General features: G+C 32.9%; 62 protein-coding genes (1 of these 62 running past the window's edge). 57 read left to right on the top strand and 5 right to left on the bottom strand.

The window, feature by feature from the left end; all coding sequences use genetic code 11:
• Window positions 1-131 precede the first annotated feature (131 nt).
• The 30 genes from LQ686_RS02550 to LQ686_RS02695 all read left to right on the top strand — a co-directional run bounded on the left by LQ686_RS02550 (window position 132) and on the right by LQ686_RS02695 (window position 26,123).
• Window positions 132-317 (top strand): hypothetical protein, encoded by a 186-nt coding sequence (locus tag LQ686_RS02550; protein WP_239724754.1) that lies wholly within the window; start codon window positions 132-134, stop codon window positions 315-317.
• Between the two features lie 132 nt (window positions 318-449).
• On the top strand, window positions 450-881 hold the full coding sequence (locus tag LQ686_RS02555) for a terminase small subunit (RefSeq protein ID WP_037587695.1): 432 nt from the start codon (window positions 450-452) through the stop codon (window positions 879-881).
• Complete coding sequence (locus tag LQ686_RS02560; protein WP_239733126.1) at window positions 878-2,158, top strand: PBSX family phage terminase large subunit; 1,281 nt, start codon at window positions 878-880, stop codon at window positions 2,156-2,158. Before LQ686_RS02555 ends, LQ686_RS02560 begins: the two co-directional genes overlap by 4 nt.
• Before the next feature lie 17 nt (window positions 2,159-2,175).
• A complete protein-coding gene (locus LQ686_RS02565; RefSeq protein WP_239733127.1) occupies window positions 2,176-3,792 on the top strand; it encodes a hypothetical protein in 1,617 nt (538 codons plus the stop codon).
• A gap of 8 nt (window positions 3,793-3,800) precedes the next feature.
• Window positions 3,801-4,847, top strand: coding sequence for a phage minor capsid protein (locus LQ686_RS02570; RefSeq protein WP_239733128.1), 1,047 nt, complete (start codon window positions 3,801-3,803; stop codon window positions 4,845-4,847).
• Between the two features lie 212 nt (window positions 4,848-5,059).
• Window positions 5,060-5,668 (top strand): phage scaffolding protein, encoded by a 609-nt coding sequence (locus LQ686_RS02575; RefSeq protein WP_239733129.1) that lies wholly within the window; start codon window positions 5,060-5,062, stop codon window positions 5,666-5,668.
• A gap of 3 nt (window positions 5,669-5,671) precedes the next feature.
• Window positions 5,672-6,043: a hypothetical protein gene (locus LQ686_RS02580; protein ID WP_239733130.1), complete on the top strand. Its 372-nt coding sequence runs from the start codon at window positions 5,672-5,674 to the stop codon at window positions 6,041-6,043.
• Between the two features lie 39 nt (window positions 6,044-6,082).
• Window positions 6,083-7,120, top strand: a complete 1,038-nt coding sequence (locus LQ686_RS02585; RefSeq protein ID WP_239733131.1) for a major capsid protein — start codon at window positions 6,083-6,085, stop codon at window positions 7,118-7,120.
• 36 nt (window positions 7,121-7,156) lie between these two features.
• A complete protein-coding gene (locus tag LQ686_RS02590) occupies window positions 7,157-7,339 on the top strand; it encodes a hypothetical protein (protein WP_037587707.1) in 183 nt (60 codons plus the stop codon).
• 10 nt (window positions 7,340-7,349) lie between these two features.
• Complete coding sequence (locus tag LQ686_RS02595; protein ID WP_239733132.1) at window positions 7,350-7,703, top strand: hypothetical protein; 354 nt, start codon at window positions 7,350-7,352, stop codon at window positions 7,701-7,703.
• Window positions 7,700-8,038 carry a hypothetical protein gene (locus LQ686_RS02600; protein ID WP_239733133.1) on the top strand — a complete coding sequence of 113 codons (339 nt, stop codon included), beginning with the start codon at window positions 7,700-7,702 and terminating at the stop codon, window positions 8,036-8,038. The genes LQ686_RS02595 and LQ686_RS02600 overlap by 4 nt, the downstream gene beginning before the upstream one ends.
• Complete coding sequence (locus LQ686_RS02605) at window positions 8,039-8,524, top strand: HK97 gp10 family phage protein (protein ID WP_275584211.1); 486 nt, start codon at window positions 8,039-8,041, stop codon at window positions 8,522-8,524.
• Window positions 8,525-8,935 (top strand): minor capsid protein, encoded by a 411-nt coding sequence (locus LQ686_RS02610; protein ID WP_239733135.1) that lies wholly within the window; start codon window positions 8,525-8,527, stop codon window positions 8,933-8,935.
• 37 nt (window positions 8,936-8,972) lie between these two features.
• Window positions 8,973-9,572 (top strand): hypothetical protein, encoded by a 600-nt coding sequence (locus tag LQ686_RS02615; protein WP_239733136.1) that lies wholly within the window; start codon window positions 8,973-8,975, stop codon window positions 9,570-9,572.
• A 69-nt stretch (window positions 9,573-9,641) separates the two neighbouring features.
• Window positions 9,642-10,232 (top strand): hypothetical protein, encoded by a 591-nt coding sequence (locus LQ686_RS02620; RefSeq protein WP_239733137.1) that lies wholly within the window; start codon window positions 9,642-9,644, stop codon window positions 10,230-10,232.
• 89 nt (window positions 10,233-10,321) lie between these two features.
• Complete coding sequence (locus LQ686_RS02625) at window positions 10,322-10,570, top strand: hypothetical protein (RefSeq protein ID WP_239733138.1); 249 nt, start codon at window positions 10,322-10,324, stop codon at window positions 10,568-10,570.
• 33 nt (window positions 10,571-10,603) lie between these two features.
• A complete protein-coding gene (locus LQ686_RS02630) occupies window positions 10,604-14,971 on the top strand; it encodes a peptidoglycan DD-metalloendopeptidase family protein (RefSeq protein WP_239733139.1) in 4,368 nt (1,455 codons plus the stop codon).
• Between the two features lie 4 nt (window positions 14,972-14,975).
• The gene (locus tag LQ686_RS02635; RefSeq protein ID WP_239733140.1) at window positions 14,976-15,824 is read left to right on the top strand and encodes a phage tail domain-containing protein; all 849 of its coding nucleotides are present in this window, start codon (window positions 14,976-14,978) and stop codon (window positions 15,822-15,824) included.
• Between the two features lie 15 nt (window positions 15,825-15,839).
• Window positions 15,840-17,732 carry an SGNH/GDSL hydrolase family protein gene (locus LQ686_RS02640; RefSeq protein ID WP_239733141.1) on the top strand — a complete coding sequence of 631 codons (1,893 nt, stop codon included), beginning with the start codon at window positions 15,840-15,842 and terminating at the stop codon, window positions 17,730-17,732.
• Between the two features lie 50 nt (window positions 17,733-17,782).
• On the top strand, window positions 17,783-19,984 hold the full coding sequence (locus LQ686_RS02645) for a phage tail protein (RefSeq protein ID WP_239733142.1): 2,202 nt from the start codon (window positions 17,783-17,785) through the stop codon (window positions 19,982-19,984).
• Window positions 19,971-20,144 (top strand): hypothetical protein, encoded by a 174-nt coding sequence (locus LQ686_RS02650; RefSeq protein ID WP_239733143.1) that lies wholly within the window; start codon window positions 19,971-19,973, stop codon window positions 20,142-20,144. The genes LQ686_RS02645 and LQ686_RS02650 overlap by 14 nt, the downstream gene beginning before the upstream one ends.
• A gap of 59 nt (window positions 20,145-20,203) precedes the next feature.
• Entirely contained in the window at window positions 20,204-20,659 is a 456-nt protein-coding gene (locus LQ686_RS02655) for a hypothetical protein (protein WP_239733144.1), read from the top strand.
• Complete coding sequence (locus LQ686_RS02660; RefSeq protein WP_239733145.1) at window positions 20,632-21,051, top strand: hypothetical protein; 420 nt, start codon at window positions 20,632-20,634, stop codon at window positions 21,049-21,051. The genes LQ686_RS02655 and LQ686_RS02660 overlap by 28 nt, the downstream gene beginning before the upstream one ends.
• A gap of 15 nt (window positions 21,052-21,066) precedes the next feature.
• Window positions 21,067-21,354 carry a phage holin gene (locus tag LQ686_RS02665; protein WP_239733146.1) on the top strand — a complete coding sequence of 96 codons (288 nt, stop codon included), beginning with the start codon at window positions 21,067-21,069 and terminating at the stop codon, window positions 21,352-21,354.
• A gap of 52 nt (window positions 21,355-21,406) precedes the next feature.
• Window positions 21,407-22,780, top strand: coding sequence for an N-acetylmuramoyl-L-alanine amidase (locus LQ686_RS02670; RefSeq protein WP_239733147.1), 1,374 nt, complete (start codon window positions 21,407-21,409; stop codon window positions 22,778-22,780).
• 177 nt (window positions 22,781-22,957) lie between these two features.
• A complete protein-coding gene (locus tag LQ686_RS02675; RefSeq protein WP_239733148.1) occupies window positions 22,958-23,668 on the top strand; it encodes a hypothetical protein in 711 nt (236 codons plus the stop codon).
• Between the two features lie 29 nt (window positions 23,669-23,697).
• A complete protein-coding gene (locus tag LQ686_RS02680) occupies window positions 23,698-23,859 on the top strand; it encodes a hypothetical protein (protein WP_239733149.1) in 162 nt (53 codons plus the stop codon).
• A 326-nt stretch (window positions 23,860-24,185) separates the two neighbouring features.
• Window positions 24,186-24,854, top strand: a complete 669-nt coding sequence (locus LQ686_RS02685; RefSeq protein ID WP_239733150.1) for a hypothetical protein — start codon at window positions 24,186-24,188, stop codon at window positions 24,852-24,854.
• A 239-nt stretch (window positions 24,855-25,093) separates the two neighbouring features.
• Window positions 25,094-25,588: a hypothetical protein gene (locus tag LQ686_RS02690; RefSeq protein WP_239733151.1), complete on the top strand. Its 495-nt coding sequence runs from the start codon at window positions 25,094-25,096 to the stop codon at window positions 25,586-25,588.
• A gap of 43 nt (window positions 25,589-25,631) precedes the next feature.
• The gene (locus LQ686_RS02695; RefSeq protein ID WP_119494229.1) at window positions 25,632-26,123 is read left to right on the top strand and encodes a hypothetical protein; all 492 of its coding nucleotides are present in this window, start codon (window positions 25,632-25,634) and stop codon (window positions 26,121-26,123) included.
• Window positions 26,124-26,335: 212 nt separating this feature from the next.
• Here the strand turns inward: LQ686_RS02695 and LQ686_RS02700 are convergent, their stop codons facing one another.
• The gene (locus LQ686_RS02700; RefSeq protein WP_239733152.1) at window positions 26,336-26,806 is read right to left on the bottom strand and encodes a hypothetical protein; all 471 of its coding nucleotides are present in this window, start codon (window positions 26,804-26,806) and stop codon (window positions 26,336-26,338) included.
• Between the two features lie 262 nt (window positions 26,807-27,068).
• Here LQ686_RS02700 and LQ686_RS02705 point away from each other — a divergent pair, with 262 nt between their 5' ends.
• Complete coding sequence (locus LQ686_RS02705; protein WP_239733153.1) at window positions 27,069-27,218, top strand: hypothetical protein; 150 nt, start codon at window positions 27,069-27,071, stop codon at window positions 27,216-27,218.
• A gap of 39 nt (window positions 27,219-27,257) precedes the next feature.
• Here LQ686_RS02705 and LQ686_RS02710 read toward each other — a convergent pair whose 3' ends face one another.
• Together LQ686_RS02710 and LQ686_RS02715 are read right to left on the bottom strand one after the other, a co-directional pair.
• Complete coding sequence (locus LQ686_RS02710) at window positions 27,258-27,542, bottom strand: YjcQ family protein (RefSeq protein WP_232158562.1); 285 nt, start codon at window positions 27,540-27,542, stop codon at window positions 27,258-27,260.
• 26 nt (window positions 27,543-27,568) lie between these two features.
• Entirely contained in the window at window positions 27,569-27,979 is a 411-nt protein-coding gene (locus LQ686_RS02715; protein ID WP_239733154.1) for a YolD-like family protein, read from the bottom strand.
• Between the two features lie 421 nt (window positions 27,980-28,400).
• On the opposite strand from LQ686_RS02715, the gene LQ686_RS02720 reads away from it, so the two are divergent.
• From LQ686_RS02720 to rplS, 11 genes are all read left to right on the top strand, one after another.
• Window positions 28,401-29,024, top strand: a complete 624-nt coding sequence (locus tag LQ686_RS02720) for a CHAP domain-containing protein (protein ID WP_107565449.1) — start codon at window positions 28,401-28,403, stop codon at window positions 29,022-29,024.
• A 167-nt stretch (window positions 29,025-29,191) separates the two neighbouring features.
• A complete protein-coding gene (rnc, locus tag LQ686_RS02725; RefSeq protein WP_025905300.1) occupies window positions 29,192-29,911 on the top strand; it encodes a ribonuclease III in 720 nt (239 codons plus the stop codon).
• 10 nt (window positions 29,912-29,921) lie between these two features.
• Window positions 29,922-33,488 carry a chromosome segregation protein SMC gene (gene smc / locus LQ686_RS02730; RefSeq protein WP_107565450.1) on the top strand — a complete coding sequence of 1,189 codons (3,567 nt, stop codon included), beginning with the start codon at window positions 29,922-29,924 and terminating at the stop codon, window positions 33,486-33,488.
• Complete coding sequence (ftsY, locus tag LQ686_RS02735; RefSeq protein ID WP_025905302.1) at window positions 33,485-34,657, top strand: signal recognition particle-docking protein FtsY; 1,173 nt, start codon at window positions 33,485-33,487, stop codon at window positions 34,655-34,657. Before smc ends, ftsY begins: the two co-directional genes overlap by 4 nt.
• Window positions 34,644-34,979: a putative DNA-binding protein gene (locus tag LQ686_RS02740; RefSeq protein WP_025905303.1), complete on the top strand. Its 336-nt coding sequence runs from the start codon at window positions 34,644-34,646 to the stop codon at window positions 34,977-34,979. The genes ftsY and LQ686_RS02740 overlap by 14 nt, the downstream gene beginning before the upstream one ends.
• A gap of 12 nt (window positions 34,980-34,991) precedes the next feature.
• Window positions 34,992-36,356, top strand: a complete 1,365-nt coding sequence (gene ffh, locus LQ686_RS02745; protein ID WP_239733155.1) for a signal recognition particle protein — start codon at window positions 34,992-34,994, stop codon at window positions 36,354-36,356.
• 192 nt (window positions 36,357-36,548) lie between these two features.
• Window positions 36,549-36,824, top strand: a complete 276-nt coding sequence (gene rpsP / locus LQ686_RS02750) for a 30S ribosomal protein S16 (protein WP_016910739.1) — start codon at window positions 36,549-36,551, stop codon at window positions 36,822-36,824.
• Between the two features lie 13 nt (window positions 36,825-36,837).
• Window positions 36,838-37,065: a KH domain-containing protein gene (locus tag LQ686_RS02755; protein WP_025905305.1), complete on the top strand. Its 228-nt coding sequence runs from the start codon at window positions 36,838-36,840 to the stop codon at window positions 37,063-37,065.
• Between the two features lie 65 nt (window positions 37,066-37,130).
• Window positions 37,131-37,631, top strand: coding sequence for a ribosome maturation factor RimM (rimM, locus tag LQ686_RS02760; RefSeq protein WP_103361333.1), 501 nt, complete (start codon window positions 37,131-37,133; stop codon window positions 37,629-37,631).
• On the top strand, window positions 37,631-38,353 hold the full coding sequence (gene trmD, locus LQ686_RS02765; RefSeq protein ID WP_103361332.1) for a tRNA (guanosine(37)-N1)-methyltransferase TrmD: 723 nt from the start codon (window positions 37,631-37,633) through the stop codon (window positions 38,351-38,353). Before rimM ends, trmD begins: the two co-directional genes overlap by 1 nt.
• Before the next feature lie 128 nt (window positions 38,354-38,481).
• On the top strand, window positions 38,482-38,832 hold the full coding sequence (gene rplS, locus LQ686_RS02770) for a 50S ribosomal protein L19 (RefSeq protein ID WP_025905308.1): 351 nt from the start codon (window positions 38,482-38,484) through the stop codon (window positions 38,830-38,832).
• 149 nt (window positions 38,833-38,981) lie between these two features.
• On the opposite strand, the gene LQ686_RS02775 is transcribed toward rplS, so the two are convergent.
• Together LQ686_RS02775 and LQ686_RS02780 are read right to left on the bottom strand one after the other, a co-directional pair.
• A complete protein-coding gene (locus tag LQ686_RS02775) occupies window positions 38,982-41,576 on the bottom strand; it encodes a YfhO family protein (protein WP_107591022.1) in 2,595 nt (864 codons plus the stop codon).
• 18 nt (window positions 41,577-41,594) lie between these two features.
• On the bottom strand, window positions 41,595-42,524 hold the full coding sequence (locus LQ686_RS02780; protein WP_107572776.1) for a glycosyltransferase family 2 protein: 930 nt from the start codon (window positions 42,522-42,524) through the stop codon (window positions 41,595-41,597).
• A 72-nt stretch (window positions 42,525-42,596) separates the two neighbouring features.
• On the opposite strand from LQ686_RS02780, the gene ylqF reads away from it, so the two are divergent.
• The 15 genes from ylqF to pyrH form a co-directional block, all read left to right on the top strand.
• Window positions 42,597-43,481: a ribosome biogenesis GTPase YlqF gene (gene ylqF / locus LQ686_RS02785; protein WP_025905311.1), complete on the top strand. Its 885-nt coding sequence runs from the start codon at window positions 42,597-42,599 to the stop codon at window positions 43,479-43,481.
• The gene (locus LQ686_RS02790; RefSeq protein WP_239733156.1) at window positions 43,462-44,238 is read left to right on the top strand and encodes a ribonuclease HII; all 777 of its coding nucleotides are present in this window, start codon (window positions 43,462-43,464) and stop codon (window positions 44,236-44,238) included. Before ylqF ends, LQ686_RS02790 begins: the two co-directional genes overlap by 20 nt.
• Window positions 44,239-44,342: 104 nt before the next feature.
• Window positions 44,343-45,509, top strand: a complete 1,167-nt coding sequence (gene sucC / locus LQ686_RS02795; protein ID WP_025905313.1) for an ADP-forming succinate--CoA ligase subunit beta — start codon at window positions 44,343-44,345, stop codon at window positions 45,507-45,509.
• A 17-nt stretch (window positions 45,510-45,526) separates the two neighbouring features.
• Window positions 45,527-46,435 carry a succinate--CoA ligase subunit alpha gene (sucD, locus tag LQ686_RS02800; protein WP_025905314.1) on the top strand — a complete coding sequence of 303 codons (909 nt, stop codon included), beginning with the start codon at window positions 45,527-45,529 and terminating at the stop codon, window positions 46,433-46,435.
• A gap of 177 nt (window positions 46,436-46,612) precedes the next feature.
• Complete coding sequence (locus LQ686_RS02805) at window positions 46,613-47,179, top strand: nuclease-related domain-containing protein (protein WP_107565455.1); 567 nt, start codon at window positions 46,613-46,615, stop codon at window positions 47,177-47,179.
• A gap of 20 nt (window positions 47,180-47,199) precedes the next feature.
• Window positions 47,200-48,066 carry a DNA-processing protein DprA gene (dprA, locus tag LQ686_RS02810; protein WP_232624079.1) on the top strand — a complete coding sequence of 289 codons (867 nt, stop codon included), beginning with the start codon at window positions 47,200-47,202 and terminating at the stop codon, window positions 48,064-48,066.
• A gap of 88 nt (window positions 48,067-48,154) precedes the next feature.
• A complete protein-coding gene (topA, locus tag LQ686_RS02815) occupies window positions 48,155-50,227 on the top strand; it encodes a type I DNA topoisomerase (RefSeq protein ID WP_239733157.1) in 2,073 nt (690 codons plus the stop codon).
• A 185-nt stretch (window positions 50,228-50,412) separates the two neighbouring features.
• On the top strand, window positions 50,413-51,717 hold the full coding sequence (trmFO, locus tag LQ686_RS02820; protein ID WP_025905318.1) for an FADH(2)-oxidizing methylenetetrahydrofolate--tRNA-(uracil(54)-C(5))-methyltransferase TrmFO: 1,305 nt from the start codon (window positions 50,413-50,415) through the stop codon (window positions 51,715-51,717).
• Window positions 51,718-51,779: 62 nt separating this feature from the next.
• Complete coding sequence (gene xerC / locus LQ686_RS02825) at window positions 51,780-52,661, top strand: tyrosine recombinase XerC (protein WP_103361325.1); 882 nt, start codon at window positions 51,780-51,782, stop codon at window positions 52,659-52,661.
• A 13-nt stretch (window positions 52,662-52,674) separates the two neighbouring features.
• On the top strand, window positions 52,675-53,217 hold the full coding sequence (gene hslV / locus LQ686_RS02830; protein WP_037560086.1) for an ATP-dependent protease subunit HslV: 543 nt from the start codon (window positions 52,675-52,677) through the stop codon (window positions 53,215-53,217).
• A 37-nt stretch (window positions 53,218-53,254) separates the two neighbouring features.
• Window positions 53,255-54,637, top strand: coding sequence for an ATP-dependent protease ATPase subunit HslU (hslU, locus tag LQ686_RS02835; RefSeq protein ID WP_048542780.1), 1,383 nt, complete (start codon window positions 53,255-53,257; stop codon window positions 54,635-54,637).
• 18 nt (window positions 54,638-54,655) lie between these two features.
• Window positions 54,656-55,429, top strand: a complete 774-nt coding sequence (codY, locus tag LQ686_RS02840) for a GTP-sensing pleiotropic transcriptional regulator CodY (protein WP_025905322.1) — start codon at window positions 54,656-54,658, stop codon at window positions 55,427-55,429.
• Between the two features lie 157 nt (window positions 55,430-55,586).
• Window positions 55,587-56,363, top strand: coding sequence for a 30S ribosomal protein S2 (rpsB, locus tag LQ686_RS02845; protein WP_025905323.1), 777 nt, complete (start codon window positions 55,587-55,589; stop codon window positions 56,361-56,363).
• A gap of 93 nt (window positions 56,364-56,456) precedes the next feature.
• Window positions 56,457-57,344, top strand: a complete 888-nt coding sequence (gene tsf, locus LQ686_RS02850; protein WP_025905324.1) for a translation elongation factor Ts — start codon at window positions 56,457-56,459, stop codon at window positions 57,342-57,344.
• A gap of 84 nt (window positions 57,345-57,428) precedes the next feature.
• Window positions 57,429-57,671: the start of a UMP kinase gene (pyrH, locus tag LQ686_RS02855; RefSeq protein ID WP_025905325.1), read on the top strand. 480 nt of this gene lie beyond the right edge of the window; only the first 243 of its 723 coding nucleotides appear in the window; its start codon is at window positions 57,429-57,431; the stop codon falls past the right edge of the window.

Raw genomic sequence — 57,671 nt, forward strand, 5'->3', positions numbered from 1 at the left:
TTGAAATTAAAATTGGCTGGACGAAGTCCAGTACAATACCGAACTCAATCCAGCCAATTAATAGCATAATGGAAACTCTAACTTTGGGGGGTCACTACCAACGTGGGTGTTTTTTATTTGGAGTTGAATATATGAAAGTAATGGTAGTCGCTGACGGAACTTTAAAAGGTATTAGAAAAGTAAATAATGATTGTCACTTGATAGCAATGATTAAGAGATTAAAGAACAATGCTAACGTAAGCAAAGTATTAATTAATTATGATCCAGTTGTTAAAGGCGATAAAGATTACGATATAGAAGTAGAGTTGATTACATGAAGAAGTTTAGATATGTGATTAACTCTATTTTTTATATTCAAGCACATATGCATTTAGTGATTATGAAAGTGTTTAAAGTAAAGGAACTAAAATAAATGAATGAGATTATCGTGAGAGTTGGTGGTAGATGAAATGAAATTAACTAGAAAACAACAGTTGTTTGCAGATGAGTATATCAGAACAGGCAATATATATCAGTCAGCTATTAACGCAGGTTATAGTCCGAAAACAGCAAATGCAATTGGTAGTGAAAACCTAAGAAAACCTAATATTAAATCTTATATTGATGCAAGACTTGAAGAATTGAAAAAAGAAAGTATTGCTGAACAAGATGAGATACTTCAATACCTCACGTCAGTTATGAGAGGTAAAATGACAGATGAAGAATTAATGTTAGTTCCAACAGGTGATTTCATGAGTGAAGTTGAAAGACACGAGAAACGTGCTGATATAGTTGCTAGAACAAAAGCTGCTGAATTATTAGGTAAACGATACGCTATGTGGACTGAAAAGCAAGAGGTGGAACATAGTGGCGCTGTTACGTTTGTAGATGATATAGAATGACAAACATAAAGAAATTATCAGAACTATTGCCTAAGGAATTTCACAAGTCATGGAAAGCAGCTAAAGACCCTAATATATTGCACATTGTAGAAAAAGGTGGACGTGGTAGTGGTAAGTCAACTGATCTAGCAATCATTATTGTTCAACTGATTATGAGATATCCAGTTAACGCAGTTTGTATACGTAAAGTAGATAACACAATAGAATTATCAATATATGAACAATTGAAGTGGGCTATTAGTTATCAAGGTGTTTCACATTTATTTAAAGTAACTAAATCGCCTATGAGGATTACTTATATTCCTAGAGGTAATTATATCGCCTTTAGAGGTGCTAAAGACCCAGAAAGAATTAAATCATTGAAAGATGCTAACTTTCCATTCGCTATTGGTTGGATAGAAGAATTAGCAGAGTTTAAAACAGAAGATGAAGTAAAGACCATCACTAACTCACTATTACGTGGAGAGTTGGACGATGGTCTTTTTTATAAATTCTTTTATAGTTACAACCCACCAAAAAGAAAACAATCATGGGTTAATAAAAAGTATGAATCATCAATTCAACCAGATAATACTTTTGTACATCACAGTACATACAAAGATAACCAACATATTTCAAAACAGTTTGTTGAAGAAGCAGAGGCAACTAAACAAAAAAGTGAAATGAGATATCGTTGGGAGTATTTGGGTGAAGCTATCGGTAGTGGTGTTGTTCCATTCGATAATCTACAAATTGAAACAATACCTGATGAATTATTTAACTCATTTGATAACATTCGAAGTGCAGTCGATTTTGGTTATGCTACCGATCCATTAGCTTTTGTTCGTTGGCATTATGACAAAAAGAAAAATGTTATATATGCAGTTGATGAATACTATGGCCAGAAGATATCTAATAGAGAGTTGGCTAAATGGTTAACACGAAAGAAATATATGTCTGATGAGATATTCGCTGATAGTGCTGAACCTAAAAGTATTGACGAACTTAAAAACGAACACGGAATCAAACGAATTAAAGGTGTGAAGAAAGGTCCAGACAGTGTTGAGTACGGTGAACAATGGCTTGATGATTTAGATGCAATAATCATTGACCCTAAACGTACACCTAACATTGCTAGAGAGTTTGAGAACATCGATTATGAAACAGATAAAGACGGTAACCCTAAACCAAGACTAGAAGATAAAGATAACCACACAATAGATGCTACTAGATATGCCTTTAGTGAAGATATGAAGAAGAAACCTAAGGCAGTCATTTCATCTAGAACGATGTGGTAAGGATAAGGAGGTAGACAATGGCAGAGTTAAAATCATTTACGCAAGAAGAAATCACTGAAATACATGGTGATATGTTTTTATATAGAGACTTATATGACGGTCGTCATTCGAAGTTGTTCGATAGAGCGAAAGCAATGATTGAACAGGGTGAAATTATCGACCGTATTGAATATGGTGATGTTAAAGCACAGAATGTTCAAACGCCATATATTGTAGTGAACATATCTAAAATGATTGTAGATATACCTACACTGTTTATTACGAGGTCAATGGGTAAACTTCAAACGAATTATCCAATCAATGAGATTGAAAATGATGAAGACTTCAACACGGAAGATAATCATATTGAGGGAACACAAGACGATTCGTTAAACGGAGAACTATTTGACTTGCAACAAGAAACCTTAGATCAAATAGAAGTAAATTCAAACTTTAATAAACATCACGGTATGAATATAAAACAATGGCAAATAGACGGTGGCATTGTGGCAGTACCTGAAGTGATTAACGGACAAGTAAAGTTATCGTTTAAAGAACGTAATGTGTATTACGAACTAGAAGACGGTAAGACATATCAACTAAGATATATCGTTGAACGTGGTGATGACAAGTATGTACACGTTCATGAAGAAGTTGAAGGAGAAAACGAATTAACAGGCAGTCATACAGTTTATCATATGGACGACAACGGAGAATTACAAATCGTTGATGATGAAGAAATTATATTTGATATTACTAAACTTGAAAAAGAACAACGTGATTACGTTTTAAAAGGTCGTAAGCGTACACTATTTGTTTACCTACCTTACAGTCCAACTTTCATGAATCGATACGGTAGAAGTGTCCTCATGGGACAAGAAGGCAAGCAAGACGAAGTGAACTGGACAATGACACGTACAGCACAAATCTTCGAGCGTAATGGCAAACCTAGAATATCAGTATCGAAAGAAGTAATGGAACGATTAATAGATGTATCTAGGCAACGGTATGGTGTTGAAGATAAGTTTGATCATCGTGATTTAGAAGTTACAACAATTGATGAAGACGGACAATCATTACAGATTCATCAAATTGATATTTCAAAGATTGGTGACATTACTTATGTAAAAGACGTTATCAAGATGATGTTAATGGAAACACAAACAAGTGAGAAGGCAATTGATTTCTTCACGTCGGAAGGAACTCAAGCACAATCTGGTACAGCAAAGTTTTATGACTTATTCTTATCGATTATGAAAGCTGAACAAATGCGAGATGAATATATAGAGTTCATTCAACAAGGAGTTGAAAATTGTCTGTGGTTACTTAACTTAGATAACAAAGATATCATCATTGAGAGACCAATCGTTGTTCAAAAAGATATGATGCCAGTTACTTCAAAAGAAACTTCAACATTAAACAATCAAAGTTACGCAGCTGGAACACAATCACTTGAACAGACAGTTCGTAATAACAATCCAGATAAGTCAGAAGAATGGATTATGGAAGAAGTTGAAAAGATTGAAGCTGAACGAACATCACAAGATAGCATGTCATTGTTAAGAGGTAACATGACAGGTTTAAACTTCAATGACAACAAAGAAGATGAGGAAGAAACTAACCCAGTTGATGAAGAATTAAAAGAGATTGAGTAGGTGATTGAATGAAGATTGAACAAATAAAGCCTACAGTTGAGTTCCTACAAAATGAAATACTAAAGTTAATCCAAGAAGTTGATTTATTAAGTGCTAGAGATAAACAGGTTATGTTTAGAAACATTGAAAACTTGATTCAACAATTTGGTACTGATGTTTTTGAGTTTATTGAACCCGAACTTGCAAAGGTATATGAATCGGAATTAAACATAGCAACGAAAGAATTAAGCAAGCAAAGTATACCAATATCAAACGAACTCAATTCACAAGTTCATAAAAGTGCGTTAGCAACTATCACAAGTGATACAATGCTAGATTTACAAGCAGCACTTAGACAAGCTTACTTCACAACGGTTTCAACGATTAACCAAACATTATTAGAAGTACAATCAGATATTTCAAGAGGTATCTTATACGGTCAGAATCGTAGGAAGATAATACAACGGGTGTCTGATTCTTTTGTTAAAGGTGGCATGAAATCATTTAGGACAATTGATAATAAGCTATTACCTTTAGACTTCTACACAGAAACAGTCGTAAGAACGAAAATAAGCACTGCTAGAACACACGCTCATGTTAATCATTACTTAGAGACTAGCAATGACTTAGTGTACGTTACAGGCAATTTAAACACATGTGGTGAATGTGCTAAATATCAAGACAGAGTGTTTTCGATAAGTGGTAAAGATACAAGATTCCCACAATTAGATGTTAGAGACGTTATTCCAGTACATCCAAACTGTAAGTGTATGGTTAGACCTTTTGTTGCTGACTTCAAATCAGAAAGTGAAATTAATAAATACATTGCTAAAGGTAAAGACTTTAATCCTAATCTTGACCCTCGTACAAAAAAGCAAAGAGAAAGTTATGAACACGATCAACAATTAAAACGTAAAGCAAGACAAGAAATGAAAACATACAACAGTATTAAAGCAATATTAGGTGATGATGCTCCTAAGACATTAGGCGCTTATCGAAGAATGAAACGTTCTAATAGTACTGGTTATGTAAAGATGAAACAGAAGTTAAGAGTTGTTAGACAAGAAATGAAATAGGAAGTTGATTTAAACCGACAGTCGTGAGATTGCCGGTTATTTTTATGCGTTTATTAAATCATAAGGAAGTGATCTAAACGTATCTCATGGCAGTGGTATTCTGCTTGACCTGTTCGTATGTCACTAAAAGACGATGTCGCATGTACAAGCGTTATTGTACTAATCCAAATCGGTGTCGGACATCGTTATCAAAACGTAAGGAGAGAATAAATATGAATAGAGAAACACTTAAAGCTTTAGAATTATCCGATGAACAAATTGAAAAAGTAATGGCAGAAAACGGTAAGGATATTCAAGACATCAAGTCGCAATTGAGTGATAAAGATACAGAAATTAAATCTTTAGAAACAGAAAAGGAAACCTTATCTAAACAGATTACAACACTTGAAAAGAAAGCAAATGATTATGACAAACTTGAGGGAACTAATAAAGAACTTCAAGAACAAATTAAAGATTTTAAAGTTCAAGTAGCATCTAACGAATTGGATAAGAAAATCTTAAAAGAAGTATCTAAAGATGCGTATGATCCAGACGATGTATTTTTATTTATTGATAAAGACAAGTTTAATCGTGATGAAGAAAGTGGAGACATCACAAACTTTAATGAAGTCATGAATGAATTACGTGAGAATAAAGCCTACTTATTCAATCAAACAAGGCCTTCAAATGATGAGGGTGGTTCAGACGAAGAAGGTACGCCACCACCAAACAACAATTATAAGTCTGGTGGACAAAGTGGCAATGGTAAGCAAAAGGTTGACTATTCAAAGCGTGGTAGAGACTTAGCAAATGAATTATTTGGAAAACAAAAGGAGGAATAAAGAATGAGTTTAAAACCAAAGAAAGTTCAATTCGAAAATGAACAACCAAAATTTTTAAGAGATGCTAAAAATCTTGAGTGGACTGTTGGAAACATCACTTTAGATTCATCTAAATTAACAGAAGGTCAAGTTATCAAAAGTGGAACAGCAGTATTTAAAAACAATGAATCAGATTTATTTGAGTTAGTTCAAGCTTCAACACCTGAAACAATGACTGCGCCAGTGTTAACAGGACATGCAGTTAAAATTGATGATGTTCAAGTTAATGAACAAGTATCAGCGTTACGTAAAGCTTCTGTTTATGAAGAACTATTAACAGGCATAACAAACAATTTCAAAAAAGCTACTCAAGGACGCATTACATTCGACGTGTAATACGTCCTATTTAATTGCAAATAAAAGGAGGAAATATTAATGCCATTAATTACAGAACACGAAAATTTACAAACACCTACATTACAAGCATTTATTGAAAATGCTCCTGCTCAATCTTCAAGACGTTTATCAAATGCTTTTCCTACTGAACAAGTATTTGATATTAACGTAGCGTATAACGTTATTGATTCAACTGGAATCAAAGCAGGTTCTATTATTGGTTTTGATGCTGCTACACCATTACGTAAGAAAGGTGATATCCAACAAGTATTGGCTAAGCTTTCTAAAATCGCTCATGCCTACCACTACACAGAAGAAGAATTGTATCGCTACAAAAACTCACGTAACAGTGCTGAGCAAGATGCTTTAGTTCAAAATGCTTTATTATCAATCGCTGATTTATCTGAAGGTATTGAAGATACTAAAGAGTTAATCAGAGCAAACATGGTTTACCGTGGTGTGTTTGATTATGAAGATCCAAAATCAGAAGTGAAAATTCAATTTGATTTAGATTTACCAGATGAAGCTAAAACAACAACAGGAGACTTCTCTCGTGCAGATGTTAATCCTTTAGAAGTATTAATGAATGAAGTTGAAAAATACAAAGAACGTAACAATGGTCAAGCGCCTGCTTATGTTGTTATGAACTCTAAAACATTAGCGAAAATTAAACGTAATCCTAATGTTGCTACTGACTTATACGGTTCAGAAGCTGGAAACAAAATCGTTCGTCAATCTGATTTAGATACATTATTCACAGACATCGGATTACCTAAAGTTGAAATCGACGATGCTCAAACAATCATTGAAGGTATCACTGGAGATATTGTTAAGAAACATTTAGATGATGATGTAGTCGTATTACATGCTGCAAACTTAGGTAATACATTAAGTGGTCCAGCTGCTGATAACAACTTCACAAACGGTAAGTATGTTGTTTCTGTTGTATCTCAAGATCCAGTTGGAGAGAAAACAATTGTCGGAGAAGTAGCAATGCCTGTATTGAAAAACATCAAAGGTATTTCTATCATCACTGCTAACGAAACATCTGACGAAGAAGAAGTTCCTGAAGGTTAATTTTAACTTTCTAAAATAATTAAGGAGGTTAAATCAATGGCGAAATTTAAAGTGCTTAAACAAGTTGATGGTAAGAAAGAAAACAAACGTTTCGAACCAGGCGAAGAAGTTGAACTAACTGTTAAGCGTGTACAAGAAATTGAAACAAACATTGATAAACAAAAGAAATTTAAAGGAACAGGTCCTTATTTCGAGCGTATTGAAGAACCTAGCGAGTAGGTGATGATATATGTTGGATACTGAAAAAGTAATTGAATACATTGAGAAAATACCTTCTAATCCATTGTTAGAAGGTATGGGACCTCAAGAATTAGAACAAAATATATTTGATTCTTACGAAGACATTCATTCCTTATATCCAAAAATAATAATCTCAGAACGAATGATTGTTAAACAAATGTTGTACAAACTCGAAGGAGAGTCCAATGGTTACGCTATGTTGAAAAGACAAGGTGTAGAAACACAAAAAATTAATGATGCTAGCGTAACAATGTCTGATAATCTACTTGATCCATATGTGCTTTTCCTAATCAACCAACAATTACAAACAAAATCAGTAGGTCATATTGGGAGATTAATATGATTATATACAAAGATAAAGTTAACCTAATTATGCCAACGGTTGATTCAAACGGTAATCAGATAAAAGATGACTACGGTAAAGCATTAACTGAAAAGGTGTTAACTAAAGCGCATGTTAGGTATGGTATTCAAAATATCTATAATGCCAACGGTGAAGAATACACGTCAGTTACTCAAGTTTACATTCCTATATCTGATACTGTTTCAAATATCGATTTAAACGCACGTATTGAGCATATAACACCTAAACATACAAAAGTATTAGGACAAGTAAAAAAGCTTGAATACGGGCAAGATATTACAGGAAAACCACATTTTATTAAGGGTTATATGTAGATGTCAGGACTCAGTTTAAAAATTGAATGGACAGGACTTCGAGAATTACAACAAGAGTTTAAAACAATGAATAAACGTTTCAACCTTATATTGCTTGATGAAATGGATAAAATCGGTCTGAGTTGCGAAGAATATGCTAAAGCACTATCGCCACGTGATAGTGGCGATTTAGAGAATAGTATTCATTCAACACAAGCCACAGTTGAAGGACAGTCGTTTGTCGTCTACGTTGGTACGAATATGGAATATGCAACGTATGTTCATGAGTTAAACAACGTTAGACCAGTAGGAGATAAATACGAACGTGGTGTTAAATATCCAAATTATTATATAAGAGGACGTGGAACAGGTACCCGTCAAAAACCTAATGTTAAAGGATATCAACCAGGTCGTAAATTCCTACAACACGCCGTCATTTTAACCGACCAACATTTCGAGCAAGCAATGGAAAGAGCGTTGACACGTTTATTTGAAGGAGGCAGATAGATGATACAACGCGCTATTAAAATGATGCTACAGGAAAGAATACCTGACTTAGAGTGGACAGTTGATTATCGTACTGCACAATCAGAGTTCGGTGTTGTTTATTACGAAGGTGGTTATCCACCTGATAGAAGTGATATGAAATCACACTTGATGAACTATCAAGTCGAAATTAGGAGTCAAAGCTTTGATAAAGCAGCAAATAGGGCTTTCGATACTTACAAAGCTATTCATGGAATAGAGAATAGAGCATTGGAAGTCCCAATATTAGAAGACGGTCGTTTAATCAGAACAGATAAACACTTTATTCAATACATTTATGCAGAATCACCACCAATTAGGGTGGGTGTAGAGAATGACATTATGATCTACACAATAAATTTTTTAGCACTTATTTTGCCTTATTGCGAATAAGTGCTTTTTTAATACCTAAATTTAAGGAGGAATTATAATGGCAGCAGAAAAAATTAGCTATGAATTTGGTATGGCAGACTATGTTCTTGATGAAGGTCTACCAACTGAGATTAGATTTGACGGGAAGATGTGTGAAGATGGTTCTTTATTACAAGCTGAAGGTGGAGAAGTTCAATTAGAACCAGAACTATCTGATATTACAGTGGCTGACTTTGGTGATACTAACTATGACCAAGTAGTTGTTGGTTGGAATGGTACTGTTACTATTGTAGCTGCTAAATCATCTCTAGATTTAATTAGTAAAACATTAAGTGGAACTGTTTCATTTGATGAAAATGGTAAAGTCGTATCAGTTACAGATGCAGCTATTGGAGCATCACTTAGAGAAGGTGCTAGAACATTAAGAATTCACCCAAGACAAATGGGAGACGATACTTCAGAAGATATCTTCATTCATAAAATCGCTAACTCTAGTGGAATGACAAAATCATTTGCGAATGAACAAGGTAACTACGAAATGGAATTTGCAATGTTCCCTAAAGATTGCGCAGATGCCAATAAACCGAATAACTACTTCTACATCGGACAAGATCCAGATGAACTAGTAGAAGGTACAGAAGAAGTACCAGCAGGATAAGTAGAGTGAGGGATAACCTCACTCTTTTTTATTTGTTTTTTAATTTATATATCAAAGGAGAAATGACAAATGGCACAAGTTGAAATTAAAACATATGAAGGTAATAAGTTAGTAACTGAAAACGTTGAAATCAAAGAAATGAATATTCTTCAAATTAAGAGAGTATCAAGAGAATTAAATAAATTAGTTAAAGATATTAATACAAACGATCACTTAAAGAGTGCAGTAGATACATTCTTTGCGAAACGTAATGAAATCAATGAAGAGAATAGAAGATTTTATGAAGAAGCGCTTGAAAAAGCTAAAAGTGACGATGATAAAGTAAATGTTTTTCAATATGACGGGTCAGAAGCTTTCAAACGAGCTGGCGCTCAATTCTTCAAAGATGTATTAGGTTCTTTTGAAATCGTGTTAGAGAACGCACCAGATTCATTACAAAACTTAATTTCACAAGCATCTAACATCAATGCTGATGTAATTGGTCAACAAAATGTTTATACGTTCTTAGATATTATCGATGCAGTTATTGAAGTGAATGATATTCCTAAATTAATCGAACGATTAAAAAAGTCAAAAGATTCCTTCTCAATGGTGTTGAAAGTACTATTTCCGAAGAAGGAACAAACGAAGGACGAAGTAATGTCAGCGACATCCAACTAGAAGAAGTTGTCATATACAAGTTAAGCAAAGAACTCGGTGGGCGTGATGAAGTATTAAGCACGCCTTTTAGTGAGTTACTAGCTTATTTAATGACACACTTTGAAAACGAAGAACGCAAAGCAGAGAAAGATCAAGCTGATTACTATATGAATTTCATCGCAATGTTAAATAGTAATCCTCAGTCTAAAGACGATATGAAAAATGTTAAGAAGTTCTTAAAAGATATTCAACCTAAAAAGAAAGTTGAAAAATCATCAAGACCTAAAAAGAAATATCAATGGAACGAAAGAGTTCAAAAGAAAATTGAAGCTAGAAAACGTGCTGAACAAAATATGTAAATTAAAAAATAAATAAAAGAAGGGAGGGGTCTTATGGCAACTATTAAGGAGTTGCAAGCCAAATTTACCGCTAATCAAAGTGGTATGGAATCGGCATTTAGTGCTATTGCTAATCGATTAAGTGATATTGAAAAAGCATCTGATCGTGCAGCGAGAAACATCGAAAAGAATATGTCTCGTGGCATGAATAGAGTGTTCAAAACGGGCGAAGGTTTTGAAAAGGTTGGTTCAGTATTCACTAATATATCTAAAAAATCAGAAGAAGTGGGTAGTAATCTTACAAACAAAATTACAAAGCCTGCAATGATAGCTGGTGGTGCTTTAGCAAGTATAACTATTGGTAAAGGTTTTGGGCGTTTAGTTGAGATAGATAATGCTAAAGCTAAATTAGATGGTTTAGGTCATAGTAGTGGAAGTGTACAAAAAATAATGGATAACGCTTTAGAATCAGTTAAAGGGACATCTTTCGGTTTAGGTGAAGCTGCCACGACTGCATCTAGTGCAGTTGCAGCTGGAATTAAGCCTGGTAAAGAATTGACGAGATATTTAAGTTTAACAGGAGATGCAGCAGCAATAGCTGGTACTAGTATGGGTGAAATGGGCTCTATTATAAATAAAGTTCAAACCTCAAATAAAGCATACAATGGAGAACTACAACAACTATCTGAAAGAGGTATACCAATTTATCAATGGATTGCAAAAGAGGCAGGTGTAACTGCTGATGAAGTGTTTAATATGGCAAGTGACGGAGAAATTTCAAGTAAGATGTTCTTAAATGCTATTGAAAATAATATAGGTGGAGCAGCTAAAAAAATGGGTGAAAAATCTTTTACTGCTTCACTTTCCAATATGTGGGCTGCAGTTGGTCGACTGGGTGCTAGTTTCTTAGATGCTGGTGGAAAAGGAGGAGGTTTCTTCAGCAAGATGAAACCTTTAATGAATGATCTAACTAGTGCTATTGACGGAATGGAAGGCACTGCTGCTAAGTGGGGAGAAACACTAGGACAAGTGTTTGATAAAGTTGTTAATGGTGTCAAAGGTATTGTTAATTGGTATAACAGTTTAGATAAAAATACTCAAAAACTGATAGCAAGTATTATGCAATGGAGTACTTTGATACTTGTGGGACTTGGTCCTGTTTTAATGTTATTCAGTAAGTTAACTGGAATAATTGGCGCTATATTTGGACCGTTTGGCAAGTTCTTAAAATTCTTTGCTAAATTTAGTACTGCTGCTAAAAGTTCAGAAGGTGCAATAATCGGTATTACTAAAGTTTTTCCTAAATTAGGTGCAATACTAGGAACGCTAACTGGACCTGTTGGATGGATAACTTTAGGAGTCATAGCACTAGGAACAGCGTTCGTCGTTGCCTATAAGAAATCAGAAACATTCAGAAATATCGTTAATGCTGCGCTTAATGGCGTTAAACAAACATTTATAACGATAGGTAATATTATCAAAGGTTTCTTCCAATTGTTTAAAGGAAATGGTCAAGACGGTGTTATAACACTAAGTAAGATTTTACCACCAAATGTAGTTGTAGGACTGACTAATTTTGCTACAAAAGTTAAAACAACATTCTATCAAGTTGTTAACGCAATAAGTAATTTCGCAAAATCAATTGGATCACAAATTAGTTCATTTTGGGCTAAAAATGGTACTGAAATAATGACTGCTTTACGAAATGTAGGTAGTTTTATTTCTACAACATTCAAATTTATTTGGGGTAACGTGATAAAACCAATCATGACTTTAATTTGGAATTTGATGAAAATTTTATGGCCAGCCATAAGAATGCTAATCGTTTCAGTTTGGAACAATATTAAAGGTGTTATACAGGGTGCTTTAAATATTATACTCGGTGTTATCAAAGTATTCTCTTCTCTTCTCACAGGCAACTGGAGAGGCGTATGGCAAGGTATTGTTCAAATATTAAGAGGCGCAGTGAAGTTAGCGTGGAACCTAGTGCAATTATGGTTTGTTGGCAAAATACTTAAAGTCGTTAAAGTTGGACTAGGTCTGTTGAAGGGTGTCGTTTCTAAAGGTTGGTCGTTCATAAGAAACTTCATAGGTAAAACTGCACAATCAATTTGGAATTCCGTCCGAACTAAATTTACTGGTTTAAATAAATCGGTTCGTGGAATTTTCACAAATTTATCTGATTGGTGTAAGAATTTGTGGACTTCATTGAAAAATAAAATTACTTCATTAGGTCAGTCAATATGGGACAATGTTCGCAATAAGTTTACTGGATTAAGTAAATCTACACGATCAATATTTAGCAATTTATCTAAATATGCCCGTGATTTGTGGACGAAAATGAAAAACTTCATTACTAATTTAGCACAAAATATTTGGACTAACGTACGTAATAAGTTTTCAGGAATGTCTAAAAGTTCTAGAGAAATATTCAGCAGATTGTTTGAAAGTGCTAAAAATATCTTTACGAATATTAAAAAGAGAGTGACAAGTTTAGCACATGGCGCAAGAGATAATGTCGTGAATGGTTTTAAAGCCATGTATGACAAAGGTAAGTCATGGATAGATAAACTTAAAAACTTCTTATCTGACTCAGTGAGTGGCTTTAAATCGATTGCTAAAAAAGTTGGTAATGGTGTTGCTAATGGTGCAATCAAAGGTTTAAACGCAATGATTAAAGGTATTAATACCTTATCGGATAAGATAATGAATAAAAAGCTTATCAAAAATGAAATACCAGAAGTCAAATTATCTACTGGTACTGGTGGAAGTAATGGCGTTAAGACAAACTCTAAAGGTCAATTACAAGAAGATACATTAGCGATGGTTAACGATAAAGGACCAGGTAACGGAAAAGGTCGTAACGGACATCAAGAATTAATCAGAGATAAAGACGGCTCATTATTTGCACCTAAAGGTCGTAACGTAGTACTTCCATTGAGAAAAGGAATGGAAGTAATCAACGGTAAAAATACACAAAGTATGATTGAAAATGGAAATATTGCAGCTTTCCATAGTGGTACAACTGATAAGCCACATAAAAAGCATAAAGCAGAAAAGAGACCAAGTGCAATACAAGTAGGTTTGGCATCTTTAGATTCTGGATATAATGCTTTGAAATCATACGGGTCTAAAAAGTCCGCTGAATTAGTTGCTAAAGGAAGTAAAGTTGCATTAGATGCTTGGGATTATGTTGAAAATCCAAGTAAATTAGTCGATACGGTCATGAATCAATTTGGCGTTAATTTTGATGATATCAAAGCTGTATATGGAGATATTATTAAACACAGTTATAACAAATTGAAAAATAGCTTGAAGAAAAAAGTTATGGAATGGTTTGTAGACGCGTCAGATGGTGGTGGAGGTGGATCGAATCCATTTGCTAATAATCCAGCTTATCACTGGGTTAGAGGGTTCAATCCTCCAAGTCACTATGGATTAGATTACGGTGCTAATACTGGTACTAAAATTCCATCTTCAGTTTCGGGACGTGTAGTTAAAGCCTGGTCATCTCCATACGGTGGTGGTAATGAAGTTCAAGTTGCAAGTGGAGGCATGGGACATATTTTCATGCATATGGATAAAAAATCAGTTCAAGCTGGAGATATAGTAAAACAAGGGCAAAAACTTGGAGAAGTTGGTTCTACAGGTAATAGTTCGGGTCCTCACATTCACTGGCAAGTAAACAAAGGAACTTCTTATGCTAGTAATAATCAAGCGATTGACCCATTAAAATGGGCGAAAGATAATCCATCTAAAGGTGGTGGAGGTGGCATGTTAAGCAATGTCATCACTGCCTTAAAAATCGCTAAACTCCCTGTAACTCAGAAATATATTAACGCTTGGATGAAACAGATTGAAACTGAATCAGGTGGTAATGCTAGAGCAATGGGTGGTAACGATGGACTAGCTGACGGTAACGCAATGGGACTTGTGCAAGTTAAACCTGGTACTTTCAAAGCCAATCAAGGTAAAGGTATGGGTGATATTTGGAATCCAGTACACAACTTAGTGGCAGGGATGAACTATGCAAGTAAAACATATGGAAGCAGTTTACTAGATGTTATTGGTCATGGTCATGGTTATGCAAATGGTGGTATTATCAATTCTCCAGAAATAGCTTGGCTTGCTGAAGGTGGCTTTAGTGAATCTGTAATCAGTCATGATCCTTCAATGAAAGCAAGAAGTAAAGTCATTTGGGATAGAACAGGTGAAATGCTTGGATTCTCTGAAGATGCTGAATTACTTCGTGGAATTATTTCAGCAATCAATGAAGGTAATAGTCTACAACAAATCAATAATAGAGATACTAATAAGATTGCTAATAAAGAATTAAATGTTTATTTAAACGAACGGGAAATAACAAAGTCAGTAAATAGAACTCAAGCATTAAATTCTACTACTACTTTGATGAGAAGGTGATAAAGTGAGTTGTAAACTACCGAATAAATTTAAATTTTTAGACAAAAATTTTAATGAGCTACAATTTCCTGATGGTATAAGAGCATCAGGAATAATAGTTCATAGTATAGAAAAGGAAAGGCACTCAGAAAAAGTTGAAGGCATTCCTGGAAACATAAATTATGGATCAGATTTTAATTCTAGAAAAATAGATTTACATTTCACATTAAGTACCAAGTATGAATTTGATTTTTCATTGATGAGGAATGATTTATATGAAATGTTTTCTCATAACGACATCATATACTTAGTAGAAAACACATTACCTTCGAGATTTATTGGTATTACTATAGACGAATCAGTTTCTCCAGAAAATGTAGCGTTGCATTTTTATTCCAAATTAGAAATTAGTGTTGAGTCAAGTGGCTTACCATTTTGGAGAACTAAATATACAACACAAGAACTAAATGATGAAGGTTATACTGCCATTGTTGATAAATACGGTACTGCTGACAATATTCATATTGATCATACTCAGTACACGTATAAAACAAATGAATTTACCATATATAATTCAGGTAATGTGACAATAGACCCTAGACATATGGAATTATCAATAATGTTAAGGTATGTCAATTCTCCAGGTAACTTTACGATTGAGAACGTAACAACAGGAGAAAAATTTGTTTATAAATCATCTATTAATAATAATCATTTAACGTTAGATGGCATTAAAGTTAATGTAGGTGTATATAACAGGTTACGTGATAGTAACAGACAATTCATATCATTAGTAAAAGGTGTAAACAAAATAAAAATATACAATGGGACTTTCGAAGAAATCAAATTCGATAGTCCTTTTTATTTTAAATAAAGGAGTGATAATCACATGGCGAGAAAAACAATCAACGCACTGTTTGATAGAACAAACTTATCAAGTGTTAACGATAACTTTGAGGAATTATTTAAAGAAAAAGATTCTCAAAATAACGCTATTAATACATTTAATGCTGAAATTCAGCGTGTTAAACAAAATAGTGAGAATTTTATCAGTAAGTCTAATGAAATACTTAATAAAGCAATTGAAAATAATGAAATGAATCAAGACGTACAATCTCAAATCAACGATTTAATACTTTCTGATGGGCAAAGTGATGCCGAAGTTATACAAGCAAGAGGCGAACATCCTGTTTTAAACGAAAGGTTAAATACAATTGACGATGAAGTAGTAAGCGTATCAGAAGTTGCTAAAGAATATGATTTGAAAACAAATAACATTTCAACTAGAGCAGCAATTGCGATTAAAAAGATGAATACGTCACCAGAAGAATGGTTAGGTAACTCTATAAAAATTTGTGTATGGGGGAATTCTTTAGGCGCAGGTAATGGCGCGTCTAGTGAGTCGTTATCATGGCCGAACAGATTAAAAAACACATTAAATAGATATTCCCGTACAGGTCAAGTCGTAACAATGATCAATCGATCTATTGGTGGTTATTACGCAAGTCAAGTAAATGACGAGTTTCCAGAGCCTAGTGGTGCAGATATCTCTATTATTTCGTTTGGTACAAACGAATACAACAAAGTGCAACGCACTGAATTATATGCCGAAGCATTAGAAAAAATTATTAAAAAAGAAGTAGAAGGTGGTTCTACAATTGTTTTAACAACCATGCCACAGTGGGGTAGTAAAGATCGGCAAGTTAAATCTTCAAACGGAGCAATGGAGGACTACAACCAAATTGTTCATGATTTAGGGAATAAGTATAATATTGCAGTCCTAGATTTATATAAAGAAACAAGAAATCTTGACTGGTCAGCTTACAAAACTGGTGAAGCTGCTCCACATATTCATCTGAATGACTTAGGTTATCAAATGTTATCCGAAAAAATGGCAGCGTTTATAGGTTTCCAAACACCAGGTACACTAAGAAAACTTAGAAATAATGATTTCTTAGGCGTTAGAGCAGGTGTTGATGGTATTAAATATGTTGGTGACTATTTATATTTATCGGAATCTGAAAACTATCCAACACCTTCAGAAGCTACTCAAAATAAGGGTGCTGCTATATCGTCAGGCAATGATGAAAAAATATTTTATTATGCTGTTAACATTGATGAGGATAACCTAGCATTATTCCCTAACTTCAAATTTACTAAAACAGATGGTACGGAATCGTTAACGATATATATAAATAACAGAAACAACCCATTTGATTACTCAAACACATTTATAAATAGCAATTCATTTAATAGATCCGTTGGGTTGAATACCAAAATATTAAGATTTAGCGATTTTACTAAACATGCCAATCAATATAATACACAAAACATCTACGCTAATTCTAATATGCCTTTACACAATATAATGTTTCCAGTTGCTGGTCACTATACACTAACTGTAAAAGTTAAAAACTGTGATTTCTTCGGTTTTGATTGTGTGGGTGGAAATATCGCAAAACTTATTCAAAGTAAAAATGATACAGGTTGGATCCCGTTTTCTTTAACAGGCGTGTCCAATTCTGACTCTAATAAACCTAGTGCATACAGAAAGGTTGTAGACGGGGATAAAACAGAAATTCATTTAAGAATCGCAGTAAACGGAACAACAGGGCAAGTATTCGCCACATTACCATCAGGTTTCCATCCTGGACAATTAACGAGATTACCTGCCTTTAGTGGTACTGATAACTCAGGTTTAGTTATTGGCGCAAGTGGTAATTTAGTTGCAACTACTGGCGATAGTCACGATTTTAGATGCACGCAATCTATCGTGTTATAGGCTAGGGTAATTCCTAGCCTTTTTTATTTTATATAAAGGTAGGTGTGAAGATGTATATTAGAGATTTAAAGGGTAATGAATACTTTCTTGAGGGTGTGGTATCACACGATCAAGAGTTAAACGGTGACGAACGAATTGATATAGACATTCATTACACAAACAATAATAGTGAGTTTTTATCGCAACATGATGATTTAAAAATGTGGACAATCATATTTGAGAACAAAGAATACGTCATTATATCTAGCAAGATGTCTGGTAAAGGTAGTAAATATATGATTAGTGTTACAGGGATTTTATATGTTCTTGATTGGTTAAATAGTAATCGTGTATACCAACGTATAGATGCCAGTCTAACGACTACTGAAGCTTTTGATATCGTTTTTGAAAATTCACCATTCACATATATATTAGTAGATTCAGCTACTTCTGAACAATTTGAAGGTTTAGGAGATGGAGAAACTAAACTAGAAGTATTTAAGACATTAATTGATCGTTATGGCTATGAAATGAATATTGTAGGTAATGTTGTTTATCTACAGTCATTAGTTGGTAACGACACGAACTTTGAGTATAGATACAAAGTAAATGCCAGTAACATCACGAAAGAAACGAATGCTGCTGATTTGTGGACATATGTAAAAGGTTATGCAGATTATGATGATAATGAAGAAGACGTTGAGAGCAAAGCGAAAATAAAACGTGAATATGTTTCTCCATTAGAATCAATCATTGGTAGTCGCAGGCATGCACCACCTGTTAAAGATGGACGTGTTAAATATAATAGTGTTCTTGATAAGAAAATGAAGGAAGTTGTAGATAATAGTGTTCAAATTTCATTCAGTGCAGATATAAATGATATGTCACAACATGGTTACGATTATCAACATGCAGTTGTAGGTGACAGAGTTTTCTTAGTAGACGAACGTATTGGACTAAATACTGAAATCAGAGTGGTACAAATTTCACGTACAATCAATGCTAATAATGAATTAAGAAGTATGGAAATAACATTTGGTACTCAACCATTATCTGAATCATATAGTGCTAACTTTAATAATGCAGTAAGTAGTATCAATGATTTATTAAGTGGTAGAAAGTCATTACCTTTCGCTGCTTTAGATATCGTAAGTAAATCTATGGTTAGTAAAATTCAAGCGACCACTTCTGAAATTCTATATGACAGTAACGGTCAACACTTTATAGATAAACGAAACAATAATAACATCATGACAATGAACAGTAGTGGGTTATTACTTTCAACAGACGGAGGACGAACTGCTAAAACTGCAATGACAGCTGAAGGGATAACAGCCGATGCCATTACATCTGGTTCTATTACAGCCAACTATGTTAGAGGTGGTACCTTTTACGGAGATAATATGACATTAGAAAACTCACTTATTATAAGTGGTGTGAATAATGGTATAGAAGGTTATTTTAGTTATACTGATTCGTCTGATAGTTATATACCAAGAAGCTATGAAGGTGAATATAGGATTAATAACCAAGCGTTATGGTTTAAAGGGAATATATGGCGAGATACTGGACAATTCTTAGGTTATAATACTTCTTTCTTTGCGCATGATTCTGTAAAGTTTCGTAGATATGAGAATGAAGAAGCATACACAAATAACGATCCGTCACTTAGTACATTAGATTTAACCTATCAACATTTTAGATTAAAAAGAGATGGTTATCCTGAACTAAAATTAGAAAACACAGGTATAGCAACTATCCCACAAATTGTAGGTGTGTACGAGTTAATCAATAGAGAACGCAATATTGAAGTAAATGTTGCACATTCAAATGGTGGTGCTGATTTAATGGTAGGTGTTGACCAACAGGGTGGTTTTATCAAATCTAATGCTACTTACGGACGTACAACATCAGGGAACGCTAATGTTTATATTGGTGAATCAGGTGCTTTATATCGTAGTAGTTCAGCGATGAAATACAAAACAGATATTAAACGAGAAGCACCAACTAATTACAAAGCTATCTTAAACTTACCTAGTGCTAACTGGATAGATAAAGAAGAAAAAGAATATGGAATCGTCAAACAACGTTATTATGGTCATATAGCTGAAGACTTGATAGAAATAGGTTTACCAGAGTTTGTTGAATATGGTAAAGACCAAGAAGTAGAAAGTATTATGTACGAACGTTTAATATCGCCTTTATTAGAAGTTGTTAAAGACCATGAACAACAAATAAAAGAGTTGGAGGAAAAAGTGAATGGAATTAAATAATATGACTGTATCTGAAAAAGTATTATTCAGTAGGTTACAACAAGAACAACAAATATCTATTAACTTACAAATTAGATTAGAAGAAACGTTACAAGAGTTAGAAAAGTATAAAGAAGATAACGCAAAGTTAGAAAAGCAAGTACAAGATGATAAAGCATAAGGCACTGATTAATTTCAGTGTCTTTTTTATATAAATAAATTACAGAAAGTGGGTGTTGTATGAATAGAGAGAAAAAAGGTCTATTTCAGAATTTAGACTTCTTACAATTTGCCATAGTTGTATATATGGTTGGTTTTGGTTTGCATGTCGCTATTCGTGGTGCTTACTGGGTAGTTAGACCATTAGAGTCTGCAAAAGATAGTGCGTTATTTGAAACCATGCACGATTATGGAGGATTAACTTTTTGGGGGTTACTTATTTTAATAGGTGCAACATTCCAAATATTATCTTCAATTATATTACCGTATTATAGACAGACTAATGTGTTTTTTGTCACGTATGCTTTAGGTAACTTCATATGTGGTGCCTTCTACTTCTTATATTCAGTAGCAAGTGTGAACAGTGGGTTAAGTCCTATATCACCATTTCAAAATTTAGCATTTGCAGTAATGATGTTTATTTTATCAATCGCAGGAGGTATGCACGCATGGAACACGAGAAGAAGACAAACTTAGAATATGATTATTACTTACCACGCGATGAATACCTAGAACGAGAAGGCAAACTATATAGATATGTTAATAAAATTGATGATAAACATGATCAAAACTATAACGCTATAAATTTAACATTAATGACTTTCATTGAGAGTCAAAAACCATTAAATGAAACTATGATTGGTATACGCGAAGATTTAAGAGAAGTCACAACTATCATTAAAGATAATGAAAAGCGTACAGACGAGTTAGAACGTGATGTTAAAGGTATTGAAAAAGAATTTACATCTTATAAAGAAGAAAGAAATAAACAAATGGGCGATATTTTAAAACTCATTGGCATCATTGCATCGAGTTTACTCGGTGGTGGTGGGTTAATCACAGTGTTAGCGAACATATTTTTACAATAATAAGGAGGTATTTAAATGGATACAGGTACAATTATAAGAACAATATTATTAATTATGGTGTGGGTTAACCAAGCATTAGCATTAAATGGTGTGTCGCCAATTCCTGTTGATGAAGTGACAATCAGTACAGTTATCACGGGTGTTGTTTCGTTAGTTGCATGGTGGAAAAATAATAACTTCACTAAAGAGGCTAAATGGGGTCAAGAGAAAACGAACAAGTATAAAGCACAAAAGAAAATGGCTAAAGCTACAGGCTATGCACCAGTTACAGAAGAACCAATCGACGGATTAACAAATAAATAAAATATTTTGGGTGGCTCAATTATGGGTCGCTCTTTTTTAATGAGGTGAATAAATGAAGACACAAGCAGAATCGGTTAAATATATCAATGCAATGGAAGGTACATTTGTTGATTTTGACTTAGCATATGGCTATCAATGTTATGATGTCGCTAACAAGTATTGGTATTATGTAACAGGTCGTAAGTTATATGGTTTATACGCTAAAGACATACCTAAAGATAATAATTTCAAAGGGTATGCTACTGTATATGAAAACACACCATCATTTTTACCACTGCCTGGTGACTTAGTTGTTTGGAATGGTAATTACGGTGAAGGATGTGGACACGTTGCAGTCGTCACACAAGCGACTTTATCACAATTCCAAGTTATCGAAAATAACTGGTTAGGTGGAGGATATGTTAGTGGTAAACCAGGTTGGGAAAAAGCAACTAGACGTTGGCATACATTTGATTTTCCTATGTGGTTTATTCGTCCACATTATGATAAATCAACATCAGTTGTTAAGAAAGTGGCAAGTGTAGTTAAACCTAAAGCTACTGTAACTAAAAAGAAATTTGTACTCGTTGCTGGTCATGGATATAACGATCCAGGCGCAGTAGGTAATGGAACAAATGAACGCGATTTTATCCGTAAGAATATTATTGATAATGTAGCTAAATACTTACGTTCAGCAGGTCATACAGTAACGTTATACGATAAGAAACAAGATATGTATCAAGATACTGCATACGGTTATAATCGTGGCGATACAAAGAAATACGGGCTATATTGGGTTAAGAATAAACTTAAACCTAATGCTGTAATTGAGTTCCATTTAGATGCAGCAGGTGCAAGCGCGAGTGGTGGTCACGTTATTAAAAATGCATATTCAGCAGATAACATTGATAAAGGATTACAGAAAGCCCTAGAGGACACTGTAGGTACAATCAGAGGTATAACAACTAGAAATGACTTACTCAACGTCAACGTGGCTTATAGTCAAAATATTAACTATCGATTAGTTGAATTAGGCTTTATCACAAGCAAGAAAGATATGGACTATATTAAGAAGAACCTACAAGCATTTACTAAACGAATAGCTGAAGGTATTCATGGTAAGCCAATAGGTGGAACGCCTGCAGGTAAAAGTAAAAAGATTACATGGGCTTGGAAAGGTCGATTTACACCGAATACTAAAATTAAGGTTCGTAAATCACCAGGATTAAAAGGTGTAGTTGTAGATAAAGGCTCATGGTTAAAAGATAAAAGTGATTGGGTTGATTTCGTATCGGTAACTAAGAAAGACGGTTACTGGTGGATTAAGTTTAAATATCCAACGAACCCTAGAGCAGGTTATTTCTATTGTGCTGTATGTAAGATTACAGATAAGAAAGAACGTATTAAACATGAGAAAGCTTTTTATGGAAAATTAACATGGAAGTAACTTTTTAATTTGTTAGTCAACTTGATAATTATAGTTTAGTTTAAATTTGTTGAGGGGGAGTAGTTTTCCCTCTTTTTTTTCGATTTACTATAGTATATAATAATTTTAATTAATAAATTTATTATCGTGTGTGACGTAACTTAAAGTATGGGAATAATAGAAATGGGGATGTTTTAAGTGAGGAAGAGTAAAGCTAAGAAATTTCAAGAAGAATTTAATTCATTAGGACTTGAATTTAAAAAAGTGATTAGAGATATGTTAGACAAGGAAACAAATGGGATACATTTAGAAGAAGCAACATATTCAGATATATACGATATTGTTGAAAAATTTAACCAATATCATAGGGTTATGATTGAAGTGTGTTACAATGATTTTGCTAGTAAGAAAGATAAGATAAATGTTTATGAATTGACTGATCATACTGAAGAAGAAAAAAAATATTTAGAAAAGGTAAAAGAGAAATTTTATTATTCAAAGGATAGATATTACATTGAATCAAGCTTAATAAGACTAGAAAAGCAGTTGGATTTTATAAAAAAATTAAAAGAAAATAACAAATTTCATGATAACTATGATACTAGGGTTAAATGCAGAAAAAAAATTAAATTAGAAAATTCTTTAGAAGCTATAGGGGATACAGTTGGGAAAGTATTTAAAAAAGCTATAATTCCTGCTGTTTCTAAGGGGGCTAGTCTTGCTAAAGAAGGTTATTATACAGGAATGGATGAATTAGGTAAAAAAGCAGATACAGCTTATGAAAACTTTTATAAAGAAATGAAATCTAAACCTACATCAACTTTATTAGATTACTACAATAATAGAGAATTAAATGACTATCAATTTTCAATAATTGAAGAGGTATTAGTGGAACGTGGAGCGCTTTAAAAGTTGGATATTGTAAGGGGGTGAACTTAATGTTTGGGAAAAAAGACCATAAAAAAAGTCCTAGAGAGACTGGTGGACCAGTTGTAAGTAAAGGGCCTACTTCAGGACAAAACAGAAGTAGAAAAAAATCAGGTGAGTGGAGAAAAAAACGTAGTGATGCAGGCGTTTCGAGAGGGCCACAAAAGAAATAATAAGAAGCCATTATTAAAACCCTATCTAGCGGGAACTAGGTAGGGTTATTTTTTATGCGTAAAATTAAAAAATAACATGGTATAATACACTTAAAAAGAGGTGTTTGTATGTACATGTTATTTGAACATATATGGGATTATGAAAATTCGAAAACTAATGTAATATGCGTTAGTGAAAATAAAGATATTGTTACAAACATTTTATCAAAATATAAATTCGGTAGAATATTAGAATTTGAAGATAGAGTTATATACGAACAAGAAGATAGATATTTCATACTAGTTCATACCATTAAAGATAATTACCTAAAAAGAGAGGTAGTTATATGAAGAAGTTGAAAGATTTAGATTCGCATGAACAAAGTGTACAAAAACTAGAATTTTGTTTATTTCATATAGACAACTTGAAGAAAAAAGAAGTTTTAGATATGAATGATCAGATAATGATTAATTTATTATTAAATGTATTTAAATCGTCGATGGAGTATTCTATACAATATTTAAGAAGAACTAACAACGTATCTAAAAAGCAACTTTCATATATACCAAATAAAAATGATTTTAAGAAAGTAGAAAAATTCTATGATATCTTAAAGCAAAGATTTGGAGTTGGTGATAAGAAAGGTAAAGATATTTTTGATACTTTATTTGTTACAAATACTTATAATCAATTTAATAAAATGCAAAACGACGAGAAACACGCGCAAATAAATACACATGAGGATTATATAATTGAAAACACTGGAAATATGAACTTACCTGGCAATATCAACATAGGTGATAATACTATATCACGGCGTAAAAATGGTGAATCTAAAGGTGTCGTTTTAAATGGAGATGAATTAGATTTATCACAAAACGACGGATACTCCTACGACGAAAAAATTTATTTTGAATACAATAATAGAGAAGTATTCGAGTTCTTATATGAAGTATTTGAGTTAGTAAATAATTTCGTAATTGATATAAAAGAATACATAGATAACAAGGAGTGAGCAATATGGTAATTACGTTATTGGTATGCTCGATTACCTGTGTTGTATTAGCGAACATAAGTTTAAAATTAAGACTAGATGATTTACAAAAAGAAGTTAAAGAATTGAAGAATTAAAGGTTCAGAAATAGTTAATACCCTAGCTCATTAAAAGTTAGGGTATTTTTTTATTTTTTATAGTTATAATCAATCTAATTTTATGCTATTATATATAAAAGTTTATATTAAGGGAGAATGTAAATGAAAAGATACATAATATTATTATTTTCTTTCATAGTTTTGTTGAGTGGATGTGGGAAAGAGGACATTGAAAAAGAATTGGAAGGTACTTGGTATGACCAAGAGACGGGTGAAAAATGGTTTCGTATAGATGATGGAAAAATGTACAGATCAGAAAAATATGATGGTACAACTTATAAAGTAATTGATAAATCAAATGATTCAATTTCGTTACTATGGGAAAGCGAACGGGGAGAAGATGTAGATTTAGAATCTCAATATCATTTTGATTTTATATATGACGATTATTCAGTTGCTTATGTAGAAAGTGAATTATACAGATTAGACGGAGAAGTTCTAAATGAGGAATCTATTACAGTTGAAAAGAAAACTAATTGGTTTGATAACGCTTTTATATATAGTATATTCTTGTTGTTTATTGTATTGTTCTTTGTTGGACTATATTTTGTTATGAGAAAACCAAGAGTTAGAAAAGCAATGGGATTAGATAAGTAAAAAGATATTAGTTTGTTTATGACGATATAGGGAGAGAGTTTTATTGAAAAAATTAATTGGTTTGATATTTTTGCTAGTAATTTTTGTGTCAGGTTGTTCAAGTAAAGCAGAAAAAGGTTTTGAAGGTAAATGGTTTAACTTAGATGCTCAAGAAGAATGGGCAACAGTTAAAAATAATACATTATACTTTCCTATTGGGAAACCTATTAAATATGAGGTTAATGAATCAGATGACAATTCTTTGGATGTAACTACTTTTATGGAAACTAACGGTCAAGAATTTCAAGTAGATTATCAGATAGATTTTACTCAAAAGAATTTTACTCATGCAGTAGTTTTTGCTGAACAATATTCAGAGGATGGTTATTTAGTTAATAAAAATAGCTTTGTTATAAAAAAGGATAAAGAAGAAGGAACTTTTATCAAATTTGTAAAAATGATATTTTCAGTTATTGTAGTTATTTTATTTATCGGTGTTCTTTTCTGGATTTTTGGGAATCCTAAGGTAAAAAGGATGTTAGGATTAGATAAATAATCGAGCTACAAAATGAATTATAAAATTTATCATTAGTACTGAAAGGAGGGGGAATTTATGAGTGAAAAAAGTAAAGATTATAAACCGAAAGACGTTGTTGTAAAAGAAGATGGAACTGGGGAAGCTATCATTGAAACTCCAGATGGTCTCGATGTCAAAGTTCCACCTAAAAAGTAATTAATTACGTAACTAAACCCACCATTTAAGGTGGGTTATTTATATGGATGATTTTTAATATATTCTTTAGCTTTTCCTTGATTACCACCTGCAGCATTTATTGCTTCATATTGTTCAACGATTTTGTAATCAAAGTCTTTACCTAAACCATTTGCTATGTTTGTACGTGCAGTTTGTATAGTACCATCAAATTCTTTTTGTTCTTTACTTCCCTCAGGTAACGAATCTCTATTAAGTGTCACAAGTCGGAATGCATAATTCTTATCAGATAAATGGGGTAAGTATTCAGGATTTTCTTCCGACTGTTCATTGTTATTCTCAACTATCTGTTCATTATTCGTACTAATATCATCTTCAACAGTTTGGTTTTGATCATTAACATTTGTTGATATATCTTTATCCTTTTTAGCAATTGTATTCTCATACACCATAAACCCTGCATAAGATAGACCTACCATTAAAATAGCAATAACTAATATAGACATTATCACTTTTAAAATATTCATTTTATCCAACCTTCCCTTTTATTTATGAACTTACCATTATTATAATTTTACTCTACTCCAGCAATACTATCTATGTAAATCTTATGATAAACTATATTTAGATTTGATTTCTCTTCCTAACGTTATCAAATCTCATATCGTTATCCAATGCCCTGTCACAATTTGTGATAGGGTTTTTAAATTTTTAAAATTTTGTAATATTTAACTGGGAATTGTATCCTAAAATTTGTTAAAATATCCAAAAGAGGGGTTGGAGGTATTTATGGATTTTGACAATAAATATTATGAATTACTGGATATAAGCGATGATTTACTTTATTTATCACAAATAGTAGCGAATGTTAGAAGTGCTGATGATAAAAATTTAACGGTTGTTATAGTTAAACTTAAAACAATAATCAAAAAAATGTAACCTTATTAAAGAAAGTCCCACCATTTAAGGTGGGCATATTTATTTAATCCAATCTCTTATTTCTTTAGCTAAATTATATGACTTTCCAAGAGCGCTATTATCTCTCAAATACTTTTCTCCAGATTCTGTTATCCAAGTTATTCCCTTATCAAACCAGATTAAGTTATCTCCTTTAGAATAACCAGTGATATAGCCTTCTCGTTTTAAGAAAAACGCTTGCTCAGTAAAATCGTCTTGATCTATACCAAAATCATCTGCTGTAATTCTAATTTTCCCTTTGTCTACTTCTTTCAACATTGCATATCTTAATTTTTGTTTATTCAATACAATCCCTCCATTTTTTAATAATTCTATTCTATACCAACAATACAATCCATATTCAATCTTATCTTCTCATTATCTTTAATAACTTCGAGTTTATTCTTTTCACTATCAAATTTATGAATTTCACATGCTATTTCTTTATAATATCCACTTTCCCAATACTTAATTGTTGCTGGTGGATCATAAAATAGTTTCTGTGCTAGTACATCATTTAAATCTCTTAAGGCTAATTCATCTAAGATAGGTTTATCTGTCTTACTTTGGTCTTTAATATACTGATTAATCGTTTCATACTGTTGTGGCATTGTGGCAAAAGGCGCCCATTTAATCATTGTTCTACCTTCTGGAATATTCTTATTAAGATACTTACTGGGAATCTTTCTGTAATCTGTTTCATACTTGTACGGTTCGGGCATGCCCGGGTTAATGATTTTCAATTTAAACACCTCACGTATAATTAGTAATTTCATTATACGAACAAACGTTCTGTTTTGTAAAGGGAAGGTGAATATATGTATAAGGGGGGGCAAAAAGGGGGCAAAAAATTTGTTTTCATATGAACTAATATGAAATAGTCATTGGATAAAACCTGTGTTCAAGTGTGCTAATTACTATACTTGAACACCCATAAACTCATGTGAAAATCATATGTATTTCATCATTAGAAAAATAATAAGATTCCTATCGCCCGTATGCCATTGGCTACGGGCGTTTTATTTTTGTTTAAAAGTGAAAAAGGGTTGTTCATTTGTAATCAATACTTAATCTTTATAACCTATCCAGTATACTTTATATATGATAAAATGTTTTAATATATTATTTAAGAATATATATAATACATATTTATTAGGGGGATGTATGAAGATTAAAAGCAAATTATTGTTAGCTATTGCATTTACGAGCTTGACTGCATTGAATTTGAATTTGCATGCTGACGCTAAGGATGGCGGCGGTAGTGATATATCTAAAGACAAGACACCTAAGATACAGAACGTAGAGGTTGAACATAGAGATTACGATAAGAAATCAAGCAAGGTCCAAAAAGAAGTTGCAAAATCTTCAACGGCTGCCATGAATTATGTTTATTCATTGGAAGGCAAGGGTTGGGATTTTGATGGCTACTACGGTTGGCAATGTTTTGATTTAGTGAATTATTATTGGAATTATTTATATGGTCACGGTTTACATGGTGACTATGCAAAAGATATTCCAACTGCTAATAATTTTAGTGGTGAAGCTACAGTGTACAAAAATACACCATCATTTGTAGCACAACCAGGAGATGTCGTTGTATTTAATGAAGATTTCGGATCAGGTGCTGGACATACAGCGATTGTGTTAAACGGTAATGCAGATGGTAACGTCATGCAATTTACAAGTTTAGATCAAAATTGGTATGGTGGCGGTGCTGACAAGACAGAAGTTGCACAACGTATCACGCATGATTATGAAACTGAAATGTGGTTTATAAGACCAAATTAAGCAATCCATGATGATTACATAAGATAATATAAACGTCTGAACAAAGCAATTTGTTCAGACGTTTTATATATTGTGTCAATGGATATTGTCGTTTATGATAATATTCTTTTTTTTTTATGAAATATAACGTAAAATAGATAGGAAACATAATATTAGGGAGGACAGGCATGGTTAAAAATAAAGCACAAATCATAGCACAATTTAAAGCTCAATTCGATGCGTTTATGAAAGAAATAGATATCGAATTTGAACAATATGATATTTATGTTCAAGCATTCTCGCATTCAAGTTTTATTAATGACTTTAAATTAGATAAATTAAGTCATAATGAACGTTTAGAGTTCTTAGGAGACGCGGTGTTAGAATTGACGGTGTCACAGTTTTTATTCAAGAAATTTCCATTACTTCCAGAAGGTAAGCTCACTAAACTGCGCGCATCAATTGTATGTGAACCATCACTTGTAACATTTGCAATGAGTTTAAATATGAACGAATTACTTTTACTTGGTAAAGGTGAAGAAAAAACAGGTGGTCGTGAACGTCCATCGTTAATCGCCGATGCATTCGAATCATTTATTGGTGCATTGTATTTAGATAAAGGACTTGAAATTGTTGAGCAATTTTTAGAAAAAGTTGTATTTCCACATGTCGTTGATGAAAATTATACTGCGAATCGTGATTATAAAACAGAATTGCAGGAATTTATGCATCGTCATAATAAAGGCAATATTACGTATCATTTATTAGATGAAAGTGGTCCAGCACATCACAAGATGTTTACTTCTGAAGTACTATTAAATGGCAAACCTTTAGAAACAGGAAAAGGTAGAACGAAAAAAGAATCAGAACAAAATGCTGCTAAAAAAGCGTTGAATAATGGTCAATAAGGGGTAGTTTATGGTTTATTTAAAATCAATAGATGCATATGGATTTAAATCTTTTGCTGAACATACACATGTAGACTTTGATAATGGTGTAACAGCTATTGTCGGCCCAAATGGTAGTGGTAAAAGTAATATTACGGATGCTATAAAATGGGTTCTCGGTGAGCAATCAGCAAAAAGTTTACGTGGATCTAAGATGGAAGATGTTATCTTTAACGGGTCGAAAGAACGTAAAAAGTGCCAATATGCAGAAGTAAAATTAACATTGGATAATCATTCAAGAAAATTAAATATAGATGAAGATACAATAACAGTTGAACGCCGCTTATATAGAAATGGTGACAGTGAATATTATTTAAATAAAGAACGAACACGCTTAAAATCAGTTCTTGATCTATTTTTAGATTCAGGTCTTGGTAAAGAAGCTTTTAGTATTATATCTCAAGGTAAAGTTGATGAAGTCTTAAATGCTAAACCTAGTGATAGAAGATATCTCATAGAAGAAGCAGCTGGCGTATTAAAATATAAAAAACGTAAAAAAGAAGCGACGCAAAAATTAGACGAAACAGAACAAAATTTAAATCGTGTTGAAGACATTGTATTCGATTTAGAAGCTAGAGTTGAGCCTCTAAGAGAAGAAGCTGCCATTGCTGAAGAGTATATTGCTTTAAAAGAAGAAATGAAAAAGAGTGATATTACTGTAACGGTATATGATATTGAAAGTTTAAATAAAGATTTTAAAAAGCTTGAACAAGAAATTGAGCATTTTCAATATCAAAAAGAACAAAAAACAAATGAATTAGACGCTATGACATTTGAATTAAATGAAAAGAAAAAATCGAGAGATCAGATTTCTAATCAAATACAAAATGATAACAAGGCATTAGTTGAAGCGACTGAATCATTAGAAAGATTTACTGGTCAATTAGAAGTCTTAAAAGAACGTCAAAAAAATAGTGATGCGACAAATGAAAGACTTGAAGAAGAAAAGCAAGCTTCTCAAACGAGAATTAACAAAATTACTGAACAAATTAAAGAAATTGATGCAGAACTAAAAGAATTTAAAGATAGATATCAAGTATTAGTGCAAGAAATTAATGGACTTGAAGGTCAATTATCGAATCAAGAAGGTACATTTGAAGAGAAAATTGAACAACTGAAAGATCGTTATTATCAACTAATGACAGAGCAATCAGACATTAATAATGATATTAGATTTTTAGAAGACAAATTAGCAACACATCAAGAAAAGCAATCAAGATTAGATGGCAGACAAAAAGAAGTATACGAAGAACTTCAACGCGTTTGGGAAGATAAATCAACTTATACAGAAAAGCTACAATCTGTTGAAAAAGAACTTCAAGAAACAACTGAAAAATATAAAGCTGACCATAAGTTGTTAAAAACTAAAGAGCAAGCATATAAAGATACGGAGTCAAAACTTTATCAAGCGTACCGTTATACAGAACAAATGAAGACGCGTATTAATACGTTAAAGAGTATGCAAGATGAATACTCCGGATTTTATTCTGGTGTTAAACATGTGCTGAAAGAAAAGTCACTCAATGGTATAGAAGGTGCAGTTGCTGAAATTATCGATACACCTTCGAAATTGACAACAGCTATTGAAATAGCGCTAGGTGCTTCTTTGCAACACATTATTGTACAAGAAGAGAAAGATGCGCGTTTAGCGATTAAATATTTAAAAGATAAAAAACTAGGTCGTGCTACTTTCTTACCAATGAATGTGGTTAAAAAACGATTTATACCACAATCTGTTATCGAGCAAATTAATGATCAACAAGGCTTCATTACAGTAGCTTCTGAAGGTGTTAAATATGACGAGAAATATCGAAATATTGTAGAGCATTTGTTAGGTAGTACAATTATTGCTAAAGATTTAGAAACTGCCAATCAACTTGCGAGGTTAATTCAGTTCAAGCATAGAATCGTGACACTTGAAGGCGATGTGATTACGCCAGGCGGGGCTATGACTGGTGGTGGCAAAGAGAAGAAAGCAAGTTTGTTATCACAAAAAGATGAACTGAAAACGACTGAAGATAAGTATCAGAACTTTATGCAACAAACAACTCAAATTGAGGAGAATGTTAAAGCATTAAAACAAGAAGTTCAAAATATCGAACAGTCATTAACTGAAACACAAGAAAAAGGTACTGAATTAAGAGCTAAAGAGCATGAGGTAACGTTACAATTAGATGCAGTATTAGCTAAAGAAAAACGATTAAAAGACGAAAATGAAACGTTTGAATTTGAAAAAAATGATGGCTATAACTTTGTGAAAGGTCAAGAAACATTACAAGAAAAACAAAATAAACTTGTAACGATTAAACAAGATATAGAGAAAATTGATAACGAAATCAATCAATTAAATGCATCTCTTTCACATAGCAAAGATAGTGAAAAAACTATTCAAAATACATTAAATGAAAAACGTTCAAATCTTGCAGTTGAAAAAGAACGAAATCGTTTGAAAGAACAAGATAAGAAACGACTTAAAGAAGATTTAAACGAATATGAACATACGTTAACTAAGATTAATGACCAAATTGAATTAATCAATTCTGATGATTATATGGGTAGCGGTCAATTTGAAAAAGTCGAAAGTCAAATTCAACTATTTACAGCTAAAAAGCAAGAAATAGAAACGAAAATGATGGATGATCAAGATAAATATAAATCTATTCAAGAAAAAATCGAGCAAATAGAGCGCGATACGCAATCTATGCATCAAAGTATTTCTGGTTTAGAAACAGGATTACAAGATATGGTTAGTAAGCACTCGAAAATAGATATTATGATTGAACATCAATTGACACACTTAAATGAAACGTACCAATTAACTTTTGAAAAAGCACAATCATTGTATGAAATGCCTGAAGATATTTCAGAAGCAAGAAAAACTGTTAAATTAACGAAAATGTCTATAGATGAACTTGGACATGTAAATTTAAATGCGATTGAACAATTTAAAGAAGTTAATGAAAGATATACTTTCTTAAGTGACCAAAGAACAGATTTATTAGAAGCAAAAGAAACATTAGAACAAGTCATATTAGAAATGGATGGCGAAGTATCAACTAGATTTAAAGAAACATTTGATGAAGTGAATCATCATTTTGGAAATGTGTTTAAATCACTCTTCAATGGTGGACGTGCTGAGTTACAACTTACAGACAAAGATATTTTAGATGCGGGTGTTGAAATTGTCGTACAACCTCCAGGTAAGAACAGACAATACTTATCACTACTTAGTGGTGGGGAACGTGCGCTATCTGCAATTAGTTTACTCTTTGCGATATTAAAAGCACGTACAGCGCCTTTTGTAATTCTAGATGAAGTTGAAGCTGCATTAGATGAACAAAATGTCATAAGATATGCAGAATATTTAGATCAGCTCAAATCAGAAACTCAATTTATCGTCATTACACATAGAAAAGGTACAATGTCATACGCGGATAGCTTATATGGTGTTACAATGCAAGAAGCGGGCATTTCTAAACTTGTGAGTGTTAACTTAAAATCAATTAAAGAAGAAGAATTGGAGGCATTACAATCATGAGTTTTTTTAAACGATTAAAGGATAGATTCTCTCCTAGTGAAGAAAAAAACAAAGAGATTGAAAACCAAGAAGAACAACCAGTCCAAGACTTAGAACCTGAGTCTAATGAAAAAGAAAATCCTGAAGCGGTTCAGTTTGACGATGGATTAATGTCATTAGATGAGTTCGAAGAATGGGAATCAGAACAACTTGGTGCTAAGTTCAAACAAGGATTAGAAAAATCTAGAGAGAACTTCCAAAATAAATTAAATGATTTATTAGCAGTGTATCGTAAAGTTGACGAAGATTTCTTTGAAGCATTAGAAGAAATGTTAATTCAAGCAGATGTTGGATTTAACACAGTTATGGAACTTGTTGATGAATTACGTATGGAAGCTAAACGCCAAAATATTAGTGAAACATCTGAATTAAGAGAAGTCATCGTTGAAAAAATAGTCGAAATTTATGTACAAGATGATGAAGATATTGATCGAATGAATATTGAAAATGACCGATTAAATGTTATATTAATGGTTGGTGTTAATGGTGTTGGTAAAACGACGACAATTGGTAAATTAGCACACCGTTATAAACAAGAAGGTAAAAAAGTTATGTTAGCAGCTGGAGATACTTTCCGTGCAGGTGCTATTGAGCAATTGAAAGTTTGGGGAGAACGTGTTGGCGTAGAAGTAATTAGTCAAAAAGAAGGTTCTGACCCAGCAGCAGTTATGTATGATGCTGTAAATGCTGCTAAAAATAGAGGTGCTGATATTTTAATTTGTGATACTGCAGGACGATTACAAAATAAAGCAAACTTAATGAATGAATTACAAAAAGTTAGAAAAGTTATTGATCGTAACGTACCTGGCGCACCTCACGAAGTATTATTAGCATTAGATGCGACAACTGGACAAAATGCATTATCACAAGCTAAGTCATTTAAAGAAGTGACACAAGTTACAGGTATCGTATTAACGAAACTTGACGGAACAGCAAAAGGTGGTATCGTGTTAGCGATACGTAATGAATTACAAATTCCAGTTAAATTTGTAGGACTCGGTGAAAAACTTGATGACTTACAACCATTTGATGCAGAAAGCTATGTTTATGGATTATTTGCAGATATGATAGATGCGAATGAATCTGTTGAAAATACTACTGAAGAAGCTGATCAAAATGACGGAAAATAATGAACTTATAAAAACAATGAGAATGAATTACTTATTTGATTTTTATCAAGGTTTATTAACTGAAAAACAACGCAATTATTTAGAGTTATATTATTTACAAGATTATGCACTAAGTGAAATTGCAGAGACATTTCATGTGAGTCGACAAGCAGTATATGATAATATAAAACGAACAGATGAATTATTAGAAGAGTATGAAACGAAATTACAACTCTTTAAAAAATTTAAAGAAAGACAATCTATTATTGATGAATTAAAAAGATTGTCAGGAGATAATCAAGAACTTAATCAAGCGATAGAACGCTTAGAAATTCTTGAATAGGAGGAGAAATTTATGGCATTTGAAGGGTTATCCGAAAGACTTCAAGCCACGATGCAACGCATCAAAGGTAAGGGTAAAGTTACAGAGTCAGATATTAAAGCAATGATGCGTGAAGTACGATTAGCATTATTAGAAGCAGACGTTAACTTTAAAGTTGTTAAATCTTTTGTAAACACAGTATCTGAACGCGCGTTAGGTGCAGATGTTATGCAATCTTTAACACCTGGACAACAAGTCATCAAGATTGTTCAAGATGAATTAACAACTTTAATGGGTGGAGAAAATAGTAAAATTAATATGAGCAGTAAACCACCTACTGTTGTGATGATGGTCGGTTTACAAGGTGCAGGTAAAACAACAACTGCAGGTAAATTAGCATTATTAATGAGAAAAAAATATAACAAAAAGCCATTACTTGTTGCATGTGATATTTATAGACCAGCTGCGATTCAACAATTACAAACAGTTGGTAAGCAAATTGATATACCTGTATATACTGAAGGCGATCAAGTAAGTCCGAAACAAATTACTGAGAACGCGTTGAAATATGCGCGTGAAGAACATTTAGACTTTGTTATTATCGATACAGCAGGTCGTTTGCATATTGATGAAGCATTAATGAATGAACTTGTAGACGTTAAAGAAGTATCTAAACCAGATGAAATTATGCTTGTTGTAGACTCTATGACAGGTCAAGATGCTGTTAATGTTGCAGAATCATTTGATAATACAATAGATGTAACAGGTGTAACATTAACTAAATTAGATGGTGATACACGTGGTGGTGCAGCACTTTCAATCCGTTCTGTTACTGAAAAGCCAATTAAATTTATTGGTATGAGTGAAAAGCTAGATGGACTTGAATTGTTCCATCCAGAACGTATGGCATCTAGAATTTTAGGTATGGGTGACGTATTAAGTTTAATTGAAAAAGCCCAACAAGGTGTCGATGAAGAAAAAGCTAAAGAATTAGAAAAGAAAATGAGAACATCTTCATTTACTTTTGATGATTTCTTAGAACAATTAGAACAAGTTAAAGGTTTAGGTTCGTTAGATGATCTGATGAATATGATTCCAGGTGCTAACAAAATGAAAGGCATGAAAAATGCTAACATGGATCCTAAACAAATCGATAATGTTCAAGCGATTATCCGTTCTATGACTTTAGAAGAAAGAAATAATCCTGACATTTTAAATGTTTCTAGAAAACGTCGTATTGCTAAAGGTTCAGGTCGTTCTTTACAAGAAGTAAATAGATTGATTAAACAATTTGGCGACATGAAGAAAATGATGAAACAATTTACAGGAAGCAATAAAAAAGGTAAAAAAGGTAAACGCGGTGGAAATCCATTCCAAGGCATGAACTTACCGTTCTAATAGAAGCGTGACGCATCTATAATATAGAGCAAAGTTATGGCAGCTATCTTTAAGTGATCATGCCAGCTTTGCTCTCTTATTTTGCATGAAATTTAAATTGGTAAAGAGAAAACACTTTACAAACAATTTATATCCTGTTATAGTATTTACTTGTAGAAAAGAAATTATAAATGAGTAAGGAGTTTTTTAAACATGGCAGTTAAAATTCGTTTAACACGTAAAGGGTCAAAAAGAAACCCATTTTATCGTATAGTAGTAGCAGATGCACGTTCTCCACGTGATGGTCGTATTATCGAACCAATCGGTACTTACAATCCAGTTGCTAAACCAGAAGCAGAAATCAAAGTTGACGAAGAGTTAGCTTTAAAATGGTTAGCTGACGGTGCAAAACCTACTGATACAGTTCGTGATATCTTATCAACTCAAGGTATCATGGAGAAATTCCATAATTCTAAACTTTCTAAGTAAAGCGTAGATTATATTGGAAAAATTAATACAAACAATTATAGTACCGCTCGTAGATTATCCGGAGAACATCAATATATCTAAAGATGAACAAGATTCTAGCATTACGTTCAATATAGACGTTCATGAAGAAGACATTGGCAGAATTATTGGTAAGAAGGGCAGAATGATTAAAGCAATTCGTACAATTGTGTCTGGTTCAATGAACGAGCAAGGCAAGAAAGTGTTTGTAGAAGTTAATTAAGAGTACCTAATTGGTGCTCTTTTTTATGTTAATAATGAAAGAAACAGTTGAGGAGGCACAGCTCAATGAATGTTGAAATAGGCAAAATTGTTAATACACATGGTATTAAAGGTGAAGTGAAAGTATTATCAGATTCTGACTTTACCGATGAACGATTTCAAAAAGGTCAAATTATTACAGTTAAGAAAAATAATGAATCATTTTCATTTACTATAGCATCACATAGAATTCATAAGAATTTTCATCTATTAACGTTTGAAGGTATTCATAACATTAACGATATCGAACATTTAAAAGGTTCTAAAATTTATCAAGAACAATCAAATGAAGCGATTGAACTTGAAGAAAATGAGTACTACTATTCAGATATTATTGGTTGTACAGTATTTGTTGAAGAAGAAGCGTTAGGTAGAGTAATTGAAATTATGGAAACAGGTGCGAACGATGTATGGGTCGTTAAGGGAGATAAAGAATATTTAATTCCTTATATTGAAGATGTGGTTAAACATGTTGATGTTGATCTGAAGACTATTAAAATTGAACCATTAGAAGGTTTATTAGACTGATGAAGATTGATTACTTAACACTGTTTCCAGAAATGTATGAAGGTGTACTCAATCATTCCATAATGAAACGAGCACAAGATAAAGAAATTGTTCAATTTAATACTGTGAATTTTAGAGATTTTGCGAATAATAAACATTCACAAGTTGATGATTATCCTTATGGTGGCGGACAAGGTATGGTCCTTAAACCAGAACCTGTATTCAATGCGCTTCAATCATTAGATAAAGATGAAAATACGCGCGTGATTTTAATGTGTCCACAAGGCGAGCCATTCACACAAGCAAAAGCGGAGTCTTTATCAGAAAGCGATCATATTATTTTTATATGTGGTCATTATGAAGGCTATGATGAACGTATTAGAGAACATTGTGTAACGGATGAAATCTCAATTGGGGACTTTGTATTAACAGGTGGAGAACTTGCAAGCATGACAATGACAGATGCAATCGTAAGACTAATACCAGGTGTTCTCGGTAATCAAGTATCACATGAAGATGATTCATTTTCATCTGGATTATTAGAACATCCTCAGTACACAAGACCAGCAGATTATGAAGGCTTAAAAGTACCAGATGTATTATTATCTGGGAATCATGCCAACATTGAAAAATGGAGACATGAACAATCATTGTTAAGAACACAACAGAGAAGACCAGATTTGTTAGATAGTTATCCATTAACAGAAGCGGATAAACGTTTCTTAAATGATAACAAAAAATAGATTGAATCAACTTGTGCAATGTGATATATTAATATAAGTGTGTGAGCACAAATTCACTATGATCCGCTGCTAGCATTTATATGAAACAATTACATTGGGCAAGAACATAGTCAGAAGGAGAGAATATAATGAGTAATAATAAGTTAATCGAAGCAGTAACAAAAGACCAATTACGTACGGATATTCCAACATTCCGTGCTGGTGACACTTTAACTGTACACGTACGTATCGTTGAAGGAAGCCGCGAACGTATCCAAGTGTTCGAAGGTGTAGTTATTAAACGTCGTGGTGGCGGAATTTCTGAAACGTTTACAGTTCGTAAAATTTCATACGGTGTTGGTGTTGAGCGTACATTCCCTGTACACACTCCAAAAATCGAGAAAATCGAAGTTAAACGTCGCGGTAAAGTACGTCGTGCGAAACTTTACTACTTACGTAGCCTACGTGGTAAAGCTGCTCGTATTAAAGAAATTAGATAATATAAACCTTGGCATTGCTTGCTAAGCGTTTAAGTGTTTGGGACATATATTCCGACACAAAATAAATAAGCATATCACTGAACTGATTACTCAGTTGCTGGTGATATGCTTATTTTTTATTTACTAAAATGGGTCGAATATATTTAAGTTTACTGCTTCGAATTCACTTTTCTTGTGAAGACAAAGCTTAAAATAATTGAAACAATTGAAACCAAAATCATCGTTTTAAAATAGGGTGGTTGATAAGTGATTTCTATATCTTTGTCTTGTTGTTCTACATCAATACCTGTCATAATATGATTGACTTTATGAATGGCTTTGTCTTTACCGTCTACTTTAGCCTTTAAGCCCTCTCTATACGGTATATTGATGACTGCTTTTCCTTTTTTATGTTCTTGTAAAGATATATTAATTTTCCCGTTTGTTTCATGGTAAGTATAATGCTTCTCTTTATGAGCTTGCTTCAATGTTTGATAATTTTCACCATATAAACCTTGTAACTGTAATTGATATTTCCCATTCGTTAATGAGATAAATATTTTACCATCTTTAGGTACTGGCACACGATAAAGTAAATCATCTTGATTCATGCGATATTTTGAATCTTGGAAGAGACGATTATTTGGATAATCATTTACTTGAATCGTAAAGTTTGATTGCGGTAATTCACGTTCTAAATGTAACATCAAATATAAATCTTGATATTGATTCGTTAATTTTTTAGGTAGCTGAATCGTTAAACCATCTCCATTTCGAGGCACGGTCAACATGTCATCTTTATAATCGGCATCACGCGTTGTAATGGTCGTTTGATTTAATAGATTCGGTGCTTTGTTTATTTGCGCATTTCCTTTATTTTTATCGGTTGTAACAACACCTTTAATCATGGCATGTTCAAGATCTAATGGATTATCAATATCATGGGCATCATAATATTGATCGGTTACTTTAACAGCAGGTAATGGTTGCTCGTTTTCTAATATTTGATATTTGCCATCGTCTTGAATTAATTTAAAGTTTGCTGGCGATGATTTCTGGTACGATTTCTTCATTATATACTTTGTTGACCAAAGGCTGTATAAGTTTGATCGATCTTGCATATCGCTATAACGACTTAACGATTCATTCTGTAGATTAACTTTTGCATCTTCAAAAAGATATTGATTCAAACCACCATCAAATATACTCGAGTATAAACTAAGACCTTTAAAATGTTGATACATAGGAGTGTTATCTTGTGTTAATACGCGCCAACCTAATCTTTCATCAGGATTCAATTGTTGATTTAAATGTGATACATGACTTCGTTGTAGGCCACTATCAAACGTACTTGCTTGAATAAAGAATTTATTCGCACGTCTTTCATGATCATCGTGATAGATTTGGTTCTTACTATGATCTTTTGAGACTAAGAAAGAAGTTAACAATATCAAAGCCGCAAATACAAGTGTTAATATACGTGTAAAATGTTTTATAGTTAATACGAGTAATCCTATTATAAATAGAATAGGTACCATCCAAATCCAACTGACATAATCTTTAGTTATATAATAACTTGAAAAGATAACAACAAAACATGGTATAGCCGTGATGATATATTGCTTGATGCCGATTGATTTAAAGTAATATGCGTAACTCGCAATTAAACCACTAGAAAAGAACGTTAATAAATAATGCCATCTTTTTTGTGGAGCAGAAAAGCCATTAAAAATACTATCTACATAAGGTATGAAACTCGCTATCATTAAGATAATCGTGAAAATACTAAATAATCTATAATAATAATGTTTGTATAGTTTTATTGTTAAAAGCGCTTGAATGGCTATAAAAAGTACAACAATTAAATAATTGTCATAGAAAATATTGTCATGTTTATTGAAGTTAGACAGTAATGGAATCGTTCCATTATAAATTGCACGATTATTCCCAATGAAACTATGGGCAGAGTGGAAGAAAATAAATAAACTACTTCCAAGTCCAAGTATACTCGCTACTACAAGTAATTTAAGTTGTTGTATTCTTGGTACGATATCTGCCTTATGTTGAAAAATAAATCGATAGAAATAGTAAATGAGTCCTGTTAAAAATTGATAGTATGCAAAATAAAAGTTATTGATAAACGTTAAGGCAACGATTAAGATAAACATGCCTATTTTTTTATCTTTTAAAAATCTTTCAATACTGAATAATAATAATGGTAATAGCATAAAGACATCACTAAAGAATGGCCAATATACAGTAAACCTAAAATAAATAGGAGAAACTGCAAATAGAAAAGCAGCAACTATCGAAGCAGTTCGATTTAAGCCAATCTTCTTAACATATAAATAGGTAAAACTCATAATTAAAAATGACTTTACGATTGATATGACAATGGCATTCTGAGCCCAAAATAACATGTGGTCCGTATTAAAATGAAAGATAAATGAGCCTATCCAAACAAAAATGACATTGATAATGAACAAAATATTCGTAGAGAAGTAATACGACAAATCCATAAACATATCTCCACCAAGACCTAAATCAGTTGAATAGAAAAATGTTCCGTGTGTCCAATGTTCATACAGATACATTTGTATTGGCAACATTTGTTCGATACCATCATTTGGACCAGTAAAAATAATACCATCTTTAAAATAGCGATATAGTATATAACTATGACCTAAAATGGCTAAGATACCGAAAAGCAAAATGTATTTGAAAATAGCGTTGTTATTTAAAAATGTTTTTATTTTATTTATCATTTGATTCACCTATATGTGTTATTCGTGAGATTTAAGGTTTGTTTGTTGAATAATATATTTTGGTCTATCTTTTGTTTCATAATAAATACGACCAATATATTCACCTATGACACCTAAACTAAATAATTGAAGACCACCTAAGAATAAAATGGCGGAAATAATTGTGAAATAACCAGGTTCTTCGATGCCATGTATCATAATATTTATAAATGTTATTAAAATATATAGAAGACAGATAAACATTGTAATACCACCAAAATAAAAGCATAGTCGAAGCGGTTTATTATTAAAACTAACGATACCATCAATTGCGTAATCGATTAATTTAAAGTTGGAATATTTAGAACGTCCTTGATTTCTATCTAGATGATCATATGTAATACTTGTCTTATTAAAACCAACCCATTCAAATATACCTTTAGAGAATCGGTTATACTCTGTCATTTTAATGATAGACTCAACAACTTCTTTAGATATTAAGCGAAAGTCACCTTCACCGCTTTTTAATTTAACATCAATCATATTTCTAGATAATTTATAGAAAATTTTAGCTGGGATTCTTTTTAAAAATGACTCTTTGTCGCGGTTGCGTAATGCGACGACTTGTTGATAGCCTTCAAGGTGTAATTCGATCATTTGTGGGATTATCTCAGGTGGGTGTTGAAGGTCTGAATCCATGATGATAACAGCATCTCCTATACTGTGCTCAAGGCCACAATACATAGCAGATTCTTTGCCGAAATTTTTAGAAAAAGATATGTATTTAACATGTTTGTCTTTTTCTGATAGTGATTGAATTAAATTTAGTGAAGCATCTGTAGAACCATCATCAACAAAAATGATTTCAAATTGATGTGGCAAATTTAAAAAGACGTTTGATACTTTTTCATGTAAAATAGAGATGTTAGTTTCCTCATTATAAAGAGGAACTATAATTGAAATAAACATAACAAACCTCCTATATAGATATGGTTAATATATCATATTTCGATAGTTTAAGATAAGAAAGGATAAATATAAATGACAATTCAATGGTTTCCAGGTCATATGGCCAAAGCGAGACGCGAAGTAACAGAACAATTAAAGATGGTAGATGTGGTATTCGAATTAGTCGATGCACGTATTCCGTTATCTTCAAGAAATCCAATGATTGATGACATTGTTAAACAAAAACCTCGTGTTGTAATACTTAATAAAAAAGACATGTCAAAACAAAGTGAGACAGATAAATGGACGCAATACTTTAAAAATCAAGGCTTTTTCCCAGTTCAAATTGATTCGAAACATGGTAAGCATTTAGGTGAGCTTATGAAAGCTGCACAAGCTGCCACTAAAGAAAAATTTGATAGAGAAAAACGTAAAGGTCTTCGTCCGAGAGCAATCAGAGCTATGATAGTTGGTATTCCGAATGTAGGTAAATCAACACTTATTAATAAATTAGCCAAAAAATCAATTGCTAAAACAGGTAATACACCGGGTGTAACGAAAAAACAACAATGGATTAAAGTAGGCAAAGAATTAGAATTGTTAGATACTCCAGGGATTTTATGGCCGAAATTTGAAGACCAAACAATCGGTAAAAAGCTGAGTTTAACTGGCGCAATTAAAGACAGTATTGTACATTTAGATGAAGTTGCGATATATGGATTAAACTTTTTAATCGATCATGATCCAGAAAAATTAAAACAATTTTATCAAATTGAATTACCTGAAGACGGTGACGTTATTGGTTTGTTCGATCAAATAGGTAAAAGAAGAGGCATGTTAAAACGTGGTAATGAAGTAGATTATGAGTCTGTCACTGAGTTAATTATTAGAGATTTACGTAATGCTAAAATTGGTCATTACTGCTTCGATATATATGAAGAAATGAAGGATGGCATGCATGAAACAGAAGAGCATTAAAGAAATTGTTGAAGAGATTAATCAATATTTAACGATTCAAGAAGTTGAAGCATCGCCTTATAACGAAGATGAACGTAAAGGTGTTCAAAATGCTTTGAGCAAACGAATCAAGCAGTTAGAAAAAATAGAACAACTTCACCTTAAATATATTCAAATGAATCAGTATGAAAAACAAGTATTAGACTTAAACAAAGATGCTGTAATTTGCGGAATTGATGAAGTAGGGCGAGGTCCACTTGCAGGCCCAGTCGTAGCAAGTGCGGTCATTCTTGAACAAGACCATCAATATTTAGGCATTACAGATTCGAAAGCTTTATCACAAGCTAAACGTTTTTATTTCGAACAAGAAATATATAATCGTGCATGTTCAGTAGGTATTGGCATTGCAACTGTTGAAGAAATTGATGAACTCAATATATATGAAGCAACAAAGGTAGCGATGCAACGAGCAATAGATCAATTATCAATTAAACCAGACCACTTGTTAATAGATGCGATGAAGTTAGATAATGGCATTCCACAAACATCTATTATAAAGGGTGACTTAAATAGTGTTTCTATAGCAGCAGCGAGTGTGATTGCTAAAGAATATCGTGATAAGTTAATGTCTCAATATCATATAGAATATCCTGGATATGATTTTGATAAAAATAAAGGATACGGTACAAAAACACATTTAGAAGGGCTCGAAAATTATGGTATTACACCGATACATCGTAAAACGTTCGAACCTATCAAATCAAAAGTGAAATATTAGTCTAACAATTCGTAAAATTGGACTCTCCTTGTTTACAATAACGCTTACATTTTCTATAATTGAGAAGTAAGCAAACATTATTGTATGTATTAGGAGGATGGAGAATGAATATCCATGAGTATCAAGGTAAAGAGATTTTTCGCTCTATGGGCGTAGCTGTACCTAATGGTTCAGTGGCTTTTTCACCTGCTGAAGCAGTAGAAAAAGCGAAAGAATTAGATTCAAATGTATATGTTGTTAAAGCGCAAATCCATGCTGGTGGACGTGGTAAAGCTGGTGGCGTTAAAATTGCTAAATCAATTGATGAAGTACGTGAATATGCTAAAGAATTATTAGGCAAAGTACTTGTTACACATCAAACTGGCCCTGAAGGTAAAGAAGTAAAACGTCTTCTTATCGAAGAAGGATGCGATATTCAAAAAGAATATTACATTGGATTCGTTATCGATAGAGCTACAGATAGAATTACTTTAATGGCTTCAGAAGAAGGCGGAACTGAAATTGAAGAAGTTGCTGCAGCAACACCTGAAAAAATCTTCAAAGAAGTGATTGATCCTGTTACTGGATTAATGCCTTACCAAGCTAGAAGAATAGCATTTAATATTAACATCCCTAAAGAATCAGTTAACAAAGCTGTTAAATTAATGATGTCTTTATATAATGTGTTTGTAGAAAAAGACTGTTCAATTGTTGAAATTAACCCACTTGTTACAACAGGTAGTGGTGAAGTATTAGCACTTGATGCAAAAGTAAACTTCGACGATAATGCTTTATTCAGACATAAAGATATCGTTGAAATGCGTGATTTAGAAGAAGAAGATGAAAAAGAAATCGAAGCTTCTAAATACGACTTATCTTATATCGCACTAGATGGAAACATCGGTTGTATGGTAAACGGAGCTGGCTTAGCTATGGCTACGATGGATACAATTAATCACTTTGGCGGTAATCCGGCTAACTTCCTTGACGTTGGGGGCGGCGCAACAAAAGAAAAAGTTACTGAAGCATTCAAAATCATCTTAGGTGATTCACAAGTAGAAGGTATCTTTGTAAATATCTTCGGTGGAATCATGAAATGTGATGTCATTGCTGAAGGTATCGTAGCTGCTGCTAAAGAAGTTGAATTAGATATGCCTTTAGTTGTAAGACTTGAAGGTACTAATGTTGAACAAGGTAAACAAATCTTAAAAGAATCTGGTTTAGCAATCGAGCCAGCATCTATCATGGCTGATGGTGCTCAAAAAATTGTTAAATTAGTTCAAGAACGATAAGAAAGGCGGAGAGTTACGTGAGTGTATACATCGATAAAAATACAAAAGTATTAGTCCAAGGTATTACGGGTGCAACAGCACTTTTCCATACTAAACAAATGCTAGAATACGGTACTCAAATCGTTGCTGGGGTAACACCTGGTAAAGGTGGGCAAGTGGTTGAAGGTGTACCAGTATTTAACACTATAGAAGAAGCAGTCGCTGAAACTGGCGCAACTGTTTCAGTAATATATGTACCAGCTCCATTTGCGGCTGATGCAATTATTGAAAGTGCAGATGCTGAATTAGACTTAGCTATTTGTATCACAGAACATATTCCTGTTATTGATATGATTAAAGTTAAGAGATACTTAGAAGGTAAGAAAACACGCTTAGTAGGACCAAACTGTCCTGGTGTGATCACTGCAGATGAATGTAAAATTGGTATTATGCCTGGTTACATCCATAAAAAAGGTCACGTAGGCGTAGTTTCACGTTCAGGTACATTAACATATGAAGCGGTTCATCAATTAACTCAAGCAGGTATCGGTCAAACGACAGCAGTTGGTATTGGTGGAGACCCAGTTAATGGTACAGACTTCATTGATGTATTAAAAGCATTTAATGAAGACGACGAAACATATGCAGTTGTTATGATTGGTGAAATCGGTGGTACAGCTGAAGAAGAAGCAGCTGAATGGATTAAAGCTAACATGACAAAACCAGTAGTAGGATTCATTGGTGGTCAAACAGCACCTCCAGGAAAACGTATGGGTCATGCTGGTGCAATTATTTCAGGTGGTAAAGGTACTGCATCTGAAAAAATCAAAACTTTAAATGACTGTGGTATTGATACAGCAGATACACCATCTGTTATCGCTGAAACACTTATAAACCGTATTAAAAAAGAAGACGGTTTATACGAAAAATGTCTAACAGTTAAATAATAATCATATATATAAGTACAGTGTCTTTCTTCAATAGAAAAGCACTGTGCTTATTTGGTGTTTAAATTTATATATCCCACTAATGAACTGAATTTTAGTTTGTTAGTGTTTTTTTGTAGACAATATTAAATGCATAAACTATAATATATGTAAAATATTAACAAACAGGAGTGAGGCATGAATCACAACAATGAAACAGCATATGTAAATGCACTAACATCAAGATTAAATGAAGACAGTCATGATATTGAAATCATGTATAAATTTAAAGGTTATGAAGGCGAACAACTAGTAGAAAATCTACTAAAGCAACAACATCAAATTGTGTTTAGTCATAATCTTGAATTTGTATCTTCAAATGCAGTACAAATAGATTTTTTAATCATACATAACAGTCAAATAAGTATATTAGAAGTTAAACACTATTATGGTGATTTCGAAATCTATGACAACTATATAAAGAGTTCTTATAATAAACATTACACATCACCATTTATACAATTATACAAAGCTAAAAATACCCTCCAATCAATACTTCAAGAAATCAATCTAAACCTACCAATAAATCACTTTTTAGTATTTTCAAACCCCACATTTACACTAAGAAACCACATACCAAACCGCTCGCAAGTACTATTGCGCTCTGAATTTTATAAATTTCCACATATAAGAAACCAAAACAAGATCGTTAGCCGCCCGTCCAAAACAGAAAAAATCTACATTATAAGAGGTGTACATTTATAAATGATTATCAAGAAACAATTTTGAAATTAATATACAGTGGTTTTACGACTAATCAAATTCACAAGATGATTCGTTATGATCCTGAGTTAAATTTTCTTTCATATAGAACTGCGTTTATTGATTTTGTATATAAAAGTGGTTTTAAAGAGAGAACAATATTAACGATGTATCACAAATATAATGATAGTCATATAGATAAAATACGTTCTTCATTAGAAAAAAGAAATATTCAAATGGTGTTTTCTGATGAGGATTGTTATCCAACTTTATTGAAGGAAATTTATGATTATCCGCTTGTACTTTTCGGAATGGGTAATATGTCGTTATTGCAAAATAAACAAAAATTGGCTATAGTCGGTTCAAGGAAGGCTACACAATATTCAGAACAAATTTGTGATGCTATCGTGCCAGAACTGGTTAAGTCTCATATTACAATTGTTTCTGGAATGGCAATGGGAGCAGATTATTTTGCACATTTAAAAGCGATAGAGTATAGTGGTCAAACTATAGGTGTTGCTGCATTTGGTTTAGATTACCATTATCCAAAAGCGACACAATATATAAGTGAACTGATGCGTAAAGATCATCTCGTCATATCTGAGTATTATCCAACAACAAAAGTTCAAAAATGGCGTTTCCCAGAAAGAAATCGTATTATTAGTGGATTGTCACAAGGTGTATTAGTAACTGAAGCAAATGGACGTAGTGGTTCTTTAATTACGATAGACTTGGCATTGGAACAAAATAGAAATGTATATTGTTGTCCTGGTACGATTTTTCAATCTTTAAGTAAAGGTGGCAATAATAGAATAAAAGAAGGTGCCAAGCTCGTACAAAATGCTCAAGATATCATTGAGGATTATTGTATATTTACTGAACAAAAATAAATTTTATAAAATGTTTTAATTGACAAAGCTGAATTTATCAGTTTATCATTTACATTTGTAATCAATAGAATAGCAAGGGGGACTTACTTTGGCAGAAAATCTTGTCATCGTTGAATCGCCCGCAAAAGCAAAAACCATTGAAAAATATTTAGGAAAAAAATATAAAGTCGTTGCATCTATGGGGCATGTTAGAGATTTACCTCGTAGTCAAATGGGCGTAGATGTTGAAAATAATTATGAACCTAGATATATTACGATTCGCGGCAAAGGGCCAGTTGTAAAAGATTTAAAACGCTATGCAAAAAAAGCAAAAAACGTTTATCTCGCAAGTGACCCCGATCGTGAAGGTGAAGCAATTGCGTGGCATTTAGCACATATATTAGATATAGATGAAAATAAAAAATCAAGAGTCGTATTTAACGAAATTACAAAAGATGCAGTAAAAGATAGTTTTAAGCATCCTAGAGAAATAGAACATGAATTAGTTGATGCACAACAAGCGAGACGTGTACTAGATAGACTTGTTGGGTATAACATTTCTCCAGTGTTATGGAAAAAAGTTAAAAAAGGTTTGTCAGCAGGTCGTGTACAATCTGTTGCATTAAGACTCGTTATAGATCGTGAAAACGAAATTAATAATTTTAATCCAGAAGAATACTGGACAATTGAAGGTTTATTTAAACATAAAACTAAAACATTTAGTGCGAAGTTTTTACATGAGAAAAGTAAACCCGTTAAATTAAAAAATGAAAAAGACGTACAAAAAATTACAACACAATTAGATGGGGATAAATTTGAAGTTACGCAAGTTACTAAGAAAGAAAAATTAAGATATCCTGCGAAATCATTTACAACTTCATCTTTACAACAAGAAGCATCACGTAAGTTGAATTTTAAAGCTAGAAAAACAATGATGTTAGCACAACAATTATACGAAGGTATAGATTTGAAAAAACAAGGTACTGTTGGTTTGATTACCTATATGAGAACGGACTCTACACGTATAGCTGATAGTGCTCAAGCTGAAGCAGCATCATTTATTGAGAAAGAGTACGGTAAAGAGTATTTATCTAAAGCTAAAGCAGAAAAAGGTAAACAAGGCGCGCAAGATGCCCATGAAGCAGTTAGACCGACAAGTGTGGAACGTACACCAGATCAGATGAAAACATTCTTATCTAGAGATCAATATCGATTATATAAATTGATTTGGGAACGTTTTATGGCAAGTCAAATGGCACCTGCTATTGCTGATACAGTTGCGGCAGATATTACTCAAGGCGATTTGAAATTCAGAGCAAATGGTCAAACAATCAAATTTAAAGGGTTCATGAAAGTATACGTTGAAGCTAAAGATGATACTGATGAAGAAAAAGAAGGTAAATTACCACCGTTAGAAAAAGGTGATATCGTTACGGCTGAGAAAATCGATCCTAAACAACATTTCACTCAACCACCACCACGATACACTGAAGCACGATTGGTTAAAACTTTAGAAGAATTAAAAATCGGTAGACCTTCAACTTATGCACCTACAATCGATACGATTCAAAAAAGAAACTACGTAAAATTAGACCAGAAAAGATTTGTGCCTACAGAGTTAGGAGAAATCGTACATGAGTCAGTTAAAGAATACTTCCCTGAAATTATAGATGTTGACTTTACAGTTAACATGGAAACATTGCTAGATAAAGTAGCAGATGGTGAAATTGAGTGGAAGAAAGTCATAGATATGTTCTATGAAAACTTTAAAATCGATGTAGCAAGAGCAGAAGAAGAAATGGAGAAAATTGAAATCAAAGATGAACCAGCTGGTGAGGATTGCGAATTATGTGGTTCACCAATGGTTTATAAAATGGGCCGATACGGTAAGTTTATGGCTTGTTCAAATTTCCCAGATTGTAGAAATACTAAATCGATCATTAAAACGATTGGCGTTAAATGTCCTAAATGTAAAGAGGGCGAAGTTGTCGAACGTAAATCTAAAAAGAATAGAGTATTCTATGGTTGTTCAAGATACCCAGAATGTGATTATACATCATGGGATAAACCTTTAGATCGTTCATGTCCTAAATGTGAAACAGTACTTGTTGAACGTAAAAAAGGAAAATCAGCTCAAGTTATATGTCCAAATTGTGACTATAAAGAGCAAGAACAAAAATAGTTATAATACAGTGCAAAAAGTTATTTTAATGATAACTTTTTGCACTTGTTTTTTGATTTAATGTTTTAATAGTAAAACGTCACTAATTTTTAAAATTTATCATCACTTTATCATTTGATTAAATTCAGATTTGTTATACAATTCAATATGGAATAAAAAATTCGAAAATCAAGGAGGCATAAATAATGACTTCAATAAATGTTATCGGTGCTGGATTAGCAGGTTCAGAAGCGGCATACCAAATTGCCAAGAGAGGATTCAATGTTAATCTATACGAAATGAGACCGGTAAAACAAACACCAGCGCATCATACAGATAAATTTGCAGAACTTGTATGTTCTAATTCTTTAAGAGGTAATCAGTTAACAAATGCGGTCGGTGTCTTAAAAGAAGAAATGAGACAATTAGATTCATTAATTATAAAAGCAGCGGATAATGCGCGTGTTCCAGCAGGAGGTGCACTTGCTGTCGATCGACATGATTTTGCGGGATACATTACAGATACGCTTAAGAATCATCCGAATATTACTGTAAAGAATGAAGAAATTACTGAGATACCTGATGGACCAACAATTATTGCAACAGGTCCTTTAACGACAGAAAGTTTAACGAAACAAATCATGAATATTACGGGTGAAGAACAACTGTACTTCTATGATGCGGCTGCACCAATTATTGAAAAAGAATCAATTAACATGGATAAAGTATATTTGAAATCACGCTATGACAAAGGCGATGCAGCATACTTGAATTGTCCAATGACTGAAGAAGAATTCAATACTTTTTATGATGCACTTATAAATGCTGAAGTTGTACCTTTGAAAGAATTCGAAAAAGAAATTTATTTTGAAGGTTGTATGCCATTTGAAGTAATGGCAGAACGTGGTAAGAAAACTTTATTATTTGGTCCTATGAAGCCTGTAGGTTTAGAAGATCCTAAAACTGGTAAAAGACCATATGCAGTTGTTCAATTACGACAAGATGACGCAGCTGGAACGTTATATAATATTGTAGGATTCCAAACACATCTAAAATGGGGCGCGCAAAAAGAAGTTATTTCTCTTATACCTGGATTAGAAAATGTTGATATCGTACGTTACGGTGTGATGCATCGAAATACATTTATTAATTCACCAAACGCGCTTAAAGAAACTTATCAATTAAAATCAAGAGAAGATTTATTCTTTGCTGGTCAAATGACAGGTGTAGAAGGATATGTTGAAAGTGCAGCGAGTGGACTGATTGCAGGAATTAATGCAAGTAAACTCGTTTCAGGTCTTGATCCAATCGTTTTCCCTCGAGAAACAGTAATCGGAAGTATGGCTTATTACATTACACATGCAAATAATAATAAGAACTTCCAACCTATGAATGCGAACTTTGGTTTGTTACCTACATTAGAAAAACGTATTAAAGATAAGAAAGAACGATATGAAACACTTGCAAATCGAGCATTAAAACATTTAGATTCATTTAAAGTAATGCTTTAGTAAATTATTTTAAGATTTTTTAGAATTGTGATACAATTCAGATAAAATGGGAGGAATGAGTTATGGTACATACAATTGAACAACAGTTTGTTGATATGTTAACTTATGAAAAACATTTTTCCACCCATACTTTAAATGCATATCAACTTGATTTGAATGAATTTAATGATTTTTTACAGTCAGAACATTTATCCTTAGAATCATTTGAATATAAAGATGCAAGGAGATACCTTGCGTTTTTGTATGATAAAGGACATAAAAGGACGAGTGTTTCGCGTAAAATTTCTACATTAAGATCTTTATATCAATATTGGATGAGTGTTGATAGCGATATACAGAATCCATTTATTCAACTTGTACATCCAAAAAAAGAACATCATTTACCAAGCTTTTTCTATGAAGAAGAAATGGAAAAGCTATTTAAAACACTTGATGATGGTAAAAAAACGAATATAAGGGATCGCGTCATTCTTGAGTTGCTTTATGCGACAGGTATTCGAGTGTCAGAATTAGTTCATATTCAAATGAGTGATATTGATTTGAATTATGCATTTGTCAAAGTGCTAGGTAAAGGGAATAAAGAACGTATCGTTCCTTTTGGAGAGTATTGTCAAAGTGCAATCGTTGACTATATTGAACAGTTTAGAAGTCAGATGCATTTAGATCATGATTTCTTGATAGTAAACATGAGAGGTAAACCTATCACTGAACGTGGTGTACGATATGCGCTCAACGAAATCGTTAAGAGAACGCAAGGTGTGTATCACATTCATCCTCATAAATTAAGGCATACTTTTGCAACACATTTGCTAAATCAAGGAGCCGATATGAGAAGTGTTCAAAGTTTACTTGGACATGAAAGTTTATCAACGACAAGTCAATATACACATGTTACAAAAGATCAATTAAGAAAAGTATACTTATCAGCACATCCACGTGCGTAAAGGAGATTTGATAATGAGTTCTTCATTACATGCTACAACTATATTTGCAATAAGACATAATGGTCATTCTGCAATGGCAGGTGACGGTCAAGTTACATTAGGTGAGCAAGTCATTATGAAACAAACAGCAAGAAAAGTTAGAAGATTATATCATGATAAAGTTGTTGCTGGTTTCGCTGGCAGCGTTGCAGACGCATTTACTTTATTCGAAAAATTTGAAGTTAAATTACAAGAATATAGCGGTAATTTAACGAGAGCTGCAGTTGAGCTTGCTCAAGAATGGCGTGGAGATAAAATGTTACGCCAACTTGAAGCGATGCTCATTGTCATGAATGAAACTGATTTATTAGTCGTAAGTGGTACTGGAGAAGTGATTGAGCCAGATGATGGTATCATTGCTATTGGTTCTGGTGGTAATTACGCTTTAAGTGCTGGTAGAGCGCTTAAATCATATGCACCTCATTTATCGGCTAAAGAAATTGCAGAAGCTTCACTTAATACGGCTGCAGATATTTGTGTGTTTACAAACCATGAAATAAAAGTTGAAGAAATATAATTGGAGGGGTTTAAGGTTGTCACAAAATCAATTAAAAATGACACCGCATGATATCGTTGATCGATTAAATGATCATATCATTGGTCAACAAGATGCTAAGCGTAAAGTAGCAATTGCTTTAAGAAATCGCTATAGACGAAGTTTATTAGATGAACAACTTAGAAACGAAATCATACCTAAAAATATTCTTATGATAGGTCCTACAGGTGTAGGTAAGACTGAAATAGCTAGAAGAATGGCTAGATTAGTTGGTGCACCTTTTGTAAAAGTAGAAGCTACTAAATTTACTGAAGTAGGTTATGTAGGTAGAGATGTTGAAAGTATGATACGTGACCTTGTTGAAGTAGGGCGTCGACTTGTTAAAGAAGAAAAGAAAAAAGGCGTACTCGATGAGGCGACTCAAAAAGCTAATGAAAAATTAGTGAAATTGCTTGTGCCAAGTATGAAGAAAAAAGCACAAAGTAATAGTAATAATCCGTTAGAGTCATTGTTTGGTGGACAATTCCCGAACTTCAATCAACAAGAAGAAGTCGAAGAAACACCAACTGAAGAAATAAAAACAAAACGTGAAGATATTAAAAAACAATTATTAAACGGCGAACTTGAAGAAGAAATCGTTAAAATAAAAGTAGAACAAGAACAACAAACGTTAGGCATGATGGGTATGGAAAATAACCCTCAAATGCAAGATATGCTTAGCCAAATGATGCCTAAGAAAAAAGTTGAAAGAAACTTGCCAGTTAAATCAGCACGAAAAATTCTAACAGATGAGATTGCGAATGAATTGATTGACCAAGAGTCGGTTAATGAAGAAGCAATTCAATTAACTGAACAAATGGGTATGGTATTCATCGATGAAATCGATAAAATTGCTGTGAGCAACAGTAACGGCGGACAAGATGTATCTCGACAAGGTGTACAAAGAGATATCTTACCAATTGTTGAAGGTAGTGTCGTTCAAACGAAATATGGTTCAATTAATACTGAGCACATATTATTTATTGGTGCAGGTGCGTTCCATATGTCTAAACCAAGTGATTTAATACCTGAGTTACAAGGTAGATTTCCAATTCGTGTTGAATTAGATAGTTTAACAACTGAAGATTTCGTTAAAATATTAAAAGAACCGAAACAATCGCTTCTTGATCAATACAAAGCATTGTTGGAAACTGAAATGGTGACAATCAACTTTACTGATGAAGCCATTAATCGTTTAGCTGAAATTGCTTTTCAAGTTAACCAAGAGACAGATAATATCGGTGCAAGAAGACTGCATACTATACTTGAAAAAATGCTAGAAGATCTTTCTTTCGAAGCTTCGAATATGCCAAATGCAGTTGTAGATATAACACCTGAATATGTTAATCAAAAATTAGAATCTATTGCGACAAATAAAGATTTAAGCGCGTTTATTCTATAAAAAAGGAGAAAAAAATAAATGAGTTTATTATCAAAGACAAGAGAATTAAATACGTTATTACAAAAGCATAAAGGTATTGCTGTAGACTTTAAAGATATGGCTAAAACTATCAGTGATGTAACGGTGACAAACGTATTCATCGTATCAAGAAGAGGTAAAATTTTAGGTTCAAGCTTAAATGAATTATTAAGCAATGAACGTATTATCAAAATGTTAGAAGACAGACATATTCCTAAAGAATATACTGATCAATTAATGCACGTAGAACAAACGAAATCAAATATCGGTATTGAAGAAGTATTAACTGTATTCCCACCAGAAAACAAAGAATTATTCGTTGATAGTCAAACAACTATTTTCCCAATCCTTGGTGGTGGTGAACGTTTAGGTACATTAGTAGTTGGACGTGTATCTCAAGATTTCAATGACAATGACTTAGTACTTGGTGAATATGCAGCTACTGTTATTGGTATGGAAATATTAAGAGAAAAACATAATGAAATTGAACAAGAAGCAAGAGACAAAGCAGCAATCAATATGGCAATTAACTCACTTTCATATTCAGAAAGAGAAGCGATTGAACATATCTTTGAAGAACTTGGTGCACCTGAAGGTTTATTAGTTGCTTCTAAAGTTGCTGACAGAGTAGGCATTACAAGATCAGTTATCGTCAATGCATTAAGAAAATTAGAAAGTGCTGGCGTAATTGAATCTCGTTCTTTAGGTATGAAAGGTACATTTATTAGAATTAAAAAAGAAAAATTCTTAGATGAGTTAGGATTATCTAAATAAAATACTTGATGAACAGTATAAGATATGATATATTTGAAAACGGCTATAAAAGCCAAATTCACACATAATCACGAAAATTATGGATTGGTGCAACTTAGATAAGTTGTTTCTATAATAAGTGTTTATGGCGGAATAAAACCAATTAGGAGGAATTATCATGGCAGTTATCTCAATGAAACAATTGCTTGAAGCAGGTGTTCACTTCGGTCACCAAACACGCCGTTGGAACCCAAAAATGAAAAAATACATTTTCACAGAAAGAAACGGTATCTACATTATCGATTTACAAAAAACAGTTAAAAAAGTTGACGAAGCATACAACTTTATTAAATCTGTTTCTGAAGAAGGCGGTAAAGTATTATTCGTAGGTACTAAAAAACAAGCACAAGAGTCAGTTAAAGAAGAAGCTGAACGTGCTGGACACTACTACATTAACCAAAGATGGTTAGGTGGTATCTTAACTAACTATAAAACAATCTCTAAACGTGTAAAACGTATTTCTGAAATTGAAAAAATGGAAGAAGACGGTACGTTTGATGTATTACCTAAAAAAGAAGTTGTAGAACTTAAAAAAGAATATAACCGTTTAATCAAATTCTTAGGCGGTATTCGTGATATGAAATCAATGCCTCAAGCATTATTCGTAGTAGACCCTCGTAAAGAGCGTAATGCGATTGCTGAAGCACGTAAATTAAACATTCCAATCGTTGGTATTGTTGATACAAACTGTGACCCAGATGAAATCGACTATGTTATCCCTGCGAACGATGATGCTATTCGTGCTGTTAAATTGTTAACTGGTAAAATGGCTGATGCTATTTTAGAAGGTCAACAAGGCGTTTCAAATGAAGATGTTGCTGAAGAGCAAAACATCGACTTAAACGAAACAGAACAAGCACCTGAAGAAGAATCAACTGAAACTACTGAAGCATAATTTCAAAAAGGTGATAAGGTTCTATAACTTATCACCTTTTTTTAGAAAGATTTAAGATAAACAATATATTATTTAAATAAATGGAGGAATTAGATTATGGCTATTTCAGCTAAACTTGTTAAAGAACTACGTGAAAAAACTGGCGCAGGTATGATGGACTGTAAAAAAGCTTTAACAGAAACTGATGGTGACATCGATAAAGCGGTAGATTACTTACGTGAAAAAGGTATCGCTAAAGCTGCTAAGAAAGCAGACCGTATTGCTGCAGAAGGTACTACTTTTGTTGCATCTAAAGGTAACGATGCAGTAATTCTTGAATTAAACTCAGAAACTGACTTCGTTGCTCGTAACGAAGGTTTCCAAAACTTAGTTAAAGAAATGGCTGATCATATTCTTGATGTTAAACCAGCTGACGTTGATGCATTAAACGCTTCAAAATTAGCTAGTGGTCAAACTGTTGAAGAAAAAATGAACGAAGCTATCTCTACTATTGGTGAAAAATTAACTTTACGTAGATTTACATTAAAAACAAAAACTGATAACGATTCATTCGGTGAGTACTTACACATGGGTGGACGTATTGGTGTATTAACTGTTGTTGAAGGTTCAACTAATGAAGAAGCAGCTAAAGACGTTGCTATGCACATCGCTGCATTAAACCCTAAATTTGTTTCTCGTGACCAAGTATCTGATGAAGAATTAGCTCACGAAAAAGAAATTTTAAAACAACAAGCTTTAAATGAAGGTAAACCTGAAAATATCGTTGAAAAAATGGTTGAAGGTAGAATGCGTAAATATTTAGAAGAAATCTGTGCTGTTGACCAAGCATTCGTTAAAAATCCAGACCAAACTGTTGCTGAATTCTTAAAAACAGACGGTGGCGTGCTTGTAGATTTCGTTCGTTACGAAGTTGGGGAAGGTATCGAGAAACGTTCTGATAACTTTGCTGATGAAGTAAAAGGACAAATGAAAGGCAACTAAGATTGCTTTTTAGGAAGAAGACACGCTTTGTGTCTTCTTTCGTTATATATAAAGACCTAATTATAAGCATAGAGAGGGATCAAGATGACTAAGAATTCTAAATATAAACGCGTCGTATTAAAACTAAGTGGTGAAGCTTTAGCAGGAGATTCAGGCTTTGGCATTAACCCAGTCGTAATTAAAAGTATCGCTCAACAAGTGTCAGAAGTTGCTCAAATGGATTGCGAAGTTGCTGTAATCGTTGGTGGCGGAAACATTTGGAGAGGTAAAACTGGTAGCGATTTAGGTATGGATCGTGGAACAGCTGATTATATGGGCATGTTAGCC

Origin of the sequence: Mammaliicoccus sp. J-M41, from assembly GCF_022385935.1 — a bacterium.
GTDB classification, from domain to species: Bacteria; Bacillota; Bacilli; order Staphylococcales; family Staphylococcaceae; genus Mammaliicoccus; species Mammaliicoccus sciuri_A.

Excerpts from the sequence above, each read along its gene's own strand:
- LQ686_RS02550 (WP_239724754.1), top strand. The coding sequence starts at position 132 with ATGAAAGTAATGGTAGTCGCTGACGGAACTTTAAAAGGTATTAGAAAA.
- LQ686_RS02555 (WP_037587695.1), top strand. The coding sequence starts at position 450 with ATGAAATTAACTAGAAAACAACAGTTGTTTGCAGATGAGTATATCAGA.
- LQ686_RS02560 (WP_239733126.1), top strand. The coding sequence starts at position 878 with ATGACAAACATAAAGAAATTATCAGAACTATTGCCTAAGGAATTTCAC.
- LQ686_RS02565 (WP_239733127.1), top strand. The coding sequence starts at position 2,176 with ATGGCAGAGTTAAAATCATTTACGCAAGAAGAAATCACTGAAATACAT.
- LQ686_RS02570 (WP_239733128.1), top strand. The coding sequence starts at position 3,801 with ATGAAGATTGAACAAATAAAGCCTACAGTTGAGTTCCTACAAAATGAA.
- LQ686_RS02575 (WP_239733129.1), top strand. The coding sequence starts at position 5,060 with ATGAATAGAGAAACACTTAAAGCTTTAGAATTATCCGATGAACAAATT.
- LQ686_RS02580 (WP_239733130.1), top strand. The coding sequence starts at position 5,672 with ATGAGTTTAAAACCAAAGAAAGTTCAATTCGAAAATGAACAACCAAAA.
- LQ686_RS02585 (WP_239733131.1), top strand. The coding sequence starts at position 6,083 with ATGCCATTAATTACAGAACACGAAAATTTACAAACACCTACATTACAA.
- LQ686_RS02590 (WP_037587707.1), top strand. The coding sequence starts at position 7,157 with ATGGCGAAATTTAAAGTGCTTAAACAAGTTGATGGTAAGAAAGAAAAC.
- LQ686_RS02595 (WP_239733132.1), top strand. The coding sequence starts at position 7,350 with ATGTTGGATACTGAAAAAGTAATTGAATACATTGAGAAAATACCTTCT.
- LQ686_RS02600 (WP_239733133.1), top strand. The coding sequence starts at position 7,700 with ATGATTATATACAAAGATAAAGTTAACCTAATTATGCCAACGGTTGAT.
- LQ686_RS02605 (WP_275584211.1), top strand. The coding sequence starts at position 8,039 with ATGTCAGGACTCAGTTTAAAAATTGAATGGACAGGACTTCGAGAATTA.
- LQ686_RS02610 (WP_239733135.1), top strand. The coding sequence starts at position 8,525 with ATGATACAACGCGCTATTAAAATGATGCTACAGGAAAGAATACCTGAC.
- LQ686_RS02615 (WP_239733136.1), top strand. The coding sequence starts at position 8,973 with ATGGCAGCAGAAAAAATTAGCTATGAATTTGGTATGGCAGACTATGTT.
- LQ686_RS02620 (WP_239733137.1), top strand. The coding sequence starts at position 9,642 with ATGGCACAAGTTGAAATTAAAACATATGAAGGTAATAAGTTAGTAACT.
- LQ686_RS02625 (WP_239733138.1), top strand. The coding sequence starts at position 10,322 with ATGACACACTTTGAAAACGAAGAACGCAAAGCAGAGAAAGATCAAGCT.
- LQ686_RS02630 (WP_239733139.1), top strand. The coding sequence starts at position 10,604 with ATGGCAACTATTAAGGAGTTGCAAGCCAAATTTACCGCTAATCAAAGT.
- LQ686_RS02640 (WP_239733141.1), top strand. The coding sequence starts at position 15,840 with ATGGCGAGAAAAACAATCAACGCACTGTTTGATAGAACAAACTTATCA.
- LQ686_RS02645 (WP_239733142.1), top strand. The coding sequence starts at position 17,783 with ATGTATATTAGAGATTTAAAGGGTAATGAATACTTTCTTGAGGGTGTG.
- LQ686_RS02650 (WP_239733143.1), top strand. The coding sequence starts at position 19,971 with ATGGAATTAAATAATATGACTGTATCTGAAAAAGTATTATTCAGTAGG.
- LQ686_RS02655 (WP_239733144.1), top strand. The coding sequence starts at position 20,204 with ATGAATAGAGAGAAAAAAGGTCTATTTCAGAATTTAGACTTCTTACAA.
- LQ686_RS02660 (WP_239733145.1), top strand. The coding sequence starts at position 20,632 with ATGGAACACGAGAAGAAGACAAACTTAGAATATGATTATTACTTACCA.
- LQ686_RS02665 (WP_239733146.1), top strand. The coding sequence starts at position 21,067 with ATGGATACAGGTACAATTATAAGAACAATATTATTAATTATGGTGTGG.
- LQ686_RS02670 (WP_239733147.1), top strand. The coding sequence starts at position 21,407 with ATGAAGACACAAGCAGAATCGGTTAAATATATCAATGCAATGGAAGGT.
- LQ686_RS02680 (WP_239733149.1), top strand. The coding sequence starts at position 23,698 with ATGTTTGGGAAAAAAGACCATAAAAAAAGTCCTAGAGAGACTGGTGGA.
- LQ686_RS02685 (WP_239733150.1), top strand. The coding sequence starts at position 24,186 with ATGAAGAAGTTGAAAGATTTAGATTCGCATGAACAAAGTGTACAAAAA.
- LQ686_RS02690 (WP_239733151.1), top strand. The coding sequence starts at position 25,094 with ATGAAAAGATACATAATATTATTATTTTCTTTCATAGTTTTGTTGAGT.
- LQ686_RS02700 (WP_239733152.1), bottom strand. The coding sequence starts at position 26,806 with ATGAATATTTTAAAAGTGATAATGTCTATATTAGTTATTGCTATTTTA.
- LQ686_RS02705 (WP_239733153.1), top strand. The coding sequence starts at position 27,069 with ATGGATTTTGACAATAAATATTATGAATTACTGGATATAAGCGATGAT.
- LQ686_RS02720 (WP_107565449.1), top strand. The coding sequence starts at position 28,401 with ATGAAGATTAAAAGCAAATTATTGTTAGCTATTGCATTTACGAGCTTG.
- rnc (WP_025905300.1), top strand. The coding sequence starts at position 29,192 with ATGGTTAAAAATAAAGCACAAATCATAGCACAATTTAAAGCTCAATTC.
- smc (WP_107565450.1), top strand. The coding sequence starts at position 29,922 with ATGGTTTATTTAAAATCAATAGATGCATATGGATTTAAATCTTTTGCT.
- ftsY (WP_025905302.1), top strand. The coding sequence starts at position 33,485 with ATGAGTTTTTTTAAACGATTAAAGGATAGATTCTCTCCTAGTGAAGAA.
- LQ686_RS02740 (WP_025905303.1), top strand. The coding sequence starts at position 34,644 with ATGACGGAAAATAATGAACTTATAAAAACAATGAGAATGAATTACTTA.
- ffh (WP_239733155.1), top strand. The coding sequence starts at position 34,992 with ATGGCATTTGAAGGGTTATCCGAAAGACTTCAAGCCACGATGCAACGC.
- rpsP (WP_016910739.1), top strand. The coding sequence starts at position 36,549 with ATGGCAGTTAAAATTCGTTTAACACGTAAAGGGTCAAAAAGAAACCCA.
- rimM (WP_103361333.1), top strand. The coding sequence starts at position 37,131 with ATGAATGTTGAAATAGGCAAAATTGTTAATACACATGGTATTAAAGGT.
- trmD (WP_103361332.1), top strand. The coding sequence starts at position 37,631 with ATGAAGATTGATTACTTAACACTGTTTCCAGAAATGTATGAAGGTGTA.
- rplS (WP_025905308.1), top strand. The coding sequence starts at position 38,482 with ATGAGTAATAATAAGTTAATCGAAGCAGTAACAAAAGACCAATTACGT.
- LQ686_RS02775 (WP_107591022.1), bottom strand. The coding sequence starts at position 41,576 with ATGATAAATAAAATAAAAACATTTTTAAATAACAACGCTATTTTCAAA.
- LQ686_RS02780 (WP_107572776.1), bottom strand. The coding sequence starts at position 42,524 with ATGTTTATTTCAATTATAGTTCCTCTTTATAATGAGGAAACTAACATC.
- ylqF (WP_025905311.1), top strand. The coding sequence starts at position 42,597 with ATGACAATTCAATGGTTTCCAGGTCATATGGCCAAAGCGAGACGCGAA.
- LQ686_RS02790 (WP_239733156.1), top strand. The coding sequence starts at position 43,462 with ATGAAACAGAAGAGCATTAAAGAAATTGTTGAAGAGATTAATCAATAT.
- sucC (WP_025905313.1), top strand. The coding sequence starts at position 44,343 with ATGAATATCCATGAGTATCAAGGTAAAGAGATTTTTCGCTCTATGGGC.
- LQ686_RS02805 (WP_107565455.1), top strand. The coding sequence starts at position 46,613 with ATGAATCACAACAATGAAACAGCATATGTAAATGCACTAACATCAAGA.
- trmFO (WP_025905318.1), top strand. The coding sequence starts at position 50,413 with ATGACTTCAATAAATGTTATCGGTGCTGGATTAGCAGGTTCAGAAGCG.
- xerC (WP_103361325.1), top strand. The coding sequence starts at position 51,780 with ATGGTACATACAATTGAACAACAGTTTGTTGATATGTTAACTTATGAA.
- hslV (WP_037560086.1), top strand. The coding sequence starts at position 52,675 with ATGAGTTCTTCATTACATGCTACAACTATATTTGCAATAAGACATAAT.
- hslU (WP_048542780.1), top strand. The coding sequence starts at position 53,255 with ATGACACCGCATGATATCGTTGATCGATTAAATGATCATATCATTGGT.
- codY (WP_025905322.1), top strand. The coding sequence starts at position 54,656 with ATGAGTTTATTATCAAAGACAAGAGAATTAAATACGTTATTACAAAAG.
- rpsB (WP_025905323.1), top strand. The coding sequence starts at position 55,587 with ATGGCAGTTATCTCAATGAAACAATTGCTTGAAGCAGGTGTTCACTTC.